Origin of the sequence: Flavobacterium sp. (assembly GCF_027531905.1) — a bacterium.
Classification (GTDB): domain Bacteria; phylum Bacteroidota; class Bacteroidia; order Flavobacteriales; family Flavobacteriaceae; genus Flavobacterium.
The window spans coordinates 1-57,671 of sequence record NZ_JAPZSU010000018.1 but is presented as its reverse complement, the minus strand read 5'-3'; the positions used below and the strand labels follow the sequence as shown (position 1 = coordinate 57,671).

At 35.9% G+C, this 57,671-nt stretch carries 40 protein-coding genes, 1 tRNA gene and 1 CRISPR repeat array (1 of these 42 running past the window's edge); of the genes, 26 read left to right on the top strand and 15 right to left on the bottom strand.

What is annotated here, in order from left to right:
* The 11 genes from tuf to O9307_RS05850 all read left to right on the top strand — a co-directional run.
* A protein-coding gene (gene tuf / locus O9307_RS05900) for an elongation factor Tu (RefSeq protein WP_064716534.1) crosses the window boundary here: on the top strand, positions 1-815 show its 3' portion. The gene continues 370 nt to the left of window position 1, outside the view; 815 of the gene's 1,185 nt are visible here — the last part of the coding sequence; its start codon lies beyond the left edge, outside the window; the stop codon is at positions 813-815.
* Positions 816-875: 60 nt separating this feature from the next.
* Positions 876-946, top strand: a tRNA-Trp gene (locus tag O9307_RS05895).
* Positions 947-970: 24 nt separating this feature from the next.
* Positions 971-1,168, top strand: a complete 198-nt coding sequence (gene secE, locus O9307_RS05890) for a preprotein translocase subunit SecE (protein WP_024982058.1) — start codon at positions 971-973, stop codon at positions 1,166-1,168.
* Between the two features lie 10 nt (positions 1,169-1,178).
* Positions 1,179-1,730: a transcription termination/antitermination protein NusG gene (nusG, locus tag O9307_RS05885; RefSeq protein ID WP_159682325.1), complete on the top strand. Its 552-nt coding sequence runs from the start codon at positions 1,179-1,181 to the stop codon at positions 1,728-1,730.
* Positions 1,731-1,795: 65 nt separating this feature from the next.
* The gene (rplK, locus tag O9307_RS05880) at positions 1,796-2,233 is read left to right on the top strand and encodes a 50S ribosomal protein L11 (protein WP_064716536.1); all 438 of its coding nucleotides are present in this window, start codon (positions 1,796-1,798) and stop codon (positions 2,231-2,233) included.
* A 13-nt stretch (positions 2,234-2,246) separates the two neighbouring features.
* Entirely contained in the window at positions 2,247-2,936 is a 690-nt protein-coding gene (gene rplA / locus O9307_RS05875) for a 50S ribosomal protein L1 (RefSeq protein ID WP_298296292.1), read from the top strand.
* A gap of 22 nt (positions 2,937-2,958) precedes the next feature.
* Positions 2,959-3,459: a 50S ribosomal protein L10 gene (gene rplJ, locus O9307_RS05870; RefSeq protein WP_064716538.1), complete on the top strand. Its 501-nt coding sequence runs from the start codon at positions 2,959-2,961 to the stop codon at positions 3,457-3,459.
* Between the two features lie 92 nt (positions 3,460-3,551).
* Entirely contained in the window at positions 3,552-3,923 is a 372-nt protein-coding gene (gene rplL / locus O9307_RS05865) for a 50S ribosomal protein L7/L12 (RefSeq protein WP_064716539.1), read from the top strand.
* Between the two features lie 278 nt (positions 3,924-4,201).
* Positions 4,202-8,014 (top strand): DNA-directed RNA polymerase subunit beta, encoded by a 3,813-nt coding sequence (rpoB, locus tag O9307_RS05860; protein ID WP_159682331.1) that lies wholly within the window; start codon positions 4,202-4,204, stop codon positions 8,012-8,014.
* A gap of 288 nt (positions 8,015-8,302) precedes the next feature.
* A complete protein-coding gene (gene rpoC, locus O9307_RS05855) occupies positions 8,303-12,613 on the top strand; it encodes a DNA-directed RNA polymerase subunit beta' (RefSeq protein ID WP_298296285.1) in 4,311 nt (1,436 codons plus the stop codon).
* A 96-nt stretch (positions 12,614-12,709) separates the two neighbouring features.
* On the top strand, positions 12,710-13,012 hold the full coding sequence (locus O9307_RS05850; protein WP_064716542.1) for a DUF3467 domain-containing protein: 303 nt from the start codon (positions 12,710-12,712) through the stop codon (positions 13,010-13,012).
* An 87-nt stretch (positions 13,013-13,099) separates the two neighbouring features.
* Here the strand turns inward: O9307_RS05850 and O9307_RS05845 are convergent, their stop codons facing one another.
* Positions 13,100-14,689, bottom strand: coding sequence for a peptide chain release factor 3 (locus O9307_RS05845; protein WP_298296281.1), 1,590 nt, complete (start codon positions 14,687-14,689; stop codon positions 13,100-13,102).
* A gap of 475 nt (positions 14,690-15,164) precedes the next feature.
* Between O9307_RS05845 and O9307_RS05840 the strand changes: the two genes are divergently transcribed.
* The 5 genes from O9307_RS05840 (at position 15,165) to O9307_RS05820 (ending at position 25,248) form a co-directional block, all read left to right on the top strand.
* Positions 15,165-16,568, top strand: a complete 1,404-nt coding sequence (locus O9307_RS05840) for a peptidylprolyl isomerase (RefSeq protein ID WP_298296277.1) — start codon at positions 15,165-15,167, stop codon at positions 16,566-16,568.
* Between the two features lie 75 nt (positions 16,569-16,643).
* Positions 16,644-17,597 carry a MoxR family ATPase gene (locus O9307_RS05835; RefSeq protein ID WP_298296274.1) on the top strand — a complete coding sequence of 318 codons (954 nt, stop codon included), beginning with the start codon at positions 16,644-16,646 and terminating at the stop codon, positions 17,595-17,597.
* A 328-nt stretch (positions 17,598-17,925) separates the two neighbouring features.
* Positions 17,926-20,697 carry a bifunctional aconitate hydratase 2/2-methylisocitrate dehydratase gene (locus tag O9307_RS05830; protein ID WP_298296271.1) on the top strand — a complete coding sequence of 924 codons (2,772 nt, stop codon included), beginning with the start codon at positions 17,926-17,928 and terminating at the stop codon, positions 20,695-20,697.
* Positions 20,698-20,821: 124 nt separating this feature from the next.
* Complete coding sequence (locus tag O9307_RS05825) at positions 20,822-23,089, top strand: aconitate hydratase (RefSeq protein ID WP_298296268.1); 2,268 nt, start codon at positions 20,822-20,824, stop codon at positions 23,087-23,089.
* A gap of 713 nt (positions 23,090-23,802) precedes the next feature.
* Positions 23,803-25,248, top strand: coding sequence for a LysM peptidoglycan-binding domain-containing protein (locus O9307_RS05820; protein ID WP_298296265.1), 1,446 nt, complete (start codon positions 23,803-23,805; stop codon positions 25,246-25,248).
* Position 25,249: 1 nt separating this feature from the next.
* On the opposite strand, the gene O9307_RS05815 is transcribed toward O9307_RS05820, so the two are convergent.
* The 5 genes from O9307_RS05815 to rmuC form a co-directional block, all read right to left on the bottom strand.
* Entirely contained in the window at positions 25,250-26,551 is a 1,302-nt protein-coding gene (locus O9307_RS05815) for a TIGR00341 family protein (RefSeq protein ID WP_298296263.1), read from the bottom strand.
* 29 nt (positions 26,552-26,580) lie between these two features.
* Complete coding sequence (locus O9307_RS05810) at positions 26,581-27,123, bottom strand: YceI family protein (RefSeq protein WP_298296261.1); 543 nt, start codon at positions 27,121-27,123, stop codon at positions 26,581-26,583.
* Between the two features lie 78 nt (positions 27,124-27,201).
* Positions 27,202-27,747: an acyl-CoA thioesterase gene (locus O9307_RS05805; RefSeq protein WP_298296258.1), complete on the bottom strand. Its 546-nt coding sequence runs from the start codon at positions 27,745-27,747 to the stop codon at positions 27,202-27,204.
* 2 nt (positions 27,748-27,749) lie between these two features.
* The gene (locus O9307_RS05800) at positions 27,750-28,115 is read right to left on the bottom strand and encodes a 6-phosphogluconate dehydrogenase (RefSeq protein ID WP_298296255.1); all 366 of its coding nucleotides are present in this window, start codon (positions 28,113-28,115) and stop codon (positions 27,750-27,752) included.
* A 5-nt stretch (positions 28,116-28,120) separates the two neighbouring features.
* Complete coding sequence (gene rmuC, locus O9307_RS05795; protein ID WP_298296252.1) at positions 28,121-29,491, bottom strand: DNA recombination protein RmuC; 1,371 nt, start codon at positions 29,489-29,491, stop codon at positions 28,121-28,123.
* A 263-nt stretch (positions 29,492-29,754) separates the two neighbouring features.
* Here rmuC and cas9 point away from each other — a divergent pair, with 263 nt between their 5' ends.
* Positions 29,755-33,141 (top strand): type II CRISPR RNA-guided endonuclease Cas9, encoded by a 3,387-nt coding sequence (cas9, locus tag O9307_RS05790; protein WP_298296249.1) that lies wholly within the window; start codon positions 29,755-29,757, stop codon positions 33,139-33,141.
* A gap of 462 nt (positions 33,142-33,603) precedes the next feature.
* Positions 33,604-33,936 carry a GIY-YIG nuclease family protein gene (locus O9307_RS05785; RefSeq protein ID WP_298296247.1) on the top strand — a complete coding sequence of 111 codons (333 nt, stop codon included), beginning with the start codon at positions 33,604-33,606 and terminating at the stop codon, positions 33,934-33,936.
* 155 nt (positions 33,937-34,091) lie between these two features.
* Positions 34,092-36,366: a CRISPR direct-repeat array (repeat unit 36 nt; unit sequence GTTGTGGTTTGATTAAAGATTAGAAGACACGATATT).
* A gap of 111 nt (positions 36,367-36,477) precedes the next feature.
* Here O9307_RS05785 and cas2 read toward each other — a convergent pair.
* Together cas2 and cas1 are read right to left on the bottom strand one after the other, a co-directional pair.
* Complete coding sequence (gene cas2, locus O9307_RS05780) at positions 36,478-36,807, bottom strand: CRISPR-associated endonuclease Cas2 (protein ID WP_064716554.1); 330 nt, start codon at positions 36,805-36,807, stop codon at positions 36,478-36,480.
* Positions 36,798-37,691: a type II CRISPR-associated endonuclease Cas1 gene (gene cas1 / locus O9307_RS05775; protein WP_298296240.1), complete on the bottom strand. Its 894-nt coding sequence runs from the start codon at positions 37,689-37,691 to the stop codon at positions 36,798-36,800. Before cas1 ends, cas2 begins: the two co-directional genes overlap by 10 nt.
* A gap of 160 nt (positions 37,692-37,851) precedes the next feature.
* On the opposite strand from cas1, the gene O9307_RS05770 reads away from it, so the two are divergent.
* Entirely contained in the window at positions 37,852-39,042 is a 1,191-nt protein-coding gene (locus O9307_RS05770; RefSeq protein WP_298296237.1) for an ectonucleotide pyrophosphatase/phosphodiesterase, read from the top strand.
* 235 nt (positions 39,043-39,277) lie between these two features.
* Here the strand turns inward: O9307_RS05770 and O9307_RS05765 are convergent, their stop codons facing one another.
* From O9307_RS05765 to O9307_RS05755, 3 genes are all read right to left on the bottom strand, one after another.
* On the bottom strand, positions 39,278-40,111 hold the full coding sequence (locus O9307_RS05765) for an outer membrane beta-barrel protein (protein ID WP_298296234.1): 834 nt from the start codon (positions 40,109-40,111) through the stop codon (positions 39,278-39,280).
* A 135-nt stretch (positions 40,112-40,246) separates the two neighbouring features.
* On the bottom strand, positions 40,247-45,103 hold the full coding sequence (locus tag O9307_RS05760) for an MBG domain-containing protein (protein WP_298296231.1): 4,857 nt from the start codon (positions 45,101-45,103) through the stop codon (positions 40,247-40,249).
* 71 nt (positions 45,104-45,174) lie between these two features.
* Positions 45,175-45,831, bottom strand: coding sequence for a tail fiber protein (locus O9307_RS05755; RefSeq protein WP_298296228.1), 657 nt, complete (start codon positions 45,829-45,831; stop codon positions 45,175-45,177).
* A 248-nt stretch (positions 45,832-46,079) separates the two neighbouring features.
* Here O9307_RS05755 and O9307_RS05750 point away from each other — a divergent pair, with 248 nt between their 5' ends.
* Both O9307_RS05750 and O9307_RS05745 read left to right on the top strand, forming a co-directional pair.
* Entirely contained in the window at positions 46,080-46,643 is a 564-nt protein-coding gene (locus O9307_RS05750) for a pseudouridine synthase (RefSeq protein WP_298296226.1), read from the top strand.
* 61 nt (positions 46,644-46,704) lie between these two features.
* Positions 46,705-47,169 carry a tRNA (cytidine(34)-2'-O)-methyltransferase gene (locus O9307_RS05745; protein ID WP_064716566.1) on the top strand — a complete coding sequence of 155 codons (465 nt, stop codon included), beginning with the start codon at positions 46,705-46,707 and terminating at the stop codon, positions 47,167-47,169.
* Between the two features lie 1,000 nt (positions 47,170-48,169).
* Here the strand turns inward: O9307_RS05745 and O9307_RS05740 are convergent.
* The 4 genes from O9307_RS05740 to O9307_RS05725 form a co-directional block, all read right to left on the bottom strand.
* Positions 48,170-48,955, bottom strand: a complete 786-nt coding sequence (locus O9307_RS05740) for an ABC transporter ATP-binding protein (protein ID WP_298296221.1) — start codon at positions 48,953-48,955, stop codon at positions 48,170-48,172.
* A gap of 406 nt (positions 48,956-49,361) precedes the next feature.
* Positions 49,362-49,775 (bottom strand): GxxExxY protein, encoded by a 414-nt coding sequence (locus O9307_RS05735; protein WP_298296219.1) that lies wholly within the window; start codon positions 49,773-49,775, stop codon positions 49,362-49,364.
* A 290-nt stretch (positions 49,776-50,065) separates the two neighbouring features.
* The gene (locus O9307_RS05730) at positions 50,066-51,097 is read right to left on the bottom strand and encodes an iron ABC transporter permease (RefSeq protein WP_298296217.1); all 1,032 of its coding nucleotides are present in this window, start codon (positions 51,095-51,097) and stop codon (positions 50,066-50,068) included.
* Position 51,098: 1 nt separating this feature from the next.
* Complete coding sequence (locus O9307_RS05725; protein ID WP_298296215.1) at positions 51,099-52,241, bottom strand: ABC transporter substrate-binding protein; 1,143 nt, start codon at positions 52,239-52,241, stop codon at positions 51,099-51,101.
* A 261-nt stretch (positions 52,242-52,502) separates the two neighbouring features.
* On the opposite strand from O9307_RS05725, the gene O9307_RS05720 reads away from it, so the two are divergent.
* From O9307_RS05720 to O9307_RS05700, 5 genes are all read left to right on the top strand, one after another.
* Complete coding sequence (locus tag O9307_RS05720; RefSeq protein ID WP_298296213.1) at positions 52,503-53,018, top strand: bifunctional adenosylcobinamide kinase/adenosylcobinamide-phosphate guanylyltransferase; 516 nt, start codon at positions 52,503-52,505, stop codon at positions 53,016-53,018.
* Positions 53,019-53,128: 110 nt separating this feature from the next.
* Positions 53,129-54,811 (top strand): nicotinate-nucleotide--dimethylbenzimidazole phosphoribosyltransferase, encoded by a 1,683-nt coding sequence (gene cobT, locus O9307_RS05715; RefSeq protein ID WP_298296212.1) that lies wholly within the window; start codon positions 53,129-53,131, stop codon positions 54,809-54,811.
* Positions 54,812-55,410: 599 nt separating this feature from the next.
* Positions 55,411-56,211 carry an adenosylcobinamide-GDP ribazoletransferase gene (locus O9307_RS05710; RefSeq protein ID WP_298296210.1) on the top strand — a complete coding sequence of 267 codons (801 nt, stop codon included), beginning with the start codon at positions 55,411-55,413 and terminating at the stop codon, positions 56,209-56,211.
* Positions 56,196-56,738: an alpha-ribazole phosphatase gene (gene cobC / locus O9307_RS05705; RefSeq protein WP_298296208.1), complete on the top strand. Its 543-nt coding sequence runs from the start codon at positions 56,196-56,198 to the stop codon at positions 56,736-56,738. The genes O9307_RS05710 and cobC overlap by 16 nt, the downstream gene beginning before the upstream one ends.
* Before the next feature lie 567 nt (positions 56,739-57,305).
* Positions 57,306-57,482, top strand: coding sequence for a histone H1 (locus O9307_RS05700; protein WP_298296206.1), 177 nt, complete (start codon positions 57,306-57,308; stop codon positions 57,480-57,482).
* Positions 57,483-57,671: the final 189 nt, after the last annotated feature.

Sequence of the window (57,671 nt, the reverse complement as noted above, 5' to 3'; positions counted from 1 at the left end):
GTCAGGTTGGTATTCCAAGAATCGTTGTGTTCATGAACAAAGTGGATATGGTTGATGATGCTGAGTTGTTAGAGTTAGTTGAGATGGAAATCAGAGACTTATTATCTTTCTACGAGTATGATGGAGATAACGGTCCAGTTATTCAAGGTTCTGCTTTAGGTGGATTGAATAATGATGCTGCTTGGGTTCCTAAAATTCTTGAATTGATGGAAGCTGTTGATGCTTGGATCGAAGAGCCAGAAAGAGATGTTGCAAAACCTTTCTTGATGCCTGTTGAAGATGTATTCTCAATTACTGGTCGTGGAACTGTAGCTACAGGTCGTATCGAAACTGGTGTTGCTAATACTGGAGATCCAGTTGAAATCATTGGTATGGGAGCTGAGAAATTAACTTCTACAATCACTGGAGTTGAGATGTTCCGTAAAATCCTTGATAGAGGTGAAGCTGGAGATAATGTTGGTATCTTGTTAAGAGGTATTCAAAAAGAAGATATCAAAAGAGGAATGGTTATCTGTAAACCAGGTTCTGTTAAGCCTCACGATCACTTCAAAGCAGAGGTGTATATCTTGAAAAAAGAAGAAGGTGGACGTCACACTCCATTCCATAATAACTACCGTCCACAATTCTACGTGCGTACAACTGATGTAACTGGTATTATTTCTTTACCAGCTGGTGTAGAGATGGTTATGCCTGGAGATAACTTAACTATTGAAGTTAAATTATTGAGCGAGATTGCATTAAACGTAGGTTTACGTTTTGCTATCCGTGAAGGTGGTAGAACTGTTGGTGCAGGTCAGGTGACTGAAATCCTATAGTTTTAAACTATATTAAATATTTCAAAAGCCAGTAACGCTTTTATGTTGCTGGCTTTTAATACGGGCGTAGTTCAAGGGTAGAATAGCGGTCTCCAAAACCGTTGATGGGGGTTCGAATCCCTCCGCCCGTGCAATATAAAACACAGAGTATAAATATGGCAAAAGTTGTTAATTACATTTCAGAGGCATTTGAAGAATTAAAATCAAATGTTACTTGGCCAGCTTGGGCTGAGGTTCAACGTCTAACAATTGTTGTTGCTGTTTTTTCAGTACTATTCGCTTTGGCGACATGGGGAGTAGATGAAATGTTTGCAAAAGCATTAGAAGGATTTTTTAACTGGTTGAAAGCATAAATTTCTTGGGATGACTGAAAATAATTTGAAAAAGTGGTATGTCGTTCGTGCAGTAAGCGGGCAAGAAAATAAAGTAAAAGCATATATCGAGACTGAAATCGCTAGATTAGGGATGGAGGATTATGTATCTCAAGTATTGGTTCCTACAGAAAAAGTAGTTACTGTTAAAGAAGGAAAAAAAATTGCAAAAGACAAAGTTTATTTTCCAGGGTATGTAATGATAGAAGCTAACTTGGTTGGTGAAATACCACATATTATTAAGTCTATTACAAGTGTTATTGGTTTTTTAGGGGAAACTAAAGGTGGTGAACCAGTTCCTTTGAGAATGGCTGAAGTTAACCGTATGTTAGGAAAAGTAGATGAGTTAACAGTTAATACAGATACTCGTTCTATTCCATTTAATGTGGGAGAAACAATTAAGGTTATTGATGGGCCTTTTAATGGTTTTAATGGAACTGTTGAAAAAATCAATGAAGAAAAGCGTAAGCTTGAAGTTATGGTTAAGATTTTCGGAAGAAAAACACCATTAGAGTTGAGTTTTATGCAAGTGGAAAAAGTATAATTTTTGTTACACTATAATAATCACACAATCGCTTCCAATGATTGTCGTGTTAAATTTTTTAAAAAATGGCTAAAGAAATTAGTAAGGTAGTTAAACTACAAGTTAAGGGAGGTGCTGCGAATCCGTCGCCACCGGTTGGACCTGCTTTAGGAGCTGCTGGGGTGAACATCATGGAGTTCTGTAAGCAATTTAATGCTAGAACACAAGATAAACCTGGCAAAATATGCCCAGTACAAATTACTGTGTATAAAGACAAATCATTCGATTTTGTTGTTAAGACTCCTCCTGCAGCAGTTCAGTTAATGGAAGCTGCAAAGCTAAAATCTGGTTCAGGTGAGCCTAATCGTAAAAAAGTAGCTAGTGTTACTTGGGAACAAATTAGAGCTATTGCTGAAGACAAAATGCCAGACTTAAATGCATTCACTATCGAGTCTGCTATGAGTATGGTTGCTGGAACAGCTAGATCTATGGGTATAACTGTATCAGGAGATTCTCCTTTTTAATTAAGAGAAAGACATGGCAAAATTGACAAAAAAGCAAAAAGAGGCTGCTTCAAAAATTGAAAAGAACAAATTATACTCTTTGAAAGATGCTGCTGCATTAATTAAAGAGGTTGCTTCTGCAAAATTTGATGAGTCTGTTGATATCGCAGTTAAATTGGGTGTAGATCCAAGAAAAGCGAATCAAATGGTGAGAGGTGTAGTAACATTGCCTCATGGAACTGGTAAGGATGTAAAAGTGTTAGCTTTAGTTACTCCAGATAAAGAAGCTGAAGCTACTGCAGCTGGAGCTGATTATGTAGGTCTAGACGATTACTTACAAAAAATAAAAGATGGTTGGACAGATGTTGATGTTATCATCACTATGCCAGCTGTTATGGGTAAATTAGGTCCATTAGGTCGTATTTTAGGACCTAGAGGTTTAATGCCAAACCCTAAAACAGGTACTGTAACTATGGATGTTGCAAAAGCTGTTGCTGAGGTAAAAGCTGGTAAAATCGATTTCAAAGTTGATAAAACTGGTATTGTACATGCAGGAATTGGTAAAGTTTCTTTCGGAGCTGAGCAAATTTATGACAATGCACATGAAATTATTCAAACATTAATCAAACTTAAACCAACTGCTGCTAAAGGTACCTATATTAAAGGTATTCACCTTACAAGCACTATGAGTCCTGCTATTGCATTAGACCCAAAAGCAGTATAATTGGTAGTTAATAATTTTTAGTATGACTAGAGAAGAAAAATCAATCGCGATTGAAGATTTAACTGCACAGTTAGCTGGTACAAACATTGTATATGTATCTGATATTTCTGGGTTAGACGCAGAAACAACTTCAAACTTGAGAAGAGCTTGTTTTAAAGCAGGTATTAAATTAGAGGTAGTTAAAAACACTTTGCTTGCAAAAGCAATGGAAGCTTCTGATAATGATTATGGTGATTTGCCATCGGTATTGACTGGTAATAGTGCTATATTTATTGCAGATGTTGCAAATGCACCTGGAAAAATTATCAAAGATTTCAGAAAAAAATCGGCAAAACCTGTATTAAAAGGGGCTTATATCAATTCTGAGATTTACATTGGAGACGATCAATTAGATGCATTAGCAACTATTAAATCTAAAGAAGAGCTTATCGGAGAAATCATTGGATTGTTACAATCTCCAGCTCAAAGAGTTATTTCTGCTTTACAAAATCAATTCGCTAACAGCGAAGAGACAGAAGCTTAATATAACCAAGCAAGGACTAGTTCCTTGTTGCTTGAATTAGCGCACAATAAATAAATTATATTTTTACAAATCATTTTAAAACGATAGAAAAAATGGCAGATTTGAAACAATTCGCAGAGCAATTAGTTAATTTAACTGTAAAAGAAGTTAACGAATTAGCAACAATATTGAAAGATGAGTACGGTATCGAACCAGCTGCTGCAGCTGTAGTAGTTGCTGCTGGTGGTGGTGAAGGTGCTGCTGAAGAGGCTCAAACAGAATTTACAGTTGTATTAAAAGAAGCTGGTGCTTCTAAATTAGCTGTTGTGAAATTAGTAAAAGAACTTACAGGTTTAGGTTTGAAAGAAGCTAAAGATGTAGTTGATAGTGCTCCTAGTACCGTAAAAGAAGGTGTTTCTAAAGAAGAGGCTGAAGGTCTTAAAAAATCTTTAGAAGAGGCTGGAGCTGTTGTTGAGCTAAAATAATTTCAACATAGTTTAAAATTAGGTTTAGGTCTTGGGTTTAATCACTCAAAGACCTAAACCATTTTTCGTATAATAAAATTTATTAAGTTTTATTATAAAATAGTTTAAAATACCTTAGAATTTTTAATCATTACGAAGAAAATAAATTAGCTAAAGAGCAATCTTTATTAATTTCTCAAGATGTATTGATTCTAAAAAAGAAAGTATAGATTGTTTTATAAATTAAACAGTGTTTCAAACACAAAAATTACTTTTTTTAATCAAAATTTTGTCCATTGATGCTAACAAATCAGACTGAAAGATTGAATTTTGCCTCTACAAAAAATATTCCTGACTATCCAGATTTTCTTGATGTTCAGGTGAAGTCATTTAAAGATTTTTTTCAATTAGAAACTAAATCAGACGAAAGAGGCGACGAAGGATTGTATAATACCTTCATGGAAAACTTTCCTATTACAGATACAAGAAACAATTTTGTATTGGAATTCCTTGATTATTTCGTAGATCCACCACGTTACACCATTCAAGAATGTATAGAAAGAGGTTTGACGTATAGTGTTCCTTTGAAGGCTAGACTTAAACTTTACTGTACAGATCCAGAACACGAAGATTTTGAAACTATTGTTCAAGACGTTTATCTTGGTACAATTCCTTACATGACACCAAGTGGTACTTTTGTAATCAATGGCGCTGAACGTGTTGTTGTGTCTCAATTGCACCGTTCTCCTGGTGTGTTCTTTGGACAATCATTCCATGCAAATGGAACTAAATTATATTCTGCAAGAGTTATTCCTTTTAAAGGCTCTTGGATAGAATTTTCTACCGATATTAATAGTGTAATGTATGCTTATATCGATAGAAAGAAAAAATTACCTGTTACTACATTATTCCGTGCAATTGGTTTTGAAAGAGATAAGGATATCCTTGAAATCTTTGACCTTGCTGAAGAAATTAAAGTTTCTAAAACAGGGCTTAAAAAATATATTGGAAGAAAATTAGCAGCTCGTGTATTAAATACATGGCATGAAGATTTCGTGGACGAAGATACTGGTGAAGTAGTATCTATTGAGCGTAACGAGATTATTTTGGATAGAGATACTATTATCGATAAAGATAATGTAGAAGAAATTATTGACTCAAATGTTAAATCTATTTTGTTGCACAAAGAAGATAACAATCAAGTTGATTATTCTATCATTCATAATACGTTACAAAAAGATCCAACAAACTCTGAAAAAGAAGCTGTTGAGCATATCTACAGACAATTGCGTAATGCAGAACCGCCTGATGAAGAAACTGCTCGTGGCATCATAGATAAATTATTTTTCTCTGACCAACGTTACAACTTAGGTGAAGTAGGTCGTTATAGAATTAATAAAAAATTAGGTTTAGATACTCCAATGGAAAAGCAAGTGCTTACCAAGGAAGATATCATAACTATCGTTAAATATTTGATCGAATTGATCAACTCAAAAGCTGAGATTGATGATATTGATCACTTATCAAACCGTCGTGTTAGAACAGTTGGTGAACAATTGTCACAACAATTCGGTGTTGGTTTAGCGCGTATGGCTAGAACCATTAGAGAGCGTATGAACGTTAGAGATAACGAGGTGTTTACACCAATAGATTTGATTAATGCAAAAACATTATCTTCTGTTATCAACTCTTTCTTTGGAACGAATCAGTTATCTCAATTTATGGATCAAACGAATCCATTAGCTGAGATTACGCACAAAAGAAGATTATCTGCACTTGGACCAGGTGGACTTTCTCGTGAAAGAGCAGGTTTTGAGGTTCGTGACGTTCACTATACTCACTATGGTCGTTTATGTCCTATTGAAACTCCTGAGGGACCAAACATTGGTTTGATTTCATCTCTTGGTGTATATGCCAAAGTAAATGGAATGGGATTCATTGAGACTCCTTACCGTAAAGTTTCAAATGGTGTAGTTGATTTAGAATCAACTCCTGTTTACTTAAGTGCTGAAGAAGAAGAAGGTATGATGATTTCTCAAGCAAACATTGAAATGGATGCGACAGGAAAAATTACTGCTGATAATGTAATTGCAAGACAAGAAGGTGATTTTCCTGTAATTGAGCCAAGTCAAGTAGATTATGCAGACGTTGCCCCAAATCAAATTGCATCTATTTCTGCATCATTGATTCCTTTCTTGGAGCATGATGATGCGAACCGTGCGTTGATGGGATCTAACATGATGCGTCAAGCGGTACCTTTAATTCGTCCAGAAGCCCCTATTGTTGGAACTGGTTTAGAGCGTCAAGTAGCTTCAGATTCTAGAGTATTGATCAATGCTGAAGGTGATGGAGTTGTTGAATATGTTGATGCTAACATTATTACTATCAAATACGATCGTTCTGAAGAAGAAAGAATGGTAAGTTTTGAGCCTGATGAAAAAACGTATAACCTAATTAAATTTAGAAAAACGAACCAAGGAACAAGTATCAACTTGAAACCTATCGTAAGAAAAGGTGATAGAGTTGTTCTAGGTCAAGTTTTATCTGAAGGATATGCTACTCAAAACGGTGAATTGGCTTTAGGTCGTAACCTTAAAGTTGCGTTTATGCCATGGAAAGGATACAACTTTGAGGATGCGATTGTAATTTCTGAAAAAGTTGTTCGCGATGATATATTTACTTCTATTCATATTGATGATTATTCATTAGAAGTTAGAGATACTAAATTAGGTAACGAAGAGTTGACTAATGATATTCCTAACGTTTCTGAAGAAGCTACCAAAGATTTGGATGAAAATGGTATGATCAGAATTGGTGCAGAGGTAAAACCTGGTGATATTTTGATTGGAAAAATTACTCCAAAAGGAGAATCTGATCCAACGCCAGAAGAAAAATTACTACGTGCTATCTTTGGTGATAAAGCTGGTGATGTAAAAGATGCTTCATTAAAAGCTTCTCCTTCATTACACGGTGTAGTTTTAGATAAAAAATTATTTGCAAGAGCAGTAAAAGATAAACGTAAACGTACTCAGGATAAAGATGCTTTAGGCGCTTTAGAAATGGAGTTTGAAGTTAAATTTGTTGAATTAAAAGACAGATTGATTGAAAAGCTTTTCCTAATCGTTAACGGAAAAACATCTCAAGGAGTAATGAATGATTTGGGTGAAGAAGTATTACCAAAAGGTAAAAAATACACTCAAAAGATGTTGTATGCTGTTGAAGATTTCGCTCACTTAAGTAAAGGTCAATGGGTTGCAGATGATGTGACTAACAAAATGGTTAATGATTTAATTCATAACTATAAAATTAAATTGAACGATTTACAAGGAGCATTACGTAGAGAGAAATTCACTATTACTGTTGGTGATGAATTACCATCTGGAATTTTGAAATTAGCTAAAGTATATATTGCTAAGAAACGTAAATTGAAAGTTGGGGATAAAATGGCGGGACGTCACGGTAACAAAGGTATTGTTGCTCGTATTGTTCGTCATGAAGATATGCCTTTCTTAGAAGATGGAACTCCTGTTGATATTGTGTTGAACCCACTTGGGGTACCTTCACGTATGAACATTGGTCAGATCTATGAAACAGTTTTAGGATGGGCTGGAATGAATTTGGGTAGAAAATTTGCTACTCCAATTTTTGATGGTGCTTCTCTTGAACAAATCAATGCTTTAACAGATGAAGCTGGTGTACCACGTTTTGGACATACCCACCTTTATGATGGTGGTACTGGAGAACGTTTCCATCAAGCAGCTACAGTTGGTGTGATTTATATGTTAAAATTAGGTCACATGGTAGATGACAAAATGCACGCTCGTTCTATTGGTCCATACTCGTTGATTACTCAACAACCACTTGGAGGTAAAGCTCAATTTGGAGGTCAGCGTTTTGGAGAGATGGAGGTATGGGCACTTGAGGCTTATGGAGCATCAAGTACATTACGTGAAATCTTAACTGTAAAATCGGATGATGTTATTGGTAGAGCCAAAACTTACGAAGCAATCGTTAAGGGAGAATCTATGCCGGAACCAGGTTTACCTGAATCATTCAACGTATTGATGCACGAATTGAAAGGTCTTGGTCTTGACATTCGTTTAGAAGAATAAATATAGTATTCAGTATTCAGTTTTTAGTAATCAGTAACAAACTGACACTAAATTCTGAATACTGAACACTTTTTGAAATTAGTTTTCAGGATTTATACCCGTAACCCGTTCCGATTTTTTATGTTTATTCTTAAGAATCACATAATTAGCACTTCAGAGAGAAGTTTAGAGAAGTAATTCGTGGTAATAGAGCTTAATGAATTTTGATGATGTAGTACCTACTATTTTGTCTTTAATTCATAAATCTAAAATCAATTTTTAATTGCAAATAAATCAATAGTAAAAACTATGATGAACAATAGAAACAACAATAAAGATAAGAATCCTGTAAAAAGATTCAATAAAATTTCGATAGGATTAGCGTCTCCTGAATCTATCTTGAAAGAGTCAAGAGGTGAGGTGTTAAAGCCAGAAACTATCAACTACAGAACACATAAGCCTGAGCGCGATGGACTTTTTTGTGAAAGAATTTTCGGTCCTGTTAAGGATTTTGAATGTGCTTGTGGTAAATATAAAAGAATTCGTTACAAGGGAATTATCTGCGACCGTTGTGGTGTAGAAGTTACCGAAAAGAAAGTAAGAAGAGATAGAGTGGGGCATATCAATTTGGTAGTGCCTATTGCTCATATCTGGTACTTCCGTTCTTTGCCAAATAAAATTGGTTACATTTTAGGCTTACCATCTAAGAAATTAGATATGATTATTTACTACGAAAGATATGTAGTAATTCAAGCAGGTATTGCTAAAAATGCTGAAGGAGAATCTTTACAAAGATTAGATTTCTTAACCGAAGAAGAGTATTTGAATATCTTGGATAGTCTTCCAGCGGATAATCAATATTTAGATGATTTTGATCCTAATAAATTTGTTGCCAAAATGGGAGCAGAATGTATTATGGATTTATTAGCGCGTATTGATTTAGATGAACTATCTTATAGTTTGCGTCATAGTGCTAATAATGAAACGTCTAAGCAACGTAAAACTGAGGCTTTAAAACGTCTTCAAGTTGTTGAATCTTTCCGTGAGTCTAACTTGAATCGTGAGAATCGTCCAGAATGGATGATTATGAAAGTGGTTCCAGTTATTCCACCAGAATTACGTCCATTGGTGCCACTAGATGGTGGTCGTTTTGCGACTTCGGATTTAAATGATTTATACCGTCGTGTAATTATACGTAACAACCGTTTGAAAAGATTAATGGAGATTAAAGCTCCAGAAGTAATCTTGAGAAACGAAAAACGTATGTTGCAAGAATCGGTTGACTCTTTGTTTGATAACACTAGAAAAGCTTCTGCTGTTAAAACAGAATCAAACCGTCCGTTAAAATCGTTATCTGATTCATTAAAAGGAAAACAAGGGCGTTTCCGTCAAAACTTATTAGGAAAACGTGTGGATTATTCTGCTCGTTCCGTTATTGTTGTTGGACCGGAGTTAAAATTATTTGAATGTGGTCTTCCAAAAGATATGGCTGCTGAATTGTTTAAACCTTTTGTGATTCGTAAATTAATCGAAAGAGGTATTGTAAAAACAGTTAAATCTGCTAAAAAAATAATTGACAAAAAAGAGCCTGTTGTATGGGATATTCTTGAGAATGTAATCAAAGGACATCCAGTATTGCTGAACCGTGCTCCTACTTTGCACCGTTTGGGTATTCAAGCTTTTCAGCCAAAATTAATCGAAGGAAAAGCAATTCAATTGCACCCATTAGTTTGTACGGCGTTCAACGCGGATTTTGATGGGGATCAGATGGCGGTTCACTTGCCATTAGGTCCTGAAGCAATTTTGGAAGCGCAATTATTGATGTTAGCTTCTCACAATATCTTGAACCCTGCGAATGGTGCTCCAATTACTGTACCTTCTCAGGACATGGTTTTGGGTCTTTACTATATGACCAAAGAACGTTTAACTACTCCAGAATTAACTATTCTTGGTGAAGGTTTGACTTTTTATTCTGCTGAAGAGGTAAATATTGCCTTGAATGAAGGAAGATTAGAATTGAATGCTCGTGTGAAAATTAGAGCAAAAGATTTTAATGAAAATGGCGAATTGGTATACAAAATTATTCAAACAACGGCTGGACGTGTATTGTTTAATGAAGTAGTGCCAGAAGCTGCAGGATATATCAATGATGTATTAACTAAGAAAAACTTAAGAGATATTATCGGTCACGTATTAAGTTCGACTGATGTACCTACTACAGCGGCTTTCTTGGACAATATGAAAAACATGGGTTATAAATTCGCTTTCAAAGGAGGTTTATCTTTCTCTTTAGGTGATATTAGAATTCCAGAACAAAAAACAAAATTAATTGCTGATGCAAGAGAGCAAGTAGAAGGAATTTCTGCTAACTATAACATGGGTCTTATTACCAATAACGAGCGTTACAACCAAGTTATTGACGTATGGACTTCTGCTAATGCTCAATTGACGGAGTTAGCAATGAAGAATATTAGAGAAGACCAACAAGGATTCAACTCTGTGTATATGATGCTTGATTCTGGGGCAAGGGGATCTAAAGAACAAATTCGTCAGTTAACTGGTATGCGTGGTTTGATGGCTAAGCCTAAAAAATCTACTGCTGGTGGTGGAGAAATTATTGAAAACCCGATCCTTTCTAACTTTAAAGAAGGTCTTTCGATCCTTGAGTACTTTATCTCTACTCACGGTGCTCGTAAAGGTCTTGCGGATACGGCGTTGAAAACGGCGGATGCTGGATACTTAACGCGTAGGTTGCATGACGTTTCTCAAGACGTAATTGTTAATATTGACGATTGTGGTACTTTGAGAGGTGTAGAAGTTTCTGCTTTGAAGAAAAACGAAGAAATTGTAGAATCTCTAGGAGAAAGAATCTTAGGACGTGTTGCATTGCAAGATGTTATCAATCCTTTGACTACTGAGGTTTTAGTTTTAGCGGGACAACAAATCACGGAATCTATTGTTAAAGCTATCGAAGCTTCTCCAGTAGAAAGAGTAGAAGTTCGTTCTCCATTAACTTGTGAAGCATTAAAAGGTATTTGTGCAAAATGTTACGGTAGAAACTTAGCTACTGGTAAGATGACGCAAAAAGGAGAAGCTGTTGGAGTTATTGCTGCACAGTCTATTGGTGAGCCGGGTACACAGTTGACATTGCGTACATTCCACGTTGGAGGGGTTGCCGGAGGTATCTCTGAAGATTCTAGTATTATTGCTCGTTTTGCAGGTAAATTAGAAATCGAGGATTTAAAAACAGTTAAAGGAGAAGATAGCGAAGGAAACTCTGTTGATATTGTAGTGTCTCGTTCTACTGAATTGAAATTAATCGATGAAAAAACAGGTATTTTATTAAGTACAAACAATATTCCTTACGGTTCTAGTATCTATGTAGCCGATGGTCAATCAGTTGCTAAAGGAGAGGTTATCTGTAAATGGGATCCATATAACGGGGTAATCGTTTCTGAATTTACTGGTAAAATTGAATACGAAGATTTAGAGCAAGGACAATCGTTCATGGTTGAAATCGATGAGCAAACTGGTTTCCAAGAAAAAGTAATTTCTGAGTCAAGAAACAAAAAATTAATCCCAACTTTATTGGTTTACGGTAAAGATGGCGAACTAATCCGTTCTTATAACTTACCAGTTGGGGCTCACTTGATGGTAGAGAATGGTGAGAAAATTAAAGCAGGTAAAGTATTGGTAAAAATCCCACGTCGTTCTTCAAAATCAGGCGATATCACGGGAGGTTTACCAAGAATTACAGAGTTGTTAGAAGCTCGTAATCCATCTAATCCAGCTGTAGTTTCTGAAATTGACGGGGTAGTTTCTTTTGGAAAAATCAAAAGAGGTAACCGCGAAATTATCATCGAGTCTAAATTTGGTGATGTTAGAAAATACTTGGTGAAATTATCAAGCCAGATTTTGGTTCAAGAGAATGACTTCGTAAGAGCAGGAGTACCATTGTCTGATGGTGCAATTACTCCAGACGATATCTTGAGAATCCAAGGACCAGCTGCGGTACAACAATACTTAGTGAATGAAATTCAAGAGGTTTACCGTTTACAAGGTGTAAAAATCAATGACAAGCACTTTGAGGTTGTAATCCGTCAGATGATGCGTAAAGTTAGAGTTCAAGATCCAGGAGATACGTTGTTCTTAGAAGACCAATTGATTCATACCAAAGATTTCATCGTTCAAAACGACAATCTTTACGGAATGAAAGTGGTGGAAGATGCAGGTGATTCTGCAGTATTGAAACCAGGTCAAATCGTTACTCCACGTGAGTTGCGTGACGAAAACTCTTTATTGAAACGTACAGATAAAAACTTGGTGGTAGCTCGTGATGTTATTACAGCAACTGCTACTCCAATTTTACAAGGTATTACAAGAGCATCGTTACAAACGAAATCATTTATCTCTGCTGCTTCTTTCCAAGAAACAACTAAAGTGTTAAACGAAGCTGCTGTGGCAGGTAAAGTTGACTTGTTAGAAGGCTTGAAAGAAAACGTAATTGTAGGTCATAGAATTCCTGCAGGTACGGGTATGAGAGAGTATGATAATACTATTGTAGGTTCAAAAGAAGACTACAATGATATGATGGCTAACAAAGAAGAGTACATATACTAATGTATTTAGAGATGTAAGATTACTATATTCAAAGACGATTTCGATCGTCTTTGAGTTTTTTAAATCACTACCTCTTTGAATCTTTAACTTTTTACTATGAAAGATCAACAAGAACAAATTAATATTGAGTTAGACGAGAGTATTGCAGAAGGAGTATATTCTAACTTGGCAATTATCAATCATTCTTCTTCGGAGTTTGTTTTGGATTTTGTGAGTATTATGCCTGGTTTGCCAAAAGCAAAAGTAAAGTCCAGAATAGTATTGACGCCACAACACGCGAAACGATTAATCAAAGCCTTGGCTGATAATGTGCATCGTTTTGAGTTAGCTCACGGTGAAATAAAAGATACAGAGCAAGCGCCAATTCCTTTGAATTTTGGTCCAACAGGACAAGCTTAAATACAAAAAGACTTCGTTAAGAAGTCTTTTTTTGTTTGGATTTATAAGCAAAACAAAAGCCAACTTTTTAGAGTTGGCTTTTTGGTATTAATCAAATTCTGAAGTAAAAAATAATTTAACGCTCGGGAATTTGCTTTGTGTCATTTGAATAGTAAAATCAGAATCGGCAAGAAATACTAGTTGGTTGTATTTGTCTTTGGCCAAAAACTTCTGTTTGATACGTTTGAATTCTTTGAATTCTTCGTTTTTAGCATCGTCTGGTTTTACCCAACACGCTTTATGAACAGGGAAGTTTTCATAGGTACATTTTGCACCATATTCATGCTCCAAGCGATACTGAATTACCTCATATTGAAGCGCACCAACCGTACCGATTACTTTACGGTTATTCATTTCGAGTGTGAATAACTGGGCAACACCTTCGTCCATTAATTGGTCAACCCCTTTGTCCAGTTGTTTTGCTTTTAACGGATCGGCATTATTGATGTATCTAAAGTGTTCTGGTGAGAAACTTGGAATTCCTTTGAAACTCATAATCTCGCCTTCGGTCAGCGTGTCACCAATTTTGAAATTCCCTGTATCGTGTAATCCCACAATATCTCCAGGATAAGAAATGTCAACAATCTCTTTTTTCTCCGCAAAAAAAGCATTAGGGCTAGAGAACTTTAAATTTTTCTTTTGGCGAACATGGTAATACGGCTTGTTTCTTTCAAAAGTTCCCGATACAATTTTTATAAACGCCAAACGGTCTCTGTGTTTTGGATCCATATTCGCATGAATTTTAAACACAAAACCTGACATTTTTTCTTCTTTAGGATCTACCAATCTTGTTTCTGATTCTTTGGCTCTTGGCGATGGAGCGATGGCTACAAAGCAATCTAATAACTCTCTTACCCCAAAATTATTCAAAGCCGAACCAAAAAATACTGGTTGAATTTTCCCGTCCAAATAGTCTTGACGGTCAAATTTTGGATATACTTCATCAATCAATTCTAGTTCTTCACGAAGTTTGTCCGCAGGTTTTGCACCGATAATTTTTTCTAATTCTGGGCTTTGAACATCAGAGAAAGCAATTGTTTCTTCTATGTTTTTTCGGCTATCGCCACTAAAAAGATTGATGTTTTGTTCCCATAAGTTGTAGATACCTTGAAAATCATACCCCATACCAATCGGGAAACTCAAAGGAGTTACAGTAAGACCCAATTTCTGTTCTACTTCATCCATCAAATCAAAGGCGTCCTTACCTTCACGGTCTAATTTGTTGATAAAAACAATCATCGGAATGTTTCTCATTCTACAAACAGCCACTAATTTTTCAGTCTGTTCCTCGACACCTTTCGCCACGTCTATGACAACAATAACACTGTCTACCGCCGTTAAGGTTCGGAACGTATCCTCAGCAAAATCCTTATGCCCAGGCGTATCTAGAATGTTGATTTTTTTATCCTTGTAATTAAAAGCCAAAACCGAAGTGGAAACCGAGATTCCTCTTTGGCGTTCAATCTCCATAAAGTCACTGGTAGCCCCTTTTTTAATTTTGTTGTTTTTAACGGCTCCTGCCTCTTGAATAGCACCCCCAAAAAGCAATAATTTTTCGGTAAGTGTAGTTTTTCCGGCATCCGGATGTGAAATGATGCCAAACGTTCTTCTGCGTTGTATTTCTTGTAAAAAACTCATAGCTGCTTTAAATAGTTTGCAAAAGTACTATTTATAAACACGAATTAAAAAAAAGCAAGTACAAATCTGTTTTTTATCGGTTTCTAATGAAAACGAAACCAACAAAAAGTAGCATTAGGAGCAGCAAACAACTAGCTTATTTGTGATCATCGTCCCGCTATCCGTTACAATCCCCGCAAAAAAAAGCGGGGGATTTTCACTGCTATCGGGGCTAAAAAGCCACATTTTACCTTTTTGGTTTCACTTTAAATCCCCTCAAGTATTGTATGTTAATAATTTTTTGTTAATAGTAGGGCCTATAGTTGTATTATGTCTTTGAATTGCTATTTTTGTTGGCAATTTATATGCTTTTTCTTAATAGTAATTTTTGTAAACAGAATACGTTACAATAGCTACTAAGAAGTTAAAAAGTGTAATAAGCAAGAAATCAGCAGAGCAAAAAATAATTTAATACATACAATTTAACCTTTTTTCGATGAAGTTTTTAAAATACAATTTTGTACTTCCTATTTGTTTCGTTTTAATGACCTCTTTCGCAATGAATGCGCAAGAAGTGATCAAGGAAAAAACTACTGAGGTGGTAAAAGAAAATCCAGCCAAACGACAAAAAGTAGATGGAGTAATTGCAACCGTTGGAGATTATATAGTATTAGATTCAGATATAGATAAATCATTTTTAGAAATTACCGCAGCTGGTGGTTCTGTAAAAGGAGTTTCAAGATGCCAAATGCTTGGAAAATTACTAGAAGACAAACTCTATGCGCATCAAGCCATTCAAGATAGTGTTGTCGTTTCAGACTCTGATATCAAAGGAATGATGGAAGAACGTCTCAATTATATGGTTGAGAATTTAGGTTCTATGGATAAAGTGGTAGAGATGTACAAAAAAAGCTCCGAGGAAGAATTGAGATCTACATTTTTTGACGTGTTAAAAGAGCAAAAATTAAGCTCAGAAATGGGTAAAAAAATTGTTGATGGCGTAGAAATCACTCCAGAAGAAGTTCGTAATTACTTTAAAGCAATCCCAAAAGCAGATTTACCTACATTTGGAGCCGAAATGGAAGTAGCACAAATTGTTGTTGCTCCAGTAGTAACTCAGGAAGACAAACAAAAGGTGATAGATCGTTTGAAAGGCTTCAAAAAAGAAGTTGAAGGAGGTGCCAGTTTTTCCACCAAAGCAGTTTTATATACTCAAGATCCTGACGGAAGAAGAACAGGCGGGTTTTATAAAATCAATAGAAGAACACCATTTGTTAAGGAGTTTAAAGAAGTGGCATTCAAGTTAGCCGAAGGAGAAATTTCGGAACCCTTTGAAACCTCTTTTGGATTTCATATCATTTTAGTTGAAAAAATAAAAGGGCAAGAATTAGAATTACGTCATATCCTACTTACGCCAACCGTTTCTGAGGCATCTGTCAAAGAAGCCAAAGAAAAAATAGATTTGATTAGAAAAAGAATCATCGATAAAGACATTACTTTCGCTGAAGCAGCAAGAACACTTTCTGAAGAAAAAGAAACAAGAGCCAATGGCGGCGCTTTGATTAATCCAAAAACCCAAGACACTCGTTTTGAGTTGACCAAAATGGATCCAAGTTTGTACAGTAGAGTTTCTAATCTAAAAGACAAAGAGATTTCTCAACCTTTTATGGAAGAAGACCAAGGAAAGAAGACGTTTAAGATTATTACCGTTACCAACAGAATCGACGAACATACTGCGGATTATGCTAAAGATTATATCAAGATTAAAGATTTGGCTTTGAAAGAAAAACAAATCAAAGCGGTAGGGAAATGGTTTGATGAAAAGATTAAAGAAACCTATATTAAAATTATTGGAGAGTACCGTGATTGCGCCTTCACCAATAACTGGTTGAAAAAATAATTTTTATAAAATAAATAAAAAGGGTTAGTTTTATGATTTCATAAACTAACTCTTTTTTAATTAAAACATACTTATATGTCAGATGTTGATGCGATTCATGCTTTAGTTCAAAAGCGCAACCAACTCAAATCAGAGATTGCAAAAATTATTGTAGGTCAAGACGATGTGATTGATCAAATCGTACTTTCTATTTTTTCTGGAGGGCACGCATTATTGGTGGGCGTTCCTGGTTTAGCAAAAACCCTTATGGTAAATACTTTGGCACAAGCTTTAGGTTTGGATTTTAAAAGAATTCAGTTTACACCAGATTTGATGCCTTCTGATATTTTAGGAAGTGAAATTTTAGACGAAAACCGACAATTCAAATTCATTAAAGGGCCAATTTTCTCCAATATTATTTTGGCAGATGAAATCAATAGAACACCTCCAAAAACGCAAGCTGCTTTGCTAGAAGCAATGCAAGAGCGAGCAGTGACTATTGCAGGTCATAACTATAAATTAGATTTGCCCTATTTTGTGTTGGCAACTCAAAACCCAATCGAGCAAGAAGGAACCTATCCTTTGCCTGAGGCACAGTTAGATCGTTTTATGTTTGCAATCAAATTAGATTATCCTTCCTTTTTGGAAGAAGTGCAAGTAGTTAAAAACACAACTTCTGATGTTAAGTTAGCTATTAATCCGTTATTTACAGCAGAAGAAATAATAGCGTATCAGCATTTGATTCGTCGTATTCCTGTGGCTGACAACGTGATTGAATATGCAGTTACTTTAGTTAGTAAAACGCGACCTAATAACCCTTTGTCTAATGATTACGTAAAAAATTATTTGGATTGGGGCGCAGGTCCAAGGGCTTCGCAAAATTTGATTATAGCTGCCAAAGCCAATGCGGCTTTTAATGGCAAATTCTCACCAGATATTGAAGATGTAAAGGCAGTGGCTATTGGAATTTTGCGTCATAGAATCATCAAAAACTATAAAGCTGATGCCGAAGGAATCTCGGAAGAAATGATCATCGAAAAGCTTTTATAACGTTATAGTTGTCTAATTTAGAAAGGTTCTTTGTTTGAAATACAACAAAGAACCTTTTTTTATTTTGGGTCCTATTTTGATATTGATAAAAAAATCTTTTTAAAATATTGAATTGGTAAAATTTTAATAATAAATTGATTTTTTATCAATAAAAATCAGTAATGTGCTGTTTTTAGCAATAATAATTTCCAAAAAAGGGAGTTCTATTAAATTTTTTTTAAATCTCAGCTTTAATTCCTAAATTTGCGTACAAAAAATAAAAACACTTAATTATTATGGCTTTTGGTATTGAAAAAATCAATAAAAAAGGTCATTAACATACTACATTATGAGCATTTATCACGATTACATCAAGGAGATCGAAGAACGAAAAATCCAAGGATTACACCCTAAGCCAATTGATACTGCTGAATTGTTGAGCGAAATCATTGCGCAAATTAAAGATATTGATAATCAATATCGAGCTGATTCTCTTCACTTTTTTATTTACAATACTTTGCCGGGTACAACTAGTGCGGCTGGTGTAAAAGCAAAGTTTTTGAAAGAGATTATTTTAGGAGAATCTGTAGTAAAAGAAATTACTCCTGCTTTTGCGTTAGAGTTGTTATCGCACATGAAAGGTGGGCCTTCTATAGAAGTGTTGCTAGACTTAGCCTTAGGGAATGATGTTGCTATTGCTAAAGAAGCAGCATCAGTGCTTAAAACACAAGTGTACCTTTACGAAGCCGACTTAAATCGACTAAAAGTAGCGTTCGAAAGTGGTAATGAAATTGCCAAAGAGATTGTTGAAAGCTATGCACAGGCAGAATTTTTTACTAAACTTCCAGCGATAGCCGAAGAAATTAAAGTAGTTGCTTATATAGCTGGAGAAGGTGATATTTCTACGGATTTATTATCTCCAGGTAACCAAGCTCACTCTCGTTCGGATCGTGAACTTCATGGAAAATGCATGATTTCGCCTAAAGCACAAGAGGAAATTAAAGCGTTGCAAGCACAACATCCTGATAAGTCTGTAATGTTGATTGCAGAAAAGGGAACCATGGGAGTGGGGTCGTCAAGAATGTCTGGTGTAAATAATGTGGCACTTTGGACTGGAAAACAAGCCAGCCCTTATGTACCCTTTGTAAATTTTGCCCCAATTGTAGGGGGAACAAATGGAATTTCACCAATTTTCCTTACTACTGTTGATGTTACAGGTGGAATTGGAATTGACCTTAAAAACTGGGTTAAAAAATTGGATGCAGAGGGAAAACCTCTTCGTGATGAAAATGGAGAAGTGATTCTTGAACAAGCATATTCTGTGGCAACGGGTACTGTTTTTACCATAAATACTAAAACGAAAAAACTTTACAACGGCGATCAAGAATTGATTGACATTTCTAAAGCATTTACGCCTCAAAAAATGGAATTTATCAAAGCTGGTGGTTCTTATGCCATCGTTTTTGGTAAAAAAGTACAAACTTTTGCAGCTAAACTTTTAGGAATCAAAATTCCTTTGGTGTATGCTCCTTCTAAAGAAATCACAATTGAAGGACAAGGCTTAACAGCTGTAGAGAAAATATTCAATAAAAATGCTGTCGGTACGATTTCAGACAAAGCGTTGCATGCTGGTTCTGATGTTCGTGTAACGGTAAATATTGTAGGGTCGCAAGATACAACAGGTTTGATGACGGCTCAAGAATTGGAGTCTATGGCGGCTACAGTGATTTCACCAATCGTTGATGGTGCTTATCAATCGGGTTGTCACACGGCTTCGGTTTGGGATAAAAAAGCACAGGCAAACATTCCAAAATTGATGCAATTCATGAACGATTTCGGATTGATTACGGCTCGTGATCCAAAAGGGGTTTATCATGCTATGACAGATGTAATTCATAAAGTATTGAATGATATTACAGTTGATGATTGGGCGATCATTATTGGTGGTGACTCTCACACGCGTATGTCGAAAGGTGTTGCTTTTGGGGCCGACTCAGGAACTGTGGCTTTGGCTTTGGCTACTGGTGAAGCATCAATGCCAATTCCAGAATCAGTGAAGGTAACATTCAAAGGAAGCATGAAAGAATACATGGATTTCCGTGATGTTGTTCATGCTACACAAGCCCAAATGCTTAAGAAGTTTGGTGGAGAAAATGTGTTCCAAGGTAGAGTTATCGAGGTGCATATTGGAACACTTACTGCGGATCAAGCCTTTACTTTTACCGACTGGTCAGCTGAAATGAAAGCCAAAGCGGCTATCTGTATTTCTGAAGACAATACTTTAATCGAATCATTGGAGATTGCCAAAAGCAGAATCCAAATCATGATTGATAAAGGAATGGATAATAAAAATCAGGTACTAAAAGGCTTAATTGATAAAGCGAATAAGAGAATTGCTGAAATTAAATCAGGAGAGAAACCAGCTTTAACTCCAGATGCAAATGCTAAATACTACGCAGAAGTTGAAGTGGATTTGGATCAAATCGCTGAACCAATGATTGCTGATCCAGATGTAAATAATGCCGATGTATCTAAACGATATACCCATGATACCATCAGACCTTTGTCTTTTTATGGAGGGGATAAAAAAGTAGATCTTGGGTTTATTGGTTCTTGCATGGTGCATAAAGGCGATATGAAAATTTTGGCACAAATGCTTAAAAATATCGAAGCACAAAACGGTAAAGTAGAGTTCAAAGCTCCTCTTGTAGTAGCTCCACCAACGTATAATATTGTTGATGAGTTGAAAGCTGAAGGAGACTGGGAAGTATTACAAAAATACTCTGGTTTTGAATTTGATGATAATGCACCGAAAGCTGCTGCACGTACGGAATATGAAAATATGCTGTATTTAGAGCGTCCAGGTTGTAATCTTTGTATGGGTAACCAAGAAAAAGCTTCGAAAGGAGATACAGTAATGGCTACATCTACTCGTCTTTTCCAAGGAAGAGTAGTAGAGGATGCTGAAGGCAAAAAAGGAGAATCGTTACTTTCTTCTACGCCAGTGGTAGTCTTGTCTACCGTTCTTGGTAGAACACCAACTATCGAAGAGTATATTGCAGCTGTTGACGGAATCAACTTAACTAAGTTTTCGCCATCAAACAAACAATTAGTGATGTAATTCTTTTATAATTTTTTTATAAAATACAAAGCCCGAGTATATTAACTCGGGCTTTTTTTATTTGCTACTTTATTTGTCGTAAATTGTGATGTTCAAAAAGGAATAACTAAAACAAATTTATCTTATGGCTTTTGATATTGAAATGATTAAAAAAGTGTACGCCAGCATGGCTGAACGTGTTGATGCTGCACGCGAGATGGTTGGTCGCCCCCTTACTTTAACAGAGAAAATTCTTTACAGCCATCTCTGGGATGGTAAGGCAAAGTCTGTTTACGAAAGAAGACAGGACTATGTAGATTTTGCACCAGACAGGGTAGCTTGTCAAGATGCTACCGCTCAAATGGCTTTGTTGCAATTCATGCATGCGGGAAAGAAAACAGTAGCTGTCCCAACAACTGTCCATTGCGATCACTTAATTTTGGCTAAAAACGGAGCTAAATCTGATTTGGCTGTAGCCAATACACAATCGAAAGAGGTATTTGATTTTTTATCATCGGTTTCTAATAAATATGGTATTGGATTTTGGAAACCAGGATCTGGGATTATTCACCAAATTGTTTTAGAAAATTATGCTTTCCCTGGCGGAATGATGATTGGTACCGATTCACATACCGTAAATGCAGGTGGTTTAGGGATGTTAGCCATAGGTGTTGGTGGAGCTGATGCGGTAGATGTAATGTCAGGGATGTCTTGGGAATTAAAGTTTCCAAAGCTTATTGGTGTAAAGCTAACAGGTAAATTATCAGGATGGACGGCACCCAAAGATGTCATTTTGAAAGTAGCCGATATTCTAACAGTGAAAGGAGGAACTGGAGCTGTAGTTGAGTATTTTGGTGAAGGGGCGATCAATATGTCTTGTACAGGAAAAGGAACAATTTGTAATATGGGTGCTGAAATTGGCGCAACCACCTCTACATTTGGATATGATGATGCTATGCGTAGGTATTTAGCAGCTACGGGACGTCAGGATGTGGTTGATGCCGCCGATGCTGTTGCTTCTTATTTGACGGCTGACCCAGAAGTATATGCCAATCCTGAACACTATTTTGACCAATTGATTGAAATCAACTTGTCAGAATTAGAGCCTCATATCAATGGGCCATTCACTCCAGACAGAGGGACTCCGGTTTCGAAAATGAAGGAAGCAGCCGCCGCTAATGGTTGGCCAATAAAAGTAGAATGGGGACTTATAGGTTCTTGTACCAATTCTTCTTATGAAGATATGGCTCGAGCCGCTTCTATTGTGGAGCAAGCGGTTGCTCATGGGATTACGCCAAAAGCGGAATTTGGAATTAATCCAGGCTCAGAGCAAATTCGATATACCATAGAGCGAGATGGAATTATTGCCACTTTCGAAAAAATGGGAACCAAAGTGTTTACGAATGCCTGCGGTCCTTGTATCGGACAATGGGATAGAGCAGGAGCGGATAAAGGAGAAAAAAATACTATTGTGCACTCATTCAATCGTAATTTTTCTAAACGAGCCGATGGGAATCCAAATACCCACGCCTTTGTAACTTCTCCGGAAATGGTAGCCGCACTTGCTATTTCAGGTAGATTGGATTTTAATCCGCTAACCGATAGCTTGTTGAACGATAATGGAGAACCCGTGAAATTGAATGCTCCTTTCGGGGACGAATTGCCCAAAAGAGGATTTGAGGTAGATGATACGGGTTTTCAAGCTCCAGCAGAGGATGGTTCGAAAGTACAAATCGTAGTTAGTCCAACTTCAGACCGTTTGCAATTATTGGCTCCTTTTGAAGCTTGGGATGGCAAAAACATAACGGGTGCTAAATTGTTGATTAAAGCTTTTGGTAAATGTACCACAGATCATATTTCGATGGCTGGCCCATGGTTGCGTTTTCGAGGTCATTTGGATAATATTTCCAACAATATGTTGATTGGAGCCATCAATGCTTTTAATCAAAAAGCAAATGAGGTGAAAAATCAATTAACGGGAAGTTATGACACAGTTCCAGCGGTTCAGAGAGCATATAAAGCTGCGAGAATTCCTTCAATAGTTGTAGGAGATCATAATTATGGAGAGGGGTCTTCAAGGGAACATGCGGCAATGGAGCCTCGATTTTTAGGCGTTAAAGCCGTTTTGGTAAAATCATTTGCGCGTATTCATGAAACGAACTTAAAGAAACAAGGCATGTTGGCTTTAACTTTTAACAATGAGTTGGACTACGATAAAATTCAAGAAGATGATACTTTTAATTTCTTAGATTTAACGGAGTTTGCACCCGGAAGACCGCTAAAAATAGAAGTAGTTCATGCAGAAGGATCGAAAGATATGATTTTGGCGAATCATACTTACAATGAAAGCCAAATAGGTTGGTTTGTGGCTGGTTCTGCATTAAACTTAATCGCAACGGCAGGTCAGGCGTAATACATGTAAAAAATTTAGTTTAAGCTCCTTAGGTAACTTAGGAGCTTTTTTTGTGGTTCTACCCTCAACTGTGTAGGTAAACCCACAAAAAAAAATAACCATATAAGTCATAGAAGTAATTGCTGATGTGCTTTTTGAACCATGTAAGGAATTGAAGGTCATATAAGGTTTAGCTTAAAAGTAAAAAATCCGTTCAATCTTTGTAATCCGTGGCAAAATTTAAGGATATACGCAATGGACGCAATGACTCAAACAACTTGTTTTTAAACGATTAAACAGTTAAACAATTAAACTTCGAAAAAATAGGAGGTATGTAAGGCCAATAAGAATCATTGGCTATTTATAATGTAGGTATATTAATTCGTTGTAGCAGAGGTAGAAAGAGTTGTGTAAGAAATAAGAGCGGTATGTTTATCAAACTTATAAGACCTTAAATGCCTTAAATGGTTCAAAAATAGAAATTACTTTTGTTAGAATAATACTATTAAAACAACAAAACCCACACAATTAAGGGTAGATCCTTTTTGTTTCCCATCAAGATCGTGTGGACTGATTTTATAATAGTTTTAACATTTTTAAATTGCCAAAAAAAGGTATATTTGTAATTCTTGATAAAAACGATGTTTTTAATCTAAAAAAAACAGTTTTTTTAATCTAATTTCTATGAAATAGGCTTTTGGATAAAAATAACACACAATTTGTAAAAAATAAAGATGAAGCACTTTAGAATACTATTTTGGCTCTTGGTTGGTACAACTACAACTGTTTTTTCACAAGAAAAATTTATTGAACATAAAATTTCTCAAGGGGAGACTATTTCTACGATAGCCGAAAAGTATCATGTGAGTCAAAAAGTAATTTTTGATTTAAATCCAAAAGCTTCAGGGATTCTAAAGTTAAATTCGGTTTTGAAAATTCCAAATAAGAAGTATAAAAAGGAAGTAGCTCAAAAAGAACTAGCACAGAAAAAGAAAAACACCAAGGAGATTCAGTACGAAGTTTTGCCCAAGGAAACCTTATTTGGTATTGCAAAAAAGCATAATCTTACAGTAGAAGCCATTAAAAAAAGTAATCCTTCCATTGAGAAGGTTGGTTTGCAAATTGGAAAGAAAATAAAATTAGTGGTACCTGAAAACTTCGAATTAAAAGAAGAACCAGCCGTTGCATCGGTAAGCGAATCAGAACAAAATACAGCTATTTCCTCAAATAATAGTTCGATAAGTGAGTTTGTAGCTCCAACTGCGGTGAACGAAGAGCAACAAATCCATGAAGTAGTGGCTAGCGAAACAAAGTACGGCATCGCTAAGCGCTATGGAATTTCAGTCGAAGAACTTGAAAAAAGGAATCCAAGTATTGTTGCCAAAGGCCTTGAAATTGGGAAGAAACTGAATGTTCCACTGCAAAATAAAACAAATGAAGGGGTTAAATTAGCTGAAGTTTCAAATCCGTCTACAGTTAAAACAGAAACTCCAGTTACAGTAGTCAATGAGCAGATTGTAAATGAAACGACAACCTCAAAAGCTACTCTCTCACCAGAAACAACGGCTATTGTTCATGAAGTTTTACCGAGAGAAACTAAGTTTGGCATTGCTAAAAAATACGGAATGACGGTTGCAGCATTAGAAAAATTAAATCCTTCGGTTCGTAAAAAATTGAAAGTTGGCGAAGTGCTGAAAATTAAAGAAGGCGTTGATGCTATAGCCGTGAATGAAACAGAAGCTAAGGTAGATGCGGCAGTTGCTGAGCCTACTTCTACTAATTTTTTTGGGGATTACTCCATGGCAGATGATTTAATTGCTAAAGCATCTGATAATTTAGGCATTCGTTATAGGCCAGGGGGTACAACAAGAGCTGGTTTTGATTGTTCTGGGTTAATGTGTTCTACGTTTAGTGCGCTGGATATAAAATTACCGCGTTCTTCAAGTCAACAAGCGAATATCGGCATAAGAGTTACACCAACAGAAGCCCAAAAAGGAGATTTAATTTTCTTTAAAACCCGAGGTAGTGGACGAATCAACCATGTAGGTATGGTGGTCGATGTAGTTGGGGAAGAGATTAAATTTATTCATTCTTCAACAAATAGTGGCGTAATTATTTCTTCTACAAAAGAAGGATATTATAGTCGAAATTTTGCACAGGTTAATCGTGTGTTGAAATAGACTAATCTTCTTTTTCGCGATAGATTGCGATACTATTTCTGGAGATTCTTTTCTTAAGCCATTCTTTTAGTTTTTCTTCATCATTGGGAGTTAGATTTTTTGTACTCTTGTAAATGGCAATCGTTTTGGTAAAAGTACTGTCACTATTTTCATTAAAAATATGGTTGGCTACCGAAATGTTGCTTATTTCGGGAAACAAAATGGCAATTTCCTCTCTTAATGCATTATTGTTGTAGCTATACGATTTGAGTTTGTTTTCTAAATTCAGAATCATGACATCTTTTTCGTTTTCTTTAGCTTTTTCCGTAGCATTGTTTTCCAAAATGTATTTCTTGATATCTGTGGTGTCTTGTTTAATGACTAATTCAGTATTTTCGATATGATATTTTTTTAGCAATTCGCTTAAGTTTTGGATTTCTTGCTTGGTTATTTTTTTATTCAAAAAAGCCAACTCAATACTTCTTGGATTTTTGTTGTAATTGATTTTTTGGTACAAAATAGCAAACCCTTTGTCGTTAAATTCATCATTTAAAAATAGCTCCACTTTTTGTTTGTATTGCTTTTCTTGTGCCAATAAATAGGCAAAATAGACACTGGGTACAATCAATAACACGATAAGGGTTGTAATGGTATATTTTATTTGTTTGCGGTATTTTGGATTAACATGATTGACTTCAGGGTACTTTAAATATTTTACAATTATAAAAGTGGAAATGCAAATAAACACACAATTGATGGTGTAAAGAAAAAGTGCACCTAGGAAATATTTCCAGTTCCCTATTGCTAAGCCATAGCCTGCGGTACACAAAGGAGGCATTAAAGCGGTAGCAATGGCAACACCAGGAATTGGATTTCCTTTTTCGACTCTTGTGATAGCAATAACTCCTACTAGTCCACCAAAAAAAGCAATCAGAATATCATAAATATTGGGTGAGGTACGCGCCAACAATTCAGACTGGGTTTCTTTAAACGGACTGAGGGCAAAATAAATCGTGGAGACCAACAAGCTCACTAAAGTGGCAATAATAAGGTTTTTGGCTGCTTTTTTTAATAATTCAAAATCATAAATTCCCAGACTAAATCCTGCACCAACAATAGGTCCCATCAATGGGGAAATGAGCATAGCACCAATAATAACTGCGGTTGAGTTTACATTCAAACCCACCGAGGCCACTACTATAGCGCAAGCCAAAATCCAAACAGTCGAACCTCTAAAGGAAATGTTCGACTTTACGTTTTCTAATACTTTTTGTTTGTCTTCTTCTCCTTTGTGTAAATCAAGGAAATTTTGTAGTCTATTCATAGTTTATAAAAATGTTGAATACCGATTTCTCATTCTAAAACCACAAGTTTTAAAGTAGTTTGGACTTGTTTGGATATTTTAGTAGCTACAATAAATGGTATTTCGATATCGAAGTCGTCTGTGTTTAAAACAAACGAAGAATTGATTTCCATGCCTTTGGGTACTTTTTTTAAGAAAGCTTTGCAAAGTATGGGTTTCGATTTGCCGCGTATTTTGATGATCCCTCTTATTTGATATTCGGTAGGTTCTTCAGCAAGCAATTTATAATCAAATTTTTCAATGGTACCAATAAAAGTGGCTTTGGGATGATGGTGGCTTTCTAAGTAATTGTCATTAAAATGCTCACGCATTAAGTCTTTTTTGAATTGAAATTGTTTGATGAGAATAGTGCAACTGATTGCGCTGGTTTTTAATTTTACCAAACATTTTACGGAGGGATTCACAGCTTTCACTTCTTCAAATAAAGGCACCGAAGCTTCAAAATTCACAAACCCTTTAGAAGTAGACAAACAATCCTGAGCGTGAATAGATAACGAATGGAAAAATAAGAAAAGGAAAGTGATTTTTTTCATAGGAACCAAGAAATTGAATCTCTTAAAGTTACATGTTTTAATTGTTTTTAGCAATTAAATTTTAGAAGAGTATTTTTCTTATAATTCTAAACGAATATGGTATTGCGAAAGATGCGCTAGATTTTCTGGGGAACAATAATTAAATTCTTCTTCATGTACTTCGTGCACTTTTTTGAGTTCAATTTGTTTTAAACAATTACTAAAGCGACGCACATCATCTAGGCTTTTTAGTACTAATCCTGGAACGGAAACACTTTTGCCACTATCGTCTTTGGCAACCATCGTAAAATAGGACGAATTACAATGCTTAATGGCGCCTGTTTGGATGTTTTCGGCTTCTACTCGAATGCCTACAATCATCGAGCTTCTTCCTACATAATTGACTGAGGCTTTCAGGGTCACCAATTCACCAACTTCTATCGGCTGTAAAAAATTTACAGTATCGACGGAGGCAGTGACACAATAGTTTCCAGAGAATTTAGACGCACTAGCAAAAGCAATTTGATCCAACAAGGATAAAATATAGCCTCCGTGAATTTTGCCGCTAAAATTTGTATGAGAGGGCAACATCAATTCTGAAATGGTAATATGAGAAGCTGATACGGGTTTGAATTCGGTACTCATCCTTATCGATTATTAAATGGAGAGGTTTCCTTTTGAACCGATGTGATAAAAAAACGGGTTTCGCCCCACCACATAAAAGTGCGTTTTTTTTCTTCATAAGTCAAACGCACATAGTGTCCCTGAAACAGTTTTAAGCTGTCGATTACAGCTTGATCTTTGTCTAATACAGAAAAACGAAAAATTTGGGCACCCGAAATACCTTGACTCAATTCACCTTCCCAAGTTTTGATGACCACACCTTTGTGACTCAATCGAATCAATTCTCCAGAACGTATGCCATCACTTACAGGGATGTAATAAATGAAAGCCATATAAATAGAAGCGATTAGCACTCCAGCGAGTAGTAATAAAGCGGCAATTTTTTTCATTTGTTTTAGTTGATAAGGTTGTTGGTATCAGTTTCAGCTCTTTTCAATACATTTTCAGGCAAAGCTTTTTTGGCTTTGGCGCCCATCTTTTTTAATTTTTCTACACTTACAATTAGGTTGCCTTTGCCCTCCACTAGCTTATTCATTGCAGCTCCGTATTCCACTTTGCTTTCGTCAATTTTCTTTCCTATTTTAATTAAATCACTTACAAAACCTTCGAATTTGTCATACAAAGCCCCCGCTTGACGCGCGATTTCAACCGCATTTTCTTGTTGCTTTTGGTTGGTCCACATACTGTCAATAGTGCGTAAAGTAGCCAATAGCGTAGAAGGGGTTACGATTACGATATTCTTCTCAAAAGCTTTATTGTATAAGGAGGTATCTTCATTCAAAGCAATGGCAAATGCCGGCTCTATAGGAATGAAAAGCAGTACAAAATCAGGACTTTCCATCTGATACAAATCCTGATAATTTTTCTCACCCAATTGATCCACATGGCGCTTGATGGACAAAACATGTTCTTTCAATAAGGTAGCTTTGATGTTGTCATCGTCTTCATTGATGTATTTTTCATAGGCGGTTAAAGAAACTTTCGAGTCGACAATCATTTTTTTGCCATCAGGTAAGTTAATTACCACATCGGGAAACACGCGATTACCCGCTTCGGTAACATGACTTTGTTGTACTTCGTATTCCCGTCCTTTCTCTAAGCCTGACTTTTCAAGTACACGTTCCAATACCAGTTCGCCCCAATTTCCTTGCATTTTACTGTCGCCTTTTAGCGCTTTGGTCAAATTGATAGTTTCCTTACTCATTTGTAAATGCATTTCACGAAGACCTAGTATTTGCTGACGCAGCGCCGCATGATAGTCAATACTTTCTTTATGGGTGTCTTCGACTTTTTTCTCGAATAACTGAATCTTATCTTGAAGGGGACTCAAGATATTCTTCATGTTTTCCTTATTCTGCTCGGTGAATTTATTCGATTTTTCGTCTAGAATTTTGTTGGCCAAATTTTCGAATTCTTTGGTAAATTTTTCTTGAAGTTGTTCCACTTCATTTTTTTGTTCTTTATGACGCTCTAACAAATTATCAAAATCTACCTCTTTTTTAGAAAGTTGAATCGCCAAGCTATCTTTTTCATTTCGGATGGCTTCTTTTTCTTGAAGGCTACTTTGCAATTGTTTTTCGAATGTAGTTTTATCGTTTGTAGCTTGTTCTTTTTGTTGTTGTAGCAAATGTTGTACAGCATTGATTTTCTCTTCCAAGCTTATTTTTTGTGACTCAAAACGAGCCGAAAACAGCAGTTTGCCTATAAAAAGACCAAGACCAAGTGCTACGATAAAAACCAATAAAAAAGAAAATAAGTCAGACATAGAGGATAATTTTTTTGAAAAGTAAAAGTAAGAATTAAAAATGTAGTTTTAAGTGGACTTAAAGATATAAAAAAAGTCCCACCGAAGCAGGACTTAAGGTTTTCACCTACGGCATATAGCCTTATTGTGATAAGATTAAAGATTAGAAGTTTTAATCTGTCGTAAATGTAGGAAAAAAAATCTTTATTTATAATGTGGAAAACCGTAATGTTCATAATTTATTTTTTCATAGCTTTAAAAATTCTTACAAAATGAATAGTACTATGGCAAAAATATTAGGATTGGATTTGGGAACTAACTCGATTGGGTGGGCTTTAATTAACGAACAGACTAATAAAATTCTTGGAATAGGTAGTCGAATTTTTCCGATGGGTGTTGAAAATTTGGGAGAAGGTGAAGGACGTGAAATGTCAAAAAACGCAGGAAGAACGGGAGCAAGAGGCGTTAGAAGACAATTTTTTAGAAGAAGATTGCGAAAAAAGATATTACTGAAAGCACTCTCAGAGAATAAAATGTGTCCAATGATAGCAAATGATTTTGAAGATTGGAAGAAAACAAAAGAATTTCCATCAGATAAATTAGCCAATTGGTTTGCGTTGAACCCTTATGAATTGCGACAAAAAGCGCTGAATGAAAAGCTAACTTTAGAAGAAATGGGTAGAATTTTTTACCATTTAATTCAAAGACGTGGTTTTTTAAGTAATAGTAGAAAAGGCGGAACAGATGATGGTGCCATTTTTAAAGGTAATCCAAAAGAAGGGAAAATTGGAATTACAGAAACACAAGACAAAATTCAAGAGAAAACACTTGGCTCTTATTTATTCGAAATTTATCCAAAAGAAAACCAACCTTTTCAAGAGGGCTTGGAAAGAATCCGTAATAGATACACTACACGTAAAATGTATGTGGATGAATTTGAATTGATTTGGGATAAACAAGCGGAATTTCATGGAGAACTTACAGAAGAATTAAAAACAATATTTGGTGGAAGAAAATTAGACGGTTACAAAGAAGACGGTATTTTATTTCATCAACGACCTTTGCGTTCGCAAAAACACTTGGTAGGAAATTGCTCTTTTGAACCATCCAAAACCAAATGTCCAATTAGTGCTATTCCGTTTGAGCAATTTAGAATTTGGCAATGGGTAAATACGGTTGAATACAACGGAAATAAAATTTCGCAAGAAGAGAAATTAAAAATAGTTGAGTTTCTATATGCAAACGAAAAACCGGAGTTTAAAAAAATTAGAAAAGCTATTGGTAAGGAAACTGCTGAGTTTAAATTCAATTATAAAGATGATGATAAGATAGTGGGTACCTACACTATTGCTAATTTGTCAAACAAAAAATATTTCGGCAAAAAATGGTTTGAGTTTACTGAAAAAGAGCAAGAAGATATTTGGCACGTTTTATATTTTTTTGATAGTAAATCGAATCTAAAAGACTACGCTATTAAAAATTGGAATTTTAGTGAAGAGCAAGCGATTGCTATTTCAAAGTTTAATGTTAAGGATGGTTACTCAAGTCTTAGTAGAAAAGCGATTGCTAATATTTTACCTTTCTTGCAAATAGGTTTTACTTATGATGTGGCAGTAGTTTTAGGAGGAATAAAAAATGTGTTTGGGAATAATTGGTACAATTTATCAGAAGAGAAGAGGGATTTTTTAATTGATAATACAGAAGGTATTGTTCGTTCAAAAACTAAAGGAGGTTTTATTGATATTATTAAAGATATTCTTAGAAATGACTATGGTATTTCTGATCATCAAATGCGAAAATTATATCATCATTCAGCAACAATTGATGTGGCAGCATTGATTGATAAATTACCTGTTGGAAAAGAAGCAGATAAAGAAATCCAAAAAATTAAAAATCCAATTGTAATCACAGCCTTATTTGAATTGCGAAAATTAGTGAATGAGTTATTGGATGAACATGGCAAAATTGATGAGATAAAAGTAGAAATGGCTCGTGATTTAAAAGTTTCTAAATCACAACGTAATCAAATACGTAGAGACCAAAAACGTTTGGAGAAGGAGAACGACAGGGTTAAAACTGAAGTATTAAAATATACAAATTTATCTCATGACACTATTTTAAAATTTAAGCTTTGGGAGGAATGTAAAAAAACATGCCCTTATACGGGTATGCCAATACCTTTAAATGAATTATTCACCAACAAATGGCAGATTGAACATATTCATCCATGGAGTAAATCGTTGAATGATAGTTTTTCTAACAAAACTCTTTGTTTGGGAACAGAAAATATTAAAAAGGGAAATAAAACACCTTTTGAATATTATGGTAATGACGAAGCTAATTGGTCAACGATAAAAGAAAGAGCGTTGAAATTATTTTCATTTACAAAAGAGTATCCAGATTCTTATAACAAGTTCAAGCGATTTGTTAAACAAAGTTTTGATGATGATTTTACTTCAAGACAGTTAAATGACACACGCTATATTAGTAAAGAAGCTAAAAATTATCTTTCTAAAATATGCAAAAATGTAATGGTCTCTCCAGGACAAGCTACTTCAAATTTGAGGCAAAAATGGGGTTTAAATCATATTTTGAATGATGAAAATGCCAAAACTAGAGAAGATCATCGTCATCATGCAATTGATGCGTTAGTAATGGCTTGTACTAAACTATCATATGTTCAAGAATTATCAAAATGGAATCGATATAATAGAATGTATGATTTAAAACAATTTCCATTACCTTGGAAAACTTTTAATTTTGATGCCGAAAAAGCAGTAGAAAGAATATTGATTTCTCATAAAAAAGTTTCAAACGATATTACCATTCGTTATAAAACTATTGAAAAAAATGGTGAAAAACATACCAATAAAGGAGTAGCTGCTCGAGGGCAATTGCATAAAGAATTTGTTTACGGTAAAAGAAAGGCTCCAAATAGTGATGAAGCTTATCATATAAGAAAACCTATAGAAAGTTTATTAACTGAAAAACATATTGGGAAAGTTGTTGATATTTCAATTAGAAATTTAATTTTTAAAAGAGTTAATGAATTGGGAGGATTCGATAAAGATAAAATTCCAGATAATACTTTTTTTAAGGTAGATTTGAATGGGGTTAAACATCCACAAATATTTTTACCAAATAAAAATGGAAAACCTGTGCCAGTTTTAAAAGTAAGAATTCAAGAAACAATTAATAAAGCAAAACAATTAAAAACTAATTCAAATCAATTTGTTAATCCAAGAAATAATGACCATGTTTTAATTTATGAAACCATTGATGGACAACTAGAAAAAGATGTCGTGAGTTTTTGGGAAGTTGTAGAAAGGAAAAAACAGGGATTAAACAAAATTCAGTTACCTTTCAATGGAAAAAGGGTAATTGAGACGTTTAAGGAGAATGATATGTTTATCTTGTTTAAAAATGAAGATGAGATAAATTGGAATTCGACAGTTGATTTATCGGATAACTTGTATAAAGTTCAAAAAATAGCTGGAGCAGATTATTTTATGGAAATATGTTTTAGAAAACACAATGATTCCAGAGATGATAAAAATGCAAAAGGAGATTATGTTTATATTAAAGGTTTTGGAGAAGGAAAAACTGGTTGGTTTACCTTTAACCCAATTAAAGTTAAAATTTCCGTTTCAGGTAAAATACAAAAGTTGTAAAATCAATTTGCTTGGTGTAAAACTTACACCACTTTAAAAATAGAAATCATAACACCCAAAGTATTATTCTTGCGAAGCAAAATAATGAATGGTTAAAACAGTAAGTAGTAAAAGAAGAATTTACTAGTAAAAGTGAAGAAGGAAACTATTTAATCAAGCAGGCCCGTGAGCAAGATACTTATGCAGCATTTGTTAGTATGAAAGTAGAAAAAATAGAAAAAGTGATTTTTTCACAAAGAGCAAAGAAGAATTATTAGCAGAGATTAAGCAAAAATATAAGTAGGTTTTTTTGTCATTCCGACGCAGGAGGAATCACATTAAGTGAGTTTAGAAGTTACTCTAGTTATCGCTGACGCTATAAGTTTTTTTTATGCAATTTTTTGCATCAATTGCCTCTGGCTCGACATTCATTAGGTGGCATAACTAATTGAAGTAAATAAATAAAAGAATAGGAACAATACAATGATTGAGTATAACGAAGGTTATCATACATATTATGTTTACATAATTACCAATAAGTACCGCTCAACTTATTATATTGGAATGACAAATAATTTGGGGTTGCGATTACAACAACACAAAGAAAATATAGAAAAAGGGATAAAAACCTTTGCATCTACATACAATCTTGAGTTTTTGGTGTTTTACGAAAAATTCACTTGGGTGCAAAAAGCAATAGAAAGAGAAAAAGAATTAAAAGGGTGGAGAAGAGAAAAGAAACTAGCATTAATAAGATCGTTTAATCCCGAATTTGAATTTTTAAATGATCGATTTATGAATAAAAATAAGCCGTAAGTTTGTCATTCCGACGGGGGAGGAATCGCATTAGTTGCTTTTTTTATGTGTTTCCTCCTCCGTCGGAATGACAAAAAATGAAAGTTCTTTGACATACAATTTTCAAATCCTTAAACGACTCAAACCACAACAGAGTTTCGGCGATAGCTCACTCTGTTGTGGTTTGATTAAAGATTAGAAGACACGATATTGCCACCAACTACAGACAATATCGCTTGGTTGTTGTGGTTTGATTAAAGATTAGAAGACACGATATTTTTAATAGTTGGGATAATTCAAAATGGGATGTTGTGGTTTGATTAAAGATTAGAAGACACGATATTAGGCGAACAATTCAAATAGAGCCGATAAAGGTTGTGGTTTGATTAAAGATTAGAAGACACGATATTTTATCGTCTTGGGCTATTAGGTTATTATTGTTGTGGTTTGATTAAAGATTAGAAGACACGATATTGTTTTAGCGGATGTAATGAATATCTTGAAAGTTGTGGTTTGATTAAAGATTAGAAGACACGATATTAAGATTCTGAAAGAGCAGAAAGACTCGCTGGTTGTGGTTTGATTAAAGATTAGAAGACACGATATTGTTTATTTCTATACTTGGTATATCAATCAGTTGTGGTTTGATTAAAGATTAGAAGACACGATATTAAAACATTTAATCCAAAGTATGCAGTAAACGTTGTGGTTTGATTAAAGATTAGAAGACACGATATTGCTGAATAGGTTGCCACTAACTTCCGTATAGTTGTGGTTTGATTAAAGATTAGAAGACACGATATTCTTTCGCCATTCGATTTAAAATACTAATTAGTTGTGGTTTGATTAAAGATTAGAAGACACGATATTAAAGATAGATTATTTTTGCAATCAGGTAACGTTGTGGTTTGATTAAAGATTAGAAGACACGATATTACTATTTTTGAAAAACCATTATAAAAACCCGTTGTGGTTTGATTAAAGATTAGAAGACACGATATTAATAACATAATAACATGGCATGTATTACTAGTTGTGGTTTGATTAAAGATTAGAAGACACGATATTTACAAAGGCAAAGAAGGAGATACTTCAGCAGTTGTGGTTTGATTAAAGATTAGAAGACACGATATTTAATTTTCATCTCTTTCATTAACTATAATAGTTGTGGTTTGATTAAAGATTAGAAGACACGATATTAGTGAAGATGCAACTAACGTTGTTCTTTTTGTTGTGGTTTGATTAAAGATTAGAAGACACGATATTAACTCATTGTACGATGCTCAGGAGCAAATGTTGTGGTTTGATTAAAGATTAGAAGACACGATATTGCTTCTTGTTTTGCTATATTCATGATTTATGTTGTGGTTTGATTAAAGATTAGAAGACACGATATTATTGAGTGGAATTGACGTGCGATTGCCCTGTTGTGGTTTGATTAAAGATTAGAAGACACGATATTTTATAAAAAATCATCCTGAAACAATCTATAGTTGTGGTTTGATTAAAGATTAGAAGACACGATATTGATTAAGACCAAGCTTAACAAATAATAACTGTTGTGGTTTGATTAAAGATTAGAAGACACGATATTGACGAAGTTGTTGTTTTGCCGTATTCGTTAGTTGTGGTTTGATTAAAGATTAGAAGACACGATATTGATGGAATGGAGTTTGAAGAATTTGTACCAGTTGTGGTTTGATTAAAGATTAGAAGACACGATATTCATGTTGTTTAAGTATTCTTTCACCATCTGTTGTGGTTTGATTAAAGATTAGAAGACACGATATTATTATTAAATTACCTGATAGATTTACCTCTGTTGTGGTTTGATTAAAGATTAGAAGACACGATATTCACTTTGAAGTTAGTGTTTTTGGTGACAGAGTTGTGGTTTGATTAAAGATTAGAAGACACGATATTGGATAATTATTAGTTACTAATAATTCTTCCGTTGTGGTTTGATTAAAGATTAGAAGACACGATATTCAATGGTCAATGGCACATATACTATTACCTGTTGTGGTTTGATTAAAGATTAGAAGACACGATATTAGCCTTCTCCTATACTAACTCTATTTGAACGTTGTGGTTTGATTAAAGATTAGAAGACACGATATTTTATTTTTAAATCAGCCATTACCAATTTAAGTTGTGGTTTGATTAAAGATTAGAAGACACGATATTTTGTTAAATTAATTACTGTTTGTGAAGATAGTTGTGGTTTGATTAAAGATTAGAAGACACGATATTTAGATTTTATCTTGTAATTTAACGACTAAAGTTGTGGTTTGATTAAAGATTAGAAGACACGATATTAACTGAACGCTTTACCAACCGCAGCAACCAGTTGTGGTTTGATTAAAGATTAGAAGACACGATATTGACAAACTGGCATTAGTTATTAATTTATACGTTGTGGTTTGATTAAAGATTAGAAGACACGATATTAGTTGGCTTGTTACCTTCTAGTAATCAATAGATTACTTTAGAATATCGTATGAAAAAATGCCTCTTTTTTGCCCTGATAAAGCAAGATTGAGGCATTTTTTATTTTGTAGATTAAAACAATTCCAATTGTGTCGGTTGGGGAGCTTTTGGGACTTCGGCTTTGCCCCAAAAATTCATAATGTTGCCAAACTGTTTATCGGTGATGCGCAGTATACTTACTTTACCCATAGGAGGTAAGAGTTGGTGGATCCTTTTTTCGTGCACATCGGCGCTTTCACTACTGGCACAATGCCGAATATATACCGAAAATTGCATCATACTAAAACCGTCTTTGAGCAAATTGCCTCTAAATTGAGAAGCGTTTCTTCTATCCTTTTTGGTTTCGGTGGGCAAGTCAAAAAATACAAATAACCACATAATTCGGTAGCCGTTTAAGTCCATAATTTGGGATATTTTATTTTCTTGCGTTCGCCTGTATAGCATTGCTGCAAGGAACTGGCAGTTTTTTGTAGCGCCACCATCAACGGACTTTTTTCGTCTTCAAAATAAACGGTTTGCGTTAGAATTTGCAATAATTCGGCTTTAATCTTGGTGTTGAGCTCCTGTTCTTCATACAATTGCACGATTGCAAATACCTTTTCATCCACGAGCGGGCGAAAGGGTTCCATAATATCATCGGCCAAAGCAAAAGCATTGTATTTGCTTTTATGATGAATGCCCAAAGTGTTCAATAATCCGCTACCCGAAAGAGCTCTGGCAGTGGCTGCTCTCAAAATAGCATAACCGTAATTGAGAAAATTATTGGGATAATCACCAAATCGTTCCCTTTTGAAGGCGATGTCCGTAGTTTCAAAAAAGCTTTTCCAATATTGACTTGCGGCAACGCCTTCCATATTACTGCTATCCCCACTCAAGACTTTGGAAGCCAAAAAATCCAAGCTGTTTTTTTGGCCGGTTAACTTGTGGAGTAAAAGACCTTGATTGGTAATTTTTTCGATAATGGTTTGTTGCCACAACTGTTTTTTGAGAGGCAAGGAGGCTTCGATTTGATTTTTGAAGATTTCTTGCTGAATATGATGGCTGTTCAAATTGAGAAATTGCCCGTTGGGGAGGTGATTTTTATTACAAATAATCACTGCCGAATTGTTTTCGATTAACAAATTCATAGCGGGAATGCTTAGGTAAATTTCGGGATGATCCAAAACTAAAAAACCGATTTCCTCAATGGGAACGGTTCCTTCTCTAGTTTCGGATTTAATTATGAGCTGTAAATTCTTGGCTGAAATAGATGATTTGTTTTCTATTAAAAGGGTTTTTTTTAGCATTTTATTTGGTTTAAATGGTTGTTAATAAGAGAAATACTATCAAAAGGTATGCCCCTTTCATTGTTGTTGCTTAGGGTTGTTTTATTTAACGATTCCTTATAGAGGTCTTGTTTGTTTAATGATAAAACGATGTCGTATCTTTGTTGACAAAATGCTACAGATGAAACACCTATATTTAGCGGTGCTATGGATATTCAGTTTTGGAATAACAGCGCAAGAGCAGCAAAAACCTTATGTAATTCTGGTTTCCTTAGACGGATTTAGATGGGATTATCCTCACTATTTTGAAACCCCAAATTTGGATAGTTTGGCAAAATATGGGGTAAAAGCTGAGTCCATGCAGCCCAGTTACCCTACCAAAACTTTTCCTAATCATTATGCTATGGTCACAGGATTATATCCAGATCATCATGGGATAATCAATAATAATTTTTATGATCCCGCAACCCAAAAAATATTTACTCTAAAAACCGCCGCCAAAAAAAATGGCGAATTCTATGGAGGGAATCCCATTTGGAATCTCGCCGAAGAACAAGGAGTTAAAGCAGCTTGTTTCTATTGGCCAGGTTCGGACACCGGTGTAAAAAGTGCCAGTATTTTCAAAGAATATGACGAATCAGTCAGCTATGAAAGCAGAATCAATACTGTGATCGAGTGGCTCAACCTTCCCGAAGCGGAACGTCCGCATTTAATTACCTTGTATTTTGATCAGCCCGATGAAACCGGACACAATTACGGCCCTATGTCGGAAGAAAATAAAAAAATGGTGCCACAAGTTGATGCAGTAATTGGGCAACTCATGCAAAAAGTAGAGGCACTTCCAATCGGTAAGGAAATCAACTTAATTGTAGTTTCAGACCACGGAATGACCGACATCAGCAACGATAAAAAAGTCGCTATTTTAGACTATCTGAAACCAGAATGGTATGGATATGCCGCCGTAATTAACCCGATTATGAGTATTGAAGCTAAACCCGGCTATAAAGAAGCTATTGCTGACGCTTTGAAAAAAGTGCCTCACATCAAATGGTATCCTACGAATCAAGTACCTGAAAGATTTCATTTTGGGACAAATCCAAGAGCTTTAGATTTTCTAGTTGAAGCAGAGGCGGGGTATAGTTTGGTCAACAAACTAGAACAAAAAGTCAGCGGTGGAACGCATGGTTACGATAATACTATGAAAGACATGCAAGCTATTTTTTATGCCAAAGGTCCGAATTTCAACATAGGACAAGAAGTAAAGCCTTTTCGTAACGTTAGTGTTTATCCATTAATTGCTACTATTCTAGGCTTAAAAACGGAGACTATAGATGGTGATTTGGATGAGGTAAAAGGGATGTTAAAAAAGTAAAATGGATAGTAAGGTATAGAACTATTCGTAATTCCTGCCAAAAATCAAAGAAGTAAAACATATTTTTGCGTCGTTGCGCCTTTGTGTGAAATTGGTTTTACAAAGCCACAGCGCACAGAAAGGATGAGGAACAAGAGAGTGCCAATACAACCAAATGCATACTTTGAAAGAGAATCTTTTGCAAAAAAAGGCCTTGATTGAGACAAGACCTTTCGTAGGAGTTTAAAAAATGAACTTATTTAAAATTCCATCCAAGGGTTACACCAAAAGCTATAGGTTTAATCTCCGCATCTTTGTCAGTACTGTACAAACCATTAGCTGCTCTATCTGATACAGATGTTGGGTTATAACCAATATAGGACTCATTCTTGTTTTGGTTCAATATGGTACCATATCCATTTTCAAAAAACATGGCCGCATAGAGCGAATGCTTACTGCCCATATCAAATGTAAATCCTAACTCAAAAGAACTCATTATAATGCCTTTAGTGGTATATTTCCCTGATGAGGAATAATTAGCCTGACCACCAAAACCAAATTCTGGTAAATCATCAATAGTCAGGTTTACATCTGGATAATAAGCGCTACCATTTACGTAATCAGCTGTTGCTTTAACTTTATAGTTTACAGGTAAAAAATATTTAGCTCCGGCTCTAAAATTAACTTCAACACCCTGATTTGTATTTGTTTTATATTGCACAAAAAGAGGGATTTGCACCGCATGTAACGTTTGTCTTTCTCTATAATTCTTCGTGCTAACGTTATAATTAAATGCTGAAGTTGAAGCGTCAATTTCAAAACTAGTAAGTGTTGCAGAAGGCTGGGACAAAGTAACTTCTTGTTTGTATTGGGAGAACTCTACCCCTGAACCAATACCAAAATGTTTAGTTAAAGAGTAGATATAACCTGCCTTTACAGCTCCGCCTAGGCGATTACCTGTTTTTAGACCAGCAATATCACTCTGAATGATTCCTATTCCCGACTGTATACCGACATAAAACTGTGCAGCTATGCTTTGGGAAATTAAGAAAACTATAGTTCCAATTATGTTTTTACTATTGAATTTCATAGATGTAAATTTTTTTAGCGTTTCTGTATGTTATTGCCTTTTATCTATTGGTTTTTTGCTTTCTCAAACTTGTTTTTTATGAGAATAATCCCTCCTCATTTTTTAAAAAGAGGAGGTTTTATTCAATAAATCACTTTAATTTTTTACTAAAAGGTTTTTAGTAAAATATTTGCCGTTGGTTAAGGTCATTTTGACAATATAAAGCCCCTCAACACTCGGAGCGATCATGTCAGTAGTGTTTTGACTTGTATTTATAGTAGTTAACAAGTTTCCTATTAAATTAAAAAGCTCAACACGTGCATTTTGTAATTTACTTGAACTAACATTCGTAGTCAATTGGAAACTCGCATTACTTCTAACAGGGTTTGGAACAATTCTTATATACTCATCTTCCACTGATGGAGATAAAGTCAACGGACAGGTTGTAATTAATGTTCCGTCTAATTTTGTTGCTACAGCATAATAAGTCCCATTCAAGGCGCCACTTTCTTTGAAATATTGTGAAGTTTGACTCGGCACTAAAACCCCATTTTTATACCAGCTATACGATTTAAAACTCTTAGAACTATTGTCAAAGAAGATAATATTTTCAAATTGTTTTCTAATCAGGTTTGGCTGACTAGCTACTACTGGTAAAACAACAGGTGGAGCTGCATTGTAATTCATGTTGCCTGGTTGTGAAGCTGTTATAGTGGCGGCCCCATAATTTTGGAAAAGCAATGAATTATTGGATACACTTGCAATAGTCGGATTGGATGAAGTGTAATTTATTGCTGAACCACTAGTAGCAACAGCCGTCAAAACAAGACTAGTTTCTCCATTACAACCTAATCCCAAAGTCTGGTTCCAGGTAATTACCTGATCTGCTTTAGTAATAGTAAAATTGGAACTATTATATTGGATGGTATAATTTGAACCTGCACTTAACGTTCCTTGTGTTATAGGATAAACACCCACATTCACTCCATCAACTCTTGTCAAAGCTCCAGTGAAAGAATCACCACTTACTAAGCTCGGAGAAACAGTATAGGTGAAAACAGGATCTATTGTTCCGTATACTTTACTTTGTGAAGCATTTGCCGTTACTGTGATAGGTTTTGCCGTAATAGTAAAATCTTTTCTTACATAAGTAATGGTATAATTAGATCCAGCACTCAAACTTCCTTGGTTAATAGCATAAGTTCCTGCGTTCTCCCCCGCAGCTCTAGTTAAAGCGCCTGTAAAGGAATCACTGCCTACTAAACTTGGTGAAACGCTATAAACAAAAACAGGATCAGTTGCTCCGTAAACTTTCGTTTGTGATGGGGTTGCCGTTACGGTAATTGGTTTTGCCGTAATAGTAAGGTTAGCTCCAACATAAGTAATTAAATAGTTAGACCCAGCTGAAAGCGAACCTTGATCAATAGCATAATTCCCGATATCTTCACCACTAACTCTGGTTAAAGATCCTGTAAATGAATCGCCAGGAAGTAAACTCGGTGATACGGTATAAGTTAAAACAGGATCACTCTCTCCATACACTTTAGTTTGAGAAGGTGTTGCAGTTACAGTAATTGGGATTTGATTTAATTTTAAGACATAATTATAGGTAGCCGTACAACCATTAGCATCAGTAGCGGTAACCGTAAAAGTACTATTAGCAATCTGAGTCGAAATACCTGTGATCTCTCCAGCTGTTGATAGCGAAAAACCAGAAGGCAAACTTCCCGCTGTAACAGCATAGGTTTTAGTTCCTGTTCCTCCTGAAGTTGCTATAGTTTGACTGTATCCTGTATTATAATCATAATCAGATAAAACGGTTGTGGTGAAAGCAATTGCCGTGGGTTGTGTAATGGTGAAGTTCCGAGTAGTCGTACAAGAATTGGCACCTGTAATCGTTACGGTATAACTTCCAGCTGCAAGACCAGTAGCTGTTGCAGCCGTTCCACCTGAAGGTGACCAAGAATAAGTATAGCCACCAGCCCCTCCCGGAGGAGTAACGGAAGCTGAACCATTAGTTCCACCGTTACAAGACACATTGGTTTGCGTAGGATTTAGAGTATCATTAGCCAATGTTAGAGAACCGTCAAGTTCACATACATCATTAATGGTAATGGTAAATTGTTTTTCAAAAAACAGACCGTTTTGATCCGTAGCTTTAACACGAATGGAATAGGAAGCTTTCGTTTCAAAATCAGGGCTAGTAGCAATAAGTAAAGTAGCACCACTAATACTAAATGAAGCATTGTCTGCATCTCCAAGTCCATTTACAAGAGAATAAGTAAATGTATTTCCTGAATCGAAATCCGTTGAAGTAAAAGCTCCAACAGTCGAGTTAGTTGCTACTCTCTCATTAATTACTAAAGCAGACAACGCAATATCCGTTGGCGCTTCATTGATATCATTAATGGAAATAGTAAAGGCTTTTTCAAAAGTAGAAGTACCATCGAAAGTTCGAATGCGAACAGAGTAAGAGGCTTTGGTTTCAAAATCAGGACTAGCAATAATTTTCAAATCAGAACCTGAAATACTAAACACAGCATTATCAGTATCTCCAGTTCCAGCTACTAAAGAATACGTAAACGAACTAGTATCTCCATCGGTTGAAGACAAAGTTCCAACAGTGGAGTTAGCTGCCACATTTTCATCAATGGCAGTAGCAGACAGCGTAATATCTGTTGGCGCTTCGTTTAAATCATTAATGGAAACAGTAAAGGCTTTTTCAAAAGTGGAAGTTCCATCGAAAGTTCGAACGCGAACAGAGTAAGATGCTTTGGTTTCAAAATCAGGACTAGCAATAATTTTCAAATCAGAACCTGAAATTGTAAACACAGCATTATCAGCATCTCCAGTTCCAGCTACTAAAGAATACGTAAACGAACTAGTATCTCCATCGGTTGAAGACAAAGTTCCAACAGTGGAGTTAGCTGCCACATTTTCATCAATGGCAGCAGCAGACAACGTTATATCCGTTGGCGCTTGATTTATATCACTCACATCATTAATAGTGATAGTGAATGCTTTTTCGAAAGTTAAACTTCCTTGATCCGTTGTACGAATACGAACAGAATAGAATGATTTGGTTTCAAAATCCGGGCTTGCGTTAATGGTCACGCTGTTTCCTGTAATAGAGAACGAGGCATTGTCTGTACTACCTGCTCCAGCAACCAAATTATAGGTAAACGTATTTCCTGAATCAGGATCAGTAGAAGAAAGAGCTCCTACAGCCGAATTAGCACTTACATTTTCGTTAATCGAAGTATTTGAAAGGGCAATATCCGTTGGCGCTTCATTCACATTATTAATGGTAATCGTGAACGCTTTTTCGAAAGTCAAACCGCCTTGATCGGTTGTACGAATACGAACCGAATACGAAGATTTAGTTTCAAAATCAGGACTTGCAGTAATTTTCAAATCACTACCAGAAATGGTAATCGCAGCATTATCAGTATCCCCAGCTCCAGCTGCTAAAGAATAAGTAAACGAACTGTTATCTACATCGGTTGAAGAAAGTGCTCCCACAGTTGAGTTAGCCGGCACATTTTCGTTGATAGCAGCAGCAGACAAAGTAATATCCGTTGGTGCTTCATTGACATTAGTAATGGAAATAGTAAAGGCTTTTTCGAAAGTTAAACTTCCTTGATCCGTTGTACGAATGCGGACAGAATAAGAAGATTTGGTTTCAAAATTAGGACTTGCGTTAATTGTCAGATTGTTTCCAGAGATAGAGAACGAGGCATTGTCTGTACTACCTGCTCCTGCAACCAAAGTATAGGTAAACGTATTTCCTGCATCAGGATCAGTAGAAGAAAGTGCTCCCACAGTTGAGTTAGCCACCACATTTTCATCAATGTCAGAATCAGACAAAGTAATATCTGTTGGTGTTTCATTGACGTTATTGATGGTAATGGTAAATACTTTTTCGAAAGTTAAATTTCCTTGATCCGTTGTACGAATGCGGACAGAATAAGAAGATTTAGTTTCAAAATTAGGACTTGCGTTAATTGTCAGATTGTTTCCAGAGATAGAGAACGAGGCATTATCTGTACTACCTGCTCCAGCAACCAAAGTATAGGTAAATGTATTTCCTGAATCAGGATCAGTAGTAGAAAGCGTTCCCACGGTTGAGTTAGCCGCTACATTTTCGTTGATTGAAGTATTTGAAAGGGCAATATCAGTTGGTGCGCTATTGTTTGTAACACTAAAAATTGGATTAGTACCTGGGAAGGTTGTTCCCCCTGGATTGATGTCATAAGTCGTTAATTCATTTTTAATCCAGTTACTTGTATTACAAATTGCAGCTAGTAATGCTGCTTTTGTGCCTTCTTTTATACCTGTATAAGCATTGTTGTCGCCATGAAGACCACCAGTAGCGAGTGTCGGGTCAACTGTTAACGCAATGGCATTGGTACCTAAGGTTAAACTTGGTGTTGGTAGGTAAGTTACAAGATTACTGCTTAGATTACCACTTCCACTTGGCACAAATTGACCCGGAGTTACTGTAAAACTGTTTATAGTTCTAGGAGAACCATTTCCCCAAAGAAAAACAAAATTGGTAACATCTGTGACACTAGTACCTTGATAGATGAACCAGTTGTCACCACCTTGTGATGAAGGAGTACCAATAGGTGTTGACCATCCAGTAACTGAAACGTTTCCTGGTAAGCCAGTCACAGTATTGCCTTCTTGTACGATACTTATTTTATATACAGTACCTGCTGGAATAGCCTCCGTAGGTTGCCATAAAATAGATCCTTCTGATGTCAAGGCAGTACCAGTATTTGTAATATTAGTTAGTTTATTTGGTGTGTTCTCATTGTACCAATAATCACTAATTCTAATTTGTGTGTTGGCAGCAATGGGAGCCAATGTTACTATGGTCAGTTCATAATTAGTAAAATCATCAAAATTTACCCCTATAATAGCAATATCACCAGGTGATAAAGTAGTTTGAGCCAGTGAGGATGTAAACAAACTTAGAAAACATCCAATGAGAAGTAGTTTTTTTATCATAATTTTTTAATGTGTTTATTATCATATATATATAAAAATGAACTATTGAATAATAGTCCATTTTTTTATATTTATTGTGGTCTAGAAGGAAAAACTCCCTGATAGCATATGATATATTGCATAGCCACAAAAGGGGGTAGCGTTGGCAAGGGTATGGGGCCAGAGCCCCAAGGAGTCAATTGTAAGCCTGTTGGGTCAAAATTTAAATTATTGGTCGCTGTTGAACTAATTCCTGCTAAATTTTGATTCGGTGTGGCATTAGTATACAAATTAGGGTCTCCAGCTCCGCTCGTATCAACCGTTTTTCCTAAAACATTATTAGTCGCGGAAGGAGTTGAGTTAGCACCATCACCTGTACTAGCTTGTAATGTGGTGTTTACGGATACATTTCCAGTTATATTCGTTCCTGGTCCTTTTATTATAGTGTGGGTGTGAGGTGGCATGTTCATCGCTGTAATGGTCGTAGCCTGTTCTCCACCAGTTTGTCCAAGTACATAAGTTCCTCCAGGGTGTACACCCGCTGTGTTAGTGCATTGTGTTGGAAAAGCACCACGTAAGTCAGGTAATTTAAAAGTGTTAACACCATCTCCACCATAATAGGTTCCTAATATAGCAAACAACGCAGTATAATTTCTGATTGATAAAAGTTGCCCTTCACAAGTAAAATAGCCTGCAGGTGCAAAACTACCTGCGAAAAGTTTAATAGTGCCAATGAATTCATCGTTCATAATTTTTTGATTTAAATGCTAATAGATTTTTTAAGAAAAGTGTGAGTATAATTAAGTTGTTTTTATTTGCTTATTTCCTTTGTAGTAAAAGTAGTTGTTGTGTGTTTTTAATACAGGTTAAATGACATGACTTGCTTTTTTGATGTCATAAAAGGAGGATAATGAGGTATAGTAAAGAGAGACTTTGTAGGTGAGTTTTTTTTAAAATAGAATAACCCGCTATATTTGTGACTTTAAATCCAAAATACATGCACCGTCATTTTCTTCTTCATAAACCCTACGGCTATTTAAGTCAGTTTATTTATCAGCTGAAACGGAAAAAACGGTTGTTAGGAGAGCTGTATGATTTTCCAGAGGGCACGATGGCAATAGGTCGTTTAGACGAAGATTCAGAAGGCTTATTGCTCTTGACGACGGATGGAAAAGTTAGTGAGCAAATTAGAAGTAAAAAAGTGGATAAAGAATATTATGTTCAAGTGGATGGTGTAATTACTCCCGAAGCTATTGAGCAAATAAAAAAAGGAGTTGAAATAGGCTTCAACGGAACTAAATATACAACCAAACCTTGTGAAGCCTTTATTGTAAACGAGATTCCTGATTTTGGACCACGAGGTAAGAAAATCAGAGATGAGCGACACGGGCCCACTTCATGGGCTTCGATTACGGTAAATGAAGGCAAATTTCGTCAAGTACGCAAAATGACTGCCGCCGTAGGGTTTCCTACTTTACGATTAGTTCGTATTCGAATAGGAAATGTACACTTGAACGATTTACAAGCTGGAGAAGTAAAAGAAATTATGAATTTTGAATAATGCGTTGTGAATTTTTAAAGTAATTAGAACCAACTCACATCCAAAACCCAAAAACTAAAACATGTTAAACATCGTACTCGTCGAACCTGAAATTCCTAATAATACTGGTAATATTGGCCGCTTATGTGTTGGTACAGAAAGCCGTCTGCATTTAATACACCCGTTTGGTTTTGTTATCAATGACAAAAACCTCAAACGTTCCGGACTGGATTATTGGGTGCATCTGGAGGTGACCGAATACCAAAATGTAGCCGAATGGATGAAGGTAATTCCAGATACTTCAAGAGTATTTTTAATGAGTTCTCATGCAGAGCATTCTTATTTGAATATCGAATTTCAAGACGAAGACTGGTTGGTTTTTGGCAAAGAAAGCGTAGGCTTGAGCCAGGAAGTATTGGATTTGTTCGCCAAAGAAAATCAATTAAAAATCCCTATGTCGCCCCTGATTCGCAGTTTTAATATTGCCAATTCTGTTGCCTTTGTTGTTGGCGAAGCGAGAAGACAACTTTCATTGGGCAAAATTTAGTTGGCAGTTTACAGCTGTTAGTGTTCAGTTTTTATGAGCTGGTACTATTTGCGTCCTTAGCGGTTTTTTTTACCACAAAGAAACACAAAGTAGACACGAAGTAACACGAAGTTATATAGTTGTCTTTGCGCCCTTTGCGTAAATCTTTGCGATCTTTGCGGTTAAATTTTTAGACACAAATTCCACAGATTTTCACAGATGGATACTTCTATGCCCATATTTGCCTTATATGGTTCAAAATAGGCATTCCTATTCATAAAAACTTCCATGACTTATATGTTTGTATTTTTTTCCGCCCCTTTGCGAAATCCCTTTGCGTCCTTTGCGGTTTAATTTTTAGAAGCGTATTTCAAAACTAACCTTATATGCCCTTATTTGCCTTATATGGTTCAAAATAAGCATTCCAATTCATAAAAAACTTCGATGACTTATATGTTTGTATTTTTTTGCGCCCCTTGCGTAATTCCTTTGCGTCCTTTGCGGTTTAATTTTTAGAAGCGTATTTCAAAACTAACCTTCAATGTCCTTATTTGCCTTATATGGTTCAAAATAAGCATTCCATTTCATAAAAAACTTCGATGACTTATATGTTTGTATTTTTTTTGCGTTCCTTGCGTAATTCCTTTGCGTCCTTTGCGGTTTAATTTTTAGAAGCGTATTTCAAAACTAACCTTCAATGTCCTTATTTGCCTTATATGGTTCAAAATAAGCATTCCTATTCATAAAAAACTTCGATAACTTATATGTTTGTATTTTTTTTGCGTTCCTTGCGTAATCCCTTTGTGTCCTTTGCGGTTTAATTTTTAGAAGCGTATTTCAAAACTAACCTTATATGCCCTTATTTGCCTTATATGGTTCAAAATAAGCATTCCAATTCATAAAAAACTTCGATGACTTTTATTTTTTATTTTTTTGTGCCCTTAGCGTAAACCCTTTGCGAACTTAGCGGTTATACATTTTACACCAAGGATTTAATTCCCCCTTTTGGGGGCTAGGGGGCTTAACCCGTAATCACAAACTTCCCTTTTTCATTATCAAAAACAATATGCTCATCTTTAAAAAGCGTATTGAAACTTCCTTTCGCAATCAAATTACAAGGTTCATCTTGCACTACGGTTTCTGGCGTCATAATAATCATTTCGTCACTCAATTGAATCGCCATATCGATATCGTGAGTTGAGAAAAGAATACATTTCCCCGTTTCGTGGGTGAGTTTTTTAAGTAATTTCAATAACGAAACTTTGTGTAACAAATCCAAATGCGTAGTAGGCTCATCCAAAATAATCAAAGGCGTATCCTGAGCTAAGGCGCGTGCAATGAGTACTTTTTGCAATTGCCCATCGCTAATTTGATAATGTTTTTTATCGGCCAAATGACTGATTTGAGTAAGTGACAATGCTTTTTCAACCTGAATTTTATCTTCCTCGGTCAAGGTGCCAATCCAATTGGTGTAAGGCTGACGTCCTAACGCTACTAATTCATACACGGTTAAATTACTGGGAGGTAATTTCTCGGTCAATACCAAACTCATTTCTTGTGACAAAGCTGATGCACTGTAATTTGCTATGTTTTTACCGTGCAACAAAACATCACCCTCAAGAGGGGTTTGAATTCCAGTAATCGTTTTCAGCAAGGTCGATTTTCCAATCCCATTAGCACCAATTAAAGCCGTTAGTTTTCCTTTTTTAAGCGCAATAGAAACCTCCTTAGCAACAAGAGTGCTTACTTTTTTGTTTTGATAACCAATGCTTATCGATTGGGTTTGAAGGATGATAGTTTCTTCCATTTTTTAAATTTTAAATCCGTACAACGAATTTGATGTAACACATTCTGAGATTTTTTTACCACACTTCGATGCCTCAGTGCAGGCTAGAAGCATAGAATTTTATAGTGTTTTAAAGGACTTTTAGAAGTTTTACTTTTTACATAGATGTTCGATAAATACTGCTATTCTTCATTTTAACCAATAGGTTAAACTATAATTTAACCCGTTGGATGATTTATTTTTACCACATAGAATCATAGAATTTATAGTTTTTTAAAAGACACAAATAGACGTTTTACTATTCACATAGCTTATCTATTGTGAGAAATAGTGCTATTTCTGTTTTTTCTATGTTGATTTGCTATTAATCTATGGCTCTATGTGGTAAGTTATTGCTTTATTTGAATTTTACCCAACGGCTTATTATTTAGTGTTTTGGGAGTTGGTGAAAAATTTCATTAACAAAGGTCATTTGTCCTTCTTTAAAGATATTAAAACAATTAAAGTTTATCAAAATTCCTTTTGGAATATTTAAAAGCTTCATATAGGTAAGTAGTTGCGCTTTGTGAATGGGTGTGATTTCGGAAACGGATTTTAATTCAATAACAATAGTATTTTCAACAAGTAAATCACACTTAAAATCAATAGCAAGTTTTTTTTCTTTATAAAATACAGGAATGTTTTTTTCTGAAATAAAATTGATGTTTCTTATTTTTAATTCTTCTATTAAACAATGATGATAAATATTTTCTAACAATCCCTTGCCCATTGTTTTATGTACTTCAATCGCTGCTCCAATTATTTCGAATGTAAGTTCATTGAGTTGTTTCTGTGTAGTCATAAACAAGTAGTATTGAAAAGAGTTTTTTATTTTAACTAGTTGGTTGCAATTATTTTAAACTATATAGAAACATATAGTTTCATAGTATTTAAAGTCTTTCGTTTACATTTTATCTTCAAATTGCCATTCTATGTGTGAAATAGTACTATTTCTATTTGTTCTTTACCTGTTTGCTATTAATCTATGACGCTCCTATGTGGTTAAAATTCATATGCTATTTCAATTTCACCTAACTGGTTACTTACTAGTAAAACTATGTTTTTATTGGGTTAAAACAGCACTCATTTCCATTAGCCCATCATTTTTTGTTTTCTAACTAATAACCAAATCACCACAGGAGCCCCTAAGATAGAAGTCACCGCATTAATGGGTAGACTCACTTCTGTACCGGGGACTTGTGTAAATATATCGCAAACCAACATGATACCTGCGCCAAAAAGAAGCGTGCTCCAAAACAGTATCCGATGATTACTGGTTTGGAAAGTCAATTTGGCAATGTGAGGAACGGCTAATCCAACAAAAGCAATCGGACCGGCAAAAGCAGTAATGCTTCCGGCTAGTATACTCGTAGCAAAAATAATAATCAATCGCGCTTTGCTGTAGTTGAGTCCCATGCTTTTCGCATAGTTTTCACCCAAAAGTAAGGCGTTGAGCGGTTTGATACTAAAGGCACTTAGGACTAACCCAATACCTACACAACCACTCAAAATCCACACGGATTCCCAAGATAAATTACCTAAATTTCCCAACGACCAAAAGGTAAATTTCTGCAATTGCTCTGCCGAACTAAAATAGGTGAGTGTCCCTACAATAGCCGAGGTTAAGCTGCCAAACATTAGACCAATAATGAGTATCGCCATAGTATCTCGTAAGCGTTGGGATACAAGGAGTACGAGTAACAAAACACTGCTGCTTCCAATAGTTGAAGCTAAAACAACACCGTATTTTGAAACTAAAATACCGCTTAAGAAGGAAGGTAAAAAACCAGCACCCAAAATCACAAAAGCCACGCCCAAACTCGCCCCAGAACTCAATCCCAAGACATAAGGACCAGCCATTGGATTTCTAAACAGCGTTTGCATCAATAGGCCACTCATCGATAATCCCATACCTACTAGTACAGCCGTGATGGCTTTGGGTAAACGATAATGTATGATAATGTATTCCCAAGTGTCTTTTGAAGCCGGTTGTCCTAATAAACTTTTCAAGACTTCCTTTGCAGGAATAGCGATAGAGCCATAACAAATGTTGCCCACAAACAGTGCAAACAATCCTATACTTAAGGTGATAAAAAGAAGAGTATGTATGTAGGAAGACCTCAATTTATTGTAATTTTTCGGCAAAGGTAAACGTATAATTCGGAAGTAATTCGGGATGAAAAATTTTGATGTAATCTTTCAAGACCAAATCGGGCCTACTTGCCGCTAATTCATAATAAATCGTGCCACCAGTTGCTCCGTGTTTGTTTTCAAAAGTATAGACGTTTTTATTTTTCAAAGCATCAAATTGTTGGTAATGCGGATTGCTAGCTTGCAATTCCGCTAAGTTTTTAAAGGATCCCGTGGCAATCCAATAGTCAGCTTTTTTGGCTTTTTCTAAAATTTTCTCGAAGGGCAACGGCAAGCTTCCTGTTCCTCTGGTGCTACTCCATAAATAATTAGATTTTGCATCTTTTAAAAACTGCGCCACCCAACTATCGCCTTTGGCCACAAACCATTGTTCTTGGTACATTGAGCCATATAAAACGGTAGGATTTGTCTTTTTTTGAGGGACTAAGGCTAGTGTTTCGTTGTAACTTTTTACAATGTCATTAAATAAAACTTCGGCTTCTTTTTCTTTGCCAAACAAAGCGCCGTACAATTTAATCCATTCGGCTTTGCCTAGTGGCGTTTGTTCCATCCAATCGGCTTGAATGAGTACTTTTAAACCACTTTTTTGTAAATTATCAATCGTAGGATTCGAATTATCAATGCCAAAAGCCACAATCAAATTAGGATTCAAATCAATCAATTGCTCGGTGTCTAATTTTTCATTTTGACCAATGTTTTTGACCTTTCCTGCATCAATTAGTTGTCGCGTTTTTGGAGACGAGATATAATCGGTATGCGGAAAACCTACTAATTTTTTTTCCACGCCCAGCATTTCCAAAAACGGAATATTGGTGGTCGAGGTCACCACTATGCTTTGTAAAGGCACAGCGATGGTAGGATATTTTTGTAAACTATCTGGAACGATACCATTTTTTTCTTTCAAAATATAGGTAAAGTTTTGTTTCGCATCAGGCCAAGCATTGCGAACCGTAACTACCGAAAATCCTGGGTTTTTCTGTATCGAAAGCCCAGAAGCATAGCGAATACTATTGGTAGCTGTGGTTTCCGAAAGAGAGGTAGTGTTTCCTTTTTTCTCGCAAGCACTCAATGAGAGTAACAAGCTAATCAAGGCAATAAGAATAATTTTGGTTTTCATAAACGAGTTTTGATACCTTTTAAGGTAAGTTTTTGGATACAAATAAAGAAGAGTGCGAATACTGAAAACGAAAAATAATTTGCGAATTTGCAGTCAATTTTACTCTTTACTTTAAATCAATGGAATGCCAGCGTATGCGGTTTGGGTATTGATTTTCATTGCAAATGTAAGGCAAAAACTAAAATTTCTTGTTTATTTTTAACACTAAAAAATGCAACAAAGACTATCTTTGCGCTTTAATGAAGCCATAAATTATTCCAAATGATGTACTTGATTACTGGAGGAGAACGTTCTGGAAAGAGCGGTTTTGCTGAGAAATTAGCCAAAGAAAAGTCGGATCATCCAATGTATGTAGCCACAGCGCGTCAGTGGGATGCCGATTTTAAAAACCGCATCGACAGACACCAAAAAGACCGTGACGAACGTTGGGAAAACATCGAAAAAGAAAAATTCTTAAGCGAGATACCTTTCGAAAATCGTGTGGCCGTGATCGATTGTGTGACCCTGTGGTTGACCAATTTTTTTGTAGATCACAAAAACGACATCGATCTGTGTTTGGAACAAGCCAAAAAAGAAATCGACAGCATAGCCCAGCAACCCAACACGACCATCATCATCGTTTCGAACGAAATAGGGATGGGGTTGCACGCAGAGACACACATCGGCCGAAAGTTTACGGAATTACAAGGTTGGACCAATCAATACATCGCCCAAAAGGCCAACACCGTAGTTTTTATGGTAGCAGGAATCCCAATGGTGATCAAAGGCGAGGTTTAGAATAATACAGATTTGGGCGTTTCCACAAGGGCCGGGCTGTCCGTTATATCTTTGTTGCCGAACCCCGGCAACAAAGGATACCACTACCATCCCTAACGCAAAAAAAAAAGATGATGACACTACAAGAAATCATACAATCCCGTCGTGATACCCGCCACTTCACCACCGACGAAGTGCCAGAAGACGTCTTGCAAAAAGCCTTACAAGCGGGACATTACGCACCTTCTGTTGGACTTACCGATGCTACTCGATATTACGTTATACGTTCCTCCGAAGTCAAAAAAGCCATCAAACTTTTGTTTGAAGCCTATGATAAAAAAGCGTCCAATGCAACCGATAACGAGCAACAAAAGCTACAATACCAAGCGCTAAAACTCGAAGCCATCGAAGAGGCTCCTATAGGATTAGTCATTGCTTACGACCGTTCGGTGCTGAATTCCTTTACCATCGGAACGGTGGGGAGTAACGAAGCCATTAAATTTAGCGCGGTTTGTGCGGCACAAAATATTTGGTTATCCTTGACCGAACAAGGCTTTTCTATGGGATGGGTGTCGATTCTAAACTATCACGAATTCAAATCTATTTTAGGATTACCCGAAAACATAGAGCCTTTGGGTTACTTTTGCGTAGGCAAACCTGCCTCTAATTATGAGCATCAGCCTATGTTGCAACAATTGGGTTGGAAGAAAAAATCCGCTCTTCCTTCTATCACTGCGATTGATTCAATACAATCAAAAGATACTATAATTTCCTCCTTCGACGAAACGGTAATGGAACCCAACACACTTTTGTCGAGTCAATTGCAACACAAAATCGATAACAAAACCAAACCGACAGGTGCTTTGGGTGATTTAGAAGCACTTGCACACCAAATAGGTATGGTGTTTCAAACCACTTCGCCTCAAATTAAACAACCGCATTTGGTGGTTTTTGCTGCCGATCACGGTATTGCCAATCATTGCGTAAGTGCCTATCCACAAGAAGTAACCCGACAAATGGTCTCTAATTTTCTGGAAGGTGGAGCAGCAATCAATGTGTTTTGTACCCAAAACCAAATCGAATTGTCGATTGTAGACGCGGGGGTGAATTATGATTTCCCTACTAACACGAAGTTGATTCATGCTAAAATAGGCAAAGGCACGCAGTCGTTTTTACACACCGCTGCGATGGGTGCTCTAGAAGTAGCCACTTGTTTTTCGAAAGGGGCAACCGTTGTGGCACAAATTGCCCAATCGGGCACAAATTGCATCGGTTTTGGTGAAATGGGCATCGGGAATACGGCAACCGCTTCGGTATTGATGCATTTTTTGACCCAAATTCCCTTAGCGGATTGCATCGGAAAAGGAACGGGAGTTACAGCTGAAAAATTACAAAACAAGCATCAAATTTTGGCAACAGCCATTGCTAATTACAAAGGCACTAACGATTTAGACTCGATTTTGGCGTATTTTGGAGGTTTTGAAATCTTGCAAATCGCTGGCGGAATGCTCGAAGCTCATAAAAACAAGATGTTAATTTTAGTCGATGGATTTATTGCGACAGTAGCCTTTTTGATTGCTTTTAAGAAGAATCCAGCTATTTTTAGCAATGCTGTTTTTTGTCATGCCTCGGCTGAAAAAGGACATCAACAACTCTTGGATTATCTAGGAGCAAAAGCATTGTTGCACCTCCAATTGCGCTTGGGGGAAGGAACGGGTTGTGCTTTGGCTTTTCCGTTAGTGCAATCAGCAGTAGTATTTTTGAATGAGATGGCCAGTTTTGAATCAGCGGGGGTCAATAACAAAAAGGAATAGATGATTAGAACAAAATGATTTGTTGCCATACCTACAAGGTTTTCAAAACCTTGTAGGTAGGATTGTAAGAATGCAAACACCTACAAGGTCAAAAAAAGACCTTGCAGGAGTTTGGAATTAATGGTGAATCAAATTTTAGTTCCTGCAAGGTTTCCAAAACCTTGTAGGTAGGATTGGAAGAATGCAAACACCTACAAGGTCAAAAAAAGACCTTGCAGGAGTTCGGAATTAATTGTGAATCAAATTGTAGTTCCTGCAAGGTTTCCAAAACATTGTAGGTATTTTTGTATTGATGCAAACACCTACAAGGTCAAGAAAAAGACCTTGCAGGAGTTCAAAAAAATAGGGTATCATAAACTCTTCACAAAAGAACTCAGGTTATAAGTAAAGAGTCAGCCAAATATAAAACCAACAATAAAAACGAAATGTAACCATAGAAGTACCAATGTTGCCTTTTAGCCCCGATGGGAGGGAATATCCTTTTTTTTATACCTGTCAGGTTTTTAAAACCTGACAGGTGTAAAAAAAAAGATTGGAAGGACAGCGGGACGATGCTGGCATAAAGGCTTTTTGTTACTGCTTCTATAAAATATAAATAAATGAAAAAACAACGCCACATCTTTTTTACCGCTTTGATGTTCTACACCCGAATTCCGTGTCCGAAGAACATTGACCACAATCCTGATTATTTGAACAAAGCATCTCGTTATTTTCCTTTAATTGGTTGGATTGTCGGGGCAATTGCTTTTGGAGTGTACGCTATGGCTTCTTGGTTGTGGAATCCTGAGATTGGGATTGTGTTTTCGATGATAGTGAGTGTGCTGGTTACAGGTGCTTTTCACGAAGATGGTTTTGCCGATGTTTGTGACGGATTTGGCGGTGGTTGGACCAAAACTAAAATTTTGACCATTATGAAAGACAGCGCTATTGGCGCTTATGGTGCGATTGGTTTGGTATTGCTTTTTTTGCTGAAGTTTATGAGTTTGGTCACATTGGTGAAAAGCGATTCACTACACACTAATTACTATTCACTATGCACTCTTTTCTTGGTTTTCGTAACAGGGCATGCTTTGAGTCGCTTGGCGGCAATTTCAATTGTCTTTACTCACGAGTATTCTCGGGAGGATGCTACGAGCAAAAGCAAACCCATTGCCCAACAGTATTCTTGGAAAGAGGTGGTGGGGGCTTTGTTTTTTGGACTGATGCCTTTGCTGGCTTTGATGTCGAATCACGCCATTATTGGGATGGTGGTGTTTCCCGTTTTTTTGGCGCGTTATTTTTTGGCGCGTTATTTTCAGAAATGGATTGACGGGTACACGGGCGATTGTTTGGGAGCAACACAACAAGTGTGTGAAGTTATTTTTTACTTAAGCTTATTAGCGATATGGAAATTTATTTAGTGCGCCACACCGAAACGGTTTGTGAAAAAGGGATTTGTTATGGTCAAAGCGATGTTGGCATTCGAGTGCCTTATGATGCGATTTTTGATGCGATTTTGGAGCAATTGCCAGAGCAGGGCATTTTATACACTAGTCCTTTGCAACGCTGTTCGATTTTGGCGCAGCATATTCAGAAAGCCAAAGGAATTCCAATAGTTGCCGAAGAACCTCGATTGCAAGAAATGCATTTTGGGGACTGGGAATTGCAGGCTTGGAACGCCATTCCGAGAACGGTTTTGGATCCGTGGATGAATGATTTTGTGAATGTTGCGGTGCCCAATGGCGAATCGTTTATTGATTTGGACCAAAGGGTTTGGGAATTTTTGGAGGAGGAATTAGAGAAACCCAATGAAAAATCGCTGATTTTAGTCACGCATTCTGGAGTGATTCGAAGTGTTTTGTGTAGAATAAATAAGATCCCTTTACAGGAGGCTTTTGCTACACCCTTAGATTATGGAGTGGTGGTGAAAGTAGAATATACTCGTTAAGCAGGAATTCCGTGAGCGCAATGTCATTAAGTTAACAGATTATAGATTGAAAATTAAAGATTCTTGACACGAGCGGTAGCGAACTGGCGATGCATTTTAGATTTTGGAGCAAGTGAGTAAAAATCGCATGATTTTCAGTATTTTATAAATCAGCAATCAAAAATCGTTAATCAAAAATCAGCAATCATTTTTTTATTTATTGCTACGATGCTTAAAAACTTTATAGAAGCCGTTGGGTGAAAATATTTTTAGCACACTTCGATGCCTCAGTGCAGGCTAGAATCATAGAATTTATAGTTTTTTAAAAGAAACAAATAGACGCTTCACTATTCACATAGTCATCTATGTGAGAAATAGTGCTATTTCTATTTTTTCGAAGTCTATTTGCTATTAACCTACTGGCGCTAGCCTGCACTGAGGCATCGAAGTGTGGTTAAGTTTTTTATTTTATATGAATTTCACCCAACGGGTTATATAGAATTAATGCTTAGTTAAGATAAACTAGTTTGATTAATAAAAGGATTCTCATATTTTTGTAGCCTAAAAATTTAAAACGATAATAGTATTATGAAAGATTTAGTAGCAAAAATTAATGCTGAAATGGAAAACTTCAAAACAGAATCAGAAGCACTTGTTGAAAAAGGAGTGAAGGCAGCTGGAGCTAGAGCTCGTAAATCAAGCTTAGAAATAGAAAAATTATTAAAAGAATTCAGAAAAGTTTCTATTGAAGAATCTAAGAAATAATTTTTTTTTTAATGGAATCTAAACATGGGGTTTTAACACCCTATGTTTTTTTTGGTTCTACTGGGTTTTGTGTGAATATCCATTTAAGTCACCGTGAAAAAAAAGAATAGCTGTTCTAAAATTTTGCTTGTTTCTATATCCTCTACCGATTCGTTTTAGCTCTTCAATTGCACCGTTAATTCTTTCTGC

Bases quoted from the DNA above. Each gene is read 5' to 3' on its own strand.
- O9307_RS05815 (WP_298296263.1), bottom strand. From the start codon at position 26,551: ATGAATAGACTACAAAATTTCCTTGATTTACACAAAGGAGAAGAAGAC.
- O9307_RS05805 (WP_298296258.1), bottom strand. From the start codon at position 27,747: ATGAGTACCGAATTCAAACCCGTATCAGCTTCTCATATTACCATTTCA.
- O9307_RS05820 (WP_298296265.1), top strand. From the start codon at position 23,803: ATGAAGCACTTTAGAATACTATTTTGGCTCTTGGTTGGTACAACTACA.
- rplJ (WP_064716538.1), top strand. From the start codon at position 2,959: ATGACTAGAGAAGAAAAATCAATCGCGATTGAAGATTTAACTGCACAG.
- rmuC (WP_298296252.1), bottom strand. From the start codon at position 29,491: ATGTCTGACTTATTTTCTTTTTTATTGGTTTTTATCGTAGCACTTGGT.
- O9307_RS05840 (WP_298296277.1), top strand. From the start codon at position 15,165: ATGAAGTTTTTAAAATACAATTTTGTACTTCCTATTTGTTTCGTTTTA.
- O9307_RS05710 (WP_298296210.1), top strand. From the start codon at position 55,411: ATGAAAAAACAACGCCACATCTTTTTTACCGCTTTGATGTTCTACACC.
- rplK (WP_064716536.1), top strand. From the start codon at position 1,796: ATGGCTAAAGAAATTAGTAAGGTAGTTAAACTACAAGTTAAGGGAGGT.
- secE (WP_024982058.1), top strand. From the start codon at position 971: ATGGCAAAAGTTGTTAATTACATTTCAGAGGCATTTGAAGAATTAAAA.
- nusG (WP_159682325.1), top strand. From the start codon at position 1,179: ATGACTGAAAATAATTTGAAAAAGTGGTATGTCGTTCGTGCAGTAAGC.
- O9307_RS05755 (WP_298296228.1), bottom strand. From the start codon at position 45,831: ATGAACGATGAATTCATTGGCACTATTAAACTTTTCGCAGGTAGTTTT.
- O9307_RS05785 (WP_298296247.1), top strand. From the start codon at position 33,604: ATGATTGAGTATAACGAAGGTTATCATACATATTATGTTTACATAATT.
- cobC (WP_298296208.1), top strand. From the start codon at position 56,196: ATGGAAATTTATTTAGTGCGCCACACCGAAACGGTTTGTGAAAAAGGG.
- O9307_RS05825 (WP_298296268.1), top strand. From the start codon at position 20,822: ATGGCTTTTGATATTGAAATGATTAAAAAAGTGTACGCCAGCATGGCT.
- O9307_RS05850 (WP_064716542.1), top strand. From the start codon at position 12,710: ATGAAAGATCAACAAGAACAAATTAATATTGAGTTAGACGAGAGTATT.
- O9307_RS05835 (WP_298296274.1), top strand. From the start codon at position 16,644: ATGTCAGATGTTGATGCGATTCATGCTTTAGTTCAAAAGCGCAACCAA.
- O9307_RS05845 (WP_298296281.1), bottom strand. From the start codon at position 14,689: ATGAGTTTTTTACAAGAAATACAACGCAGAAGAACGTTTGGCATCATT.
- O9307_RS05765 (WP_298296234.1), bottom strand. From the start codon at position 40,111: ATGAAATTCAATAGTAAAAACATAATTGGAACTATAGTTTTCTTAATT.
- rplL (WP_064716539.1), top strand. From the start codon at position 3,552: ATGGCAGATTTGAAACAATTCGCAGAGCAATTAGTTAATTTAACTGTA.
- cobT (WP_298296212.1), top strand. From the start codon at position 53,129: ATGATGACACTACAAGAAATCATACAATCCCGTCGTGATACCCGCCAC.
- O9307_RS05745 (WP_064716566.1), top strand. From the start codon at position 46,705: ATGTTAAACATCGTACTCGTCGAACCTGAAATTCCTAATAATACTGGT.
- rplA (WP_298296292.1), top strand. From the start codon at position 2,247: ATGGCAAAATTGACAAAAAAGCAAAAAGAGGCTGCTTCAAAAATTGAA.
- O9307_RS05735 (WP_298296219.1), bottom strand. From the start codon at position 49,775: ATGACTACACAGAAACAACTCAATGAACTTACATTCGAAATAATTGGA.
- O9307_RS05810 (WP_298296261.1), bottom strand. From the start codon at position 27,123: ATGAAAAAAATCACTTTCCTTTTCTTATTTTTCCATTCGTTATCTATT.
- O9307_RS05770 (WP_298296237.1), top strand. From the start codon at position 37,852: ATGAAACACCTATATTTAGCGGTGCTATGGATATTCAGTTTTGGAATA.
- rpoB (WP_159682331.1), top strand. From the start codon at position 4,202: ATGCTAACAAATCAGACTGAAAGATTGAATTTTGCCTCTACAAAAAAT.
- O9307_RS05720 (WP_298296213.1), top strand. From the start codon at position 52,503: ATGATGTACTTGATTACTGGAGGAGAACGTTCTGGAAAGAGCGGTTTT.
- rpoC (WP_298296285.1), top strand. From the start codon at position 8,303: ATGATGAACAATAGAAACAACAATAAAGATAAGAATCCTGTAAAAAGA.
- cas1 (WP_298296240.1), bottom strand. From the start codon at position 37,691: ATGCTAAAAAAAACCCTTTTAATAGAAAACAAATCATCTATTTCAGCC.
- O9307_RS05740 (WP_298296221.1), bottom strand. From the start codon at position 48,955: ATGGAAGAAACTATCATCCTTCAAACCCAATCGATAAGCATTGGTTAT.
- O9307_RS05830 (WP_298296271.1), top strand. From the start codon at position 17,926: ATGAGCATTTATCACGATTACATCAAGGAGATCGAAGAACGAAAAATC.
- O9307_RS05760 (WP_298296231.1), bottom strand. From the start codon at position 45,103: ATGATAAAAAAACTACTTCTCATTGGATGTTTTCTAAGTTTGTTTACA.
- cas9 (WP_298296249.1), top strand. From the start codon at position 29,755: ATGGCAAAAATATTAGGATTGGATTTGGGAACTAACTCGATTGGGTGG.
- O9307_RS05750 (WP_298296226.1), top strand. From the start codon at position 46,080: ATGCACCGTCATTTTCTTCTTCATAAACCCTACGGCTATTTAAGTCAG.
- O9307_RS05700 (WP_298296206.1), top strand. From the start codon at position 57,306: ATGAAAGATTTAGTAGCAAAAATTAATGCTGAAATGGAAAACTTCAAA.
- O9307_RS05800 (WP_298296255.1), bottom strand. From the start codon at position 28,115: ATGAAAAAAATTGCCGCTTTATTACTACTCGCTGGAGTGCTAATCGCT.
- O9307_RS05725 (WP_298296215.1), bottom strand. From the start codon at position 52,241: ATGAAAACCAAAATTATTCTTATTGCCTTGATTAGCTTGTTACTCTCA.
- cas2 (WP_064716554.1), bottom strand. From the start codon at position 36,807: ATGGACTTAAACGGCTACCGAATTATGTGGTTATTTGTATTTTTTGAC.